Genomic DNA, 57,671 nt, shown 5'->3' on the forward strand with positions numbered 1-57,671 from the left:
GTCCTTGAAATCGAACCGCTGCTTGATTTCCTTCGTCGCCTGATCCAGCGCGTTCTTCAGCTCCTGCATATTCACTTCCGACACGACATCAAATGAAAACTGATCAGCCATGTGTCAACCCCTTATCTTTCAGTTTGTGCCCGATCCTACGGATGTTCAAAAGGCCGCCGTTTTTACCCGCCCAACCCCAGCGCGCCAAGACGCGCCGTTCCACGAGCAAGACCGCAGCAAGCGAAAAGGCGAGGCATACGTCGTTTGGTATGTTGAGCCCTTGAGCCATGCGAGAACGCAGCTGGAGCCCTTTTTCAACATCCGTCAGCAACAGCCCGTCCCATGCGGCAACTTAAACCCTTTCTCAGCATCACAATGAATTGCCGCCTGCATTCGTCCTGCCGATCCTCCACCCGCCGACACCACCACCTCGCTGCTCGTGAACGGCTTTTTCAGCACGACATAGCCGTACCACTGCCTCAGACTATCGCTCAAGACAATCACACCCAGCACCGCCACCAGCGCCACCAGCACGGCATCCAGATAGAGCGCGAAGGCCTGCCCGGCCGCCAACGTCGCCGCTTTCTTCAAGAACATCCAAAACATCTCATAGGAACCGGTCAAAGTGATCATGCCCACAAACAGCATCGGCAGCGCCGTGACCCAGAGATAGGGCGCCTTCCACATTTTGATCAGCACGGTCGTCCCGATGCAGAGGGCCAACATACCCAGCAGCTGGTTTGCCGCACCGAACATCGGCCAAATGGTTGAAATGCTGCCCGTCCCGATCAAATACGCCCACGCTCCCACGACTAAGCCGCTGCTCACCATCACACCAGGCACCCAGTTCATCCGGCGAAAGGGCGCATAGACCTTGCCTGCCATTTCCTGGATGAGATAACGAGCCACGCGTGTGCCCGTATCAATTGTTGTCAGAATGAAGAGCGCTTCGAACACCAACGCGAACTGATACCAATAGGCCATGAGACCTGACATGCCGGGCAGCGCCGAAAAAATAGACGCCATGCCGACCGCCAATGAAACCGCGCCGCCCGGACGTCCCGCCACATCGACTTCCACCAATTGTGACAGCTCGGCAATCCGCGCTGGAGCAAACCCCATGGCCGCCAGCGTATCGGCGCTTAACGTTGTGTTGATCGCCAAGTAATCGCCGGGAATCAGCACTGAAGCTGCGATCAATGCCATCACCCCCACAAAGCTTTCCAGCAGCATTGCCGCATACCCCACCACCGCTTGAGATTCCTGCTCGATCATCTTCGGCGTCGTGCCGGAGGAGACCAACGAGTGAAAGCCCGAGATGGCCCCGCACGCAATCGTGATGAAGAGAAAAGGGAAGAGGGTACCGGGAATAATCGGGCCACCGCCGGCGGCAAAACTCGTGACACGCGGCATCTCGATCGTCGGCGCCATGAGGATAACGCCAACCCCCAGCAGAAACACGACGCCGAGTTTCATAAATGTCGAGAGATAGCCGCGCGGCACCAGCAACATCCAGCCCGGCAATACCGAGGCCAGAAATCCATACCCGGCGAGCAGCCAGATCAGCGCGGGCTTGTCGAACTCGAAGAGCCAGGCGTAGGGCGACTGCGCAACGACGCGTCCGAACAGCACCGCTACGATCAAAAGTACGACACCGATGATCGACACTTCGGCCACGGCGCCGGCACGAAACTTCTGGAGATAGAAGCCCATGAGGAAGCCGATCGGAATCGTCATCGCAATCGTAAAGGTTCCCCAGGCATTATGGTACAGCGCATTCACGACCGCGAAGCCCAACCCTGCCAGTGCCACCACCACAATAAAGAGCACCGCGATCGCCGTCGCCGTGCCGGTGAGCGAGCCGAGTTCATCGTGCGCGATCTCGGGCAACGAGCGGCCGTTCCGTCGCATGGAGGCAACCAGAATGATAAAATCCTGCACTGCCCCCGCAAGCACGGCACCGATCACGAGCCACAGAAAACCGGGCATGAATCCAAATTGTGCCGCCAACACCGGACCAAGGAGCGGCCCGGCTCCGGCGATGGCCGCAAAGTGATGGCCGAAGAGCACGACCTTATTCGTGGGATGAAAATTGACGCCGTCGTTTAACCGCACCGCCGGCGTGACGTGCTGATTGTTCAGTACGACAACTTGCGTGGCCAACCACCGTCCATAGAACCGATAGGCCAGCACATACATGCAGGCAGCCGCCACGACCAGCCAGAGACCATTGACCTTTTCATGGGGATTGATGGCGCCCGTCACATGAGCAAGCGCCAAGGCGCCGAGGAGCGAGAGCAGCACCCAGAGCAGATTTACCGCCGCCTTCATGCGCGGCATCCTAACAATCCGCCAGGCGCTTGTAAATCGAACGAGGGCCAATCATTCTTTGAGTTTGCAGAACTTTTGAGGCCGATCGACAGCATGCTGGCGGCCTCACCGTTTCTTCTGGCCGATCGCCCGTTGTTCGTGGATTACAATCTATACGGCATACTGGGCAACTACCTATTCAACGGAAAGACGAGATTGCCCAATCTCAGACACCTGCGACGCTGATATCAGACGATGAATTCCATATGACTGAAGCGCCAACTTTCTCAACCTAGGTCATTTCCCGCTCCATAACCGCATCGCTGTCGTTAAGACCCAGCCACCGTCACGCGCGAGAGGCCCTCGCATAAACTTTCACCTCGCCGCTCCTCAAATCGTCTCAATTTTTGCTATACTTCTCTTGATCATGTCCTCAGATACCCCTAATCCTTCGCCTAATGGGCAAGACCGCCGAGAATATTACCGGATCAACGTCACGCTGCCCATTCGCCTTCAGCCTGAGACGGACGACACCGAAGGGGAGTTCACCGAGAAATCCGTCAATCTGAGCGGGGGCGGCATCGGGGTGGTGGTCGAGACACTCCACCAGGCCGGCGAGATTCTCACGTGCAGCCTGCTCCTTCCTGACCAGGTGCTCTTCAAGTCCCCCATCGAAGTGTTGCGGCTGGTTCCCATCGCCTATCCAGGCAACACCTATCGTCTCCACGCCCGCTTCATTCGGATGACCACACAGAACCGGGAATTGCTGATCAAATATGTCTTGCAGTTCCAACGTTATCACCTTGCCAGACACTATTCCGTCTGACGCGATTCCGCCTAAACGTGCCCTGCCCACTCCTCTGACAGCAGCCAATCGAGTTTGATGACTCCGCGTTGTCCCCACGAAAGAGGGATTCACTCGCCGGTAGAAGGCCGACTAAACTGGGCCACCGTGGAAGCCACACGCACCTATCAACGTCACCACTACCGAGTGCCGCTTGCCGTGCAGTACCCGGTGATGTTTTCCGACGCAGAGATGATTGCTGAAGGGAAAGTCGTAAACCTCACGGTGTTCGGCTGCACAATTGAATGTACCGATACCGTACCGGAAAAGACGACGCTCCAAGTGCGGCTAATCCTGCCGGATCAAACACAGTCCCTACCGGTTGACGAGGCCGAGGTTCGATGGGTCCAGGGTAATCGAATAGGTCTTCAGTTTCACAAAGTGGAGCGGGCGGCAGATTTTCGGTTGCACGGCTTTGTGTGGGACCGCATGCTCGAACGGCTCCGGACCATTGCTCAGGAAGGGTTTTCCACCTCCTGATCCTGAGGGATTCTGCCTTTTCCTACCATCGCCAAGCACAAGAGTCCGATGCCGATCCAGACGAGTTCGCGGAACCGTCGCAGCAATGCGAAGGTGATTCCCGTCACGTCACTGTAGCCGAACGCTTGGAGTAACAGAAGATTGCCGGCATCCTGGGCACCCAAACTGCCGGGGATAAAGAAGGACCCGCCCTTGATAAATACCGCGAGCGCCCCTATGGAGAGAGCGGACAACACACTCACCGAACCGCCGAGTAAGTAGATGATCCCGAACACCTCCAACGATTCAGCCATCCAGCCCAAAAAGTATACCCCCATCGACGCATAAAAGGCCTTTTGATGATGGCTGTAGAAATTCCGAATCGTCTGGTCGATCGAGCGCAAGTGCTCTTCCTCTGCTTCCAGGCTCTTGATTCGCAATCCAAGTTTCTTAACGAGCGATAAGATCGACGCAAAGAGTCCCCGGTGTTGGATGAATACGAACCCTGCGATTGAACACACCAGCAGGCCGACACTCAACAGCGCCGCGGTGATCGTCTGCCCGGCTGAACTCCCGGCACCGAGAATCCAAAAGGCCAAGGCGATACCCGTGAGGATATAAAACACTTCGGCAATCGTCATCGTCGTCTTGGCAATCACAACTGAAGCGGCCCCTTCTGTCATGGGAACGTCATACTTTTTGAGCAGATAGGCCTTCAGCGGTTCGCCCCCCAGGTAGGCCGTCGGAGTGGTCATATTCACCACTTCGCCGGCGGTCCGAATCGTAAGCAGTCGCCAAAACGGAACTCCTTGTGCCGCTCGCCCCAACACCACTTTCCACCCATAGGCTTCGACGGAATACATCATGAAAGATGGGATCAGGATGGCGAGCAACGATGCCGGACCGAGTCGTGTCGCGGCCTCGTAGATATTGGCGGGGCCAATATGCCAGACAAGAAGGCTCAGAACGATGAGGCCAAGGGCGAGTAGGATATAGCGCAACACGTTAGTCGGATGGCGAACGCGGCATTTATGGTCGAGGAGACGAGACGGCAGACGGGCGGATGACCCAGACCATGGCGCCGGCAAATAGTAAGGAGCCGGCTGCCGCAAAGAGAAGAAACCAATATAGTTGATCGAACAACGCAAACCCCAGCAAGGCCGCCGAGAAATCGCGGCTGGCGACATTTTTCAGCATGACATCCGCCCAAGCCGCATGATCGGGAGTGCTCCATCCGCTGACTGCTTTGATCTTTTGCGCCTTCTCGACAAGCAAGAATGAGATCCCGTTGCCCAAGACCGCCGCAACGCCGAGCATGAGTGGAATCCAGTCATCCTCTCGTCCGATCTGCGTCGTATACAGCCCTACGGCGATACCCGCAAAAATCGCCATGTGAACGATGTTGTCCAGGACGATATCCAGCCAGGCGCCGAGGGGCGATTCGGTAAAGGTCAATCGCGCGACCTCACCGTCGCAGCAATCGATGACGGCGGCCAATTGAAACAACACCGCCGCCACGATACCGGCGGTGTATGTTCCCAGCCCAAATCCCGCCGCGGCGACCAGACCGATCAATCCGGCGAGAACGGTGATGGAATTAGGTGCGAGGCCGGCGGCGAGAAACAGGCGCGTGAACCAACGGGAGAGTTTCCGATTGAAGTACCGATCGACGAACCCTTCAAATTCCCCCTTGAGCGAATTGAACAGCTTCTTTTCAGCCCACTCCACATCAGACAAGGTTCGGACATTCTGATACCAGGTACCCCGCTTCTCTTCAGTCGCAACGACACGCACGCGACCGTCCGCTGCCGCCCGCTCGATCCACTGGCGGATTGGAGGGCTTCCTTTCTCATTAACCACATGATTCCCGGCATTCATGAGAGTCGCCGGTACGACAACCAGTTCAGCGACCCGCAGACTCGGATCGTCCAGACGAGTCGATGCAAAAGTCTTTGGGCGACCGGGCGGTACTTTCAACGGCACCCCCTGTCTAGGCTGGGCGACCACGATCGCCTGCCCTTCCCGCACGTCGCGGCGCAATTGCTCGATCAATCCGCGCGAAAACACGCTATTGACGCTCGCGACCAACGCAAAGCCATGCACCTCTGCCGCCAACGCTTCCCACGTCCGAGGGTCATCCAGCGGAAACTCTCGAATCGGCATCCACCGGACAGGAATCGTCACGCGCGGCCCTTTCCCCAATGCCTGTTTCAGCTGTTCCTCTTCGGAACCGGAGAGGACGATCAATTGGCGAATCCCCGCCCGTTGCAACGTGAGCACGGTGCGTTGAAAGAGCCCGATTCCCACGACGCTCGTCAGAGGTCCGACTTCACCGACCTCAGACCCGGCCGGTCCGCCGAAGACCCCAACGGAAGGCAGGAGGATCGCGGTCGCCAACCCTTGGATCTCGGCTCTCCGCTGAAGAATACTCTTACTCATGATTCCACATGCAATCGAACGCGCCAGTCATCGGTCTACGATGCAGATCCCTTCTGCATCGAACATCTCATGGTGAAGACTTTCTCACAATTTTGGCAAAACTTCCAACTCAGCTTTTTTCACGTCTTCGATGAAATCGATCTCGGTCCAAGGCAAGCCTCCGATCTTTTCATGGCCGACCCTCACTTCCTGAAAGTACGGCAGCAGCGCGTCTTCGTATTCCATATCCCACGCACCTCGATCGATGTAGCTATGGAGCGAGGAAACGACCCGAGGCGTGTCGGCATGCCGAACCCGGAGAAATCCCACGCCTTCGCCCGCATAATCGTATTGTTCGGGCATTTTCTTGGTCAGCGCAATCACCCGACCGCCCGCCACAACCACCATGCATTCCTCTCCCGTCTGCTTGACCGTCTCATCCATCAACAGCGCATTCTCGAAGGGCGACGATACCAGACGCCGGAGGATCTCTCGGTGAAAGAGCACATCGGCATCCATTACGATGGCATCGTCGTCGAACGCGGTTCGCGCAATCCACAGGGAGGAAATACTGCCCCGGTGAAACTGCTCATTGACCAGAAACGTGACGCCGACACCGCACGAATCGTGTTCGACCGCGGCACGAATCATTTCCTGCTTGTATCCGACGACGATCTCCGCCCGCCGGACCCCGACGCCGGCCAGTGACTCCAGATAGCGATGCAAGAGCGACCGTCCACCGATCTCTATCAGGCACTTGGGGCGATGTTGCGTGACCGGCCACAGCCGTTTTCCGACTCCCGCGGCCAGAATGATCGCCTTCATGCTGCCTTGCACGCCTGTTCGAAGGCATCGAGAAACCCGCCAAATTGCGCCTCGGTCAACGCTCCCATATTGGCGACACGGAAAATTTTATTTTCCAAGTTGCCTTGCCCGGCGTAGATCACATAGCCCTGCTGCTTGAGTCGATCGTGCAACGACTGGTACGAAACCCCTTCGGGCAGATGATACGCCGTAATGGTATTCGATTGTCGGTCCGCCTGGAGGAGGGCCTTCACGCCAAGCTTGGCCATTCGCTCGCGGATCATGGTCGCCATTTTCTTATACCGCTGGATGCGATTCGGGACACCTTCTTCGAGCAATTCATTCAGCGCTTCGTCGAACGCATAATACACTTGCACCGCCGGGGTAAACGGAATCGTGCCTTGGCCGTCGTTGTCGATATAATGCGTCAGATGGAGGTACCAAGACCGTTTCGGATATGAGCGCATCTTTTCGACGAAGCCCTTCCGCACCAGCACAAACGATACGCCCGGGAATCCCTGAATGCATTTGCCGGCCGTCCCCACCACCATGTAGATGTGCGACTTGGCGATGTCGAGCGTCTCGCCGGCCAGCGCACTCACCGCATCGAGCACAAACACGCGATTCTGATTATCGACAATTTCGGCGATCTCGTGGACGGGGTTGAGAAGCCCGGTCGTCGTCTCGTGATGCACCATCCCGACAACATGCACTTCCTGGTGCTGCCGTAAGGCAAGCAGCAGCCGTTCAGGATCCGGCCGAGCCGTCCAGTCGTACTTCAACTCGCTCACACCGAGGCGATGAAGCCCGATGATCTGAGATATCCGCTCGCCATAGACACCGTTGTTCAGGACAAGCATACGACGGCCGTGCGGGATCGACGACATTAGAGCCGCTTCGACGGCAGCCGTTCCCGACCCCGTCATGACGACAGCGACGTACTCGGATTCAGCCCCAGGGACGAACGCCTTGAGCAGTTTGGCTTGGATACGGTGAAGCAGTTCTGAAAATTCGGCTTCGCGATGACAAATATCGGGCCTTAGCAGCGCCTGCCGTACACGCTCGGAAACGTTCACCGGCCCAGGATTCAAGAGAACCATTCTTCGACCCTTCCTCTTACAGAGACTGCGTCTTGCGCGAGTCGTGCACGTGCAGCGAGTACAAGCTCGTCGCGTCTACTACCCCTCGATCGCCTTCATAAACCGGCGAGTAATGTCCGACGGATCATGCACGACACGGCCTGCATCTTCCGCAAATTCATTGACCTTGATGAGCAGCATGCTGGGCCCATCCTTCTTCAGCATGTCCTTGAATTCGTAGATCAGATCATCACGGTCGAGGACCCGCTCGACATTGACATAACCTGCCGCCTTCGCCACTTTTTCCAGCGGCACCACATTGGAGATGGTGGGCTGATTGCCGGTCGTACCGTACACTTCATTGTCAAAGACCACGTGAATGAAATTCTTCGGTTTCAACGCGCCGACGGTCGCGAGTGTGCCCATGCCCATTAAGACATTTCCGTCGCCGTCAAAGGTGACGACTTGTTTATTCGGCTTTGCGAGTGCCACCCCAAGTGCGATAGCCGGAGCATTGCCCATAGAACCGATCATGTAGAAATGAGTGGGCCGATCCGCAATCTTGTGAGCCTCCCGAGAGGGAAACCCGTTGCAGATAATGACCGGCTGATCCGTCAGCAACTCCAGCAAGGCGGCCATGGCTTGCGCGCGACTGACCAAGGTGCCTTGCTCGGGCCTCATGGGTGCAACCCCTTCACCACACCCTTCGTAATAAAAAGCGCGACCGGAATCCGCTGTGTCATAAACGTCGCCGCAACCCATCTGAAATCTTCGATCGCTGTGTGTTCCGTCAAGGTACGGTGTGGAATCTTGACCGTATCGAGCAATTGCGGCATCACTTCGCCCATCACCAGATGCTCCGGAGCGTCCTTCCCCCCTTGGCCCCGCCATGACACAATCAGCACACAGGGTTGTTGATAAATCAGATTAAGGGAAATGAGCGCGTTCAGGGAGGTGCCGAGCCCTGAGTTCTGCATTAACACAGCCGGGGTTCTCCCCGCCATATATGCGCCCGCAGCCATGCCGACCGCTTCATCCTCCCGGACCGCAGGGACATAGAGCCGGCGGGTCATCAACTCCGCGATAATTCCTCCCAGAATCGAATCCGGCACACCGGTGAAAAAATTTACTCCCATGTCCTGCAGAGCCTGTACGAACACGTCACTCTCGATCACTGAGCGCTCCCCCCAGAAGTAACCGGCACACGCCTGCGAAAGCCGGCGCATTATAAAATACGCCTCGGCGCCTTCTCAAGGACGATCGGCGGTTGTGTTCGCTCCAGCAGCATGCTAGCGTGAGTGCACCCGATGTGCTCTCCGATTCACCAGCGCACATGAACTGTCCCCTCCGCCTAGCAACCCGCACGTGGCCGTTGGGTGTGATGCTCACGGCCATGATCGGTGTCGGCACGACATGGGCTGTTCCCATGACCAACGACCCGAAAGGATTTCAGGATATTCCTTGGGGAGCGTCTTTGTCCTCCCGCCAGGACCTGGAAACAATCCGGACAAGCCCGCATATCGTCGAGTATTTTCCCAAGGCAGCGCCGGCAGCCTTTGCCGGAACCGAGGTGACCAGTATCCTCTATATTACGGTGGATGACCAATTCGCGCGTGTCACGATTCGGTATCAAGGGAACCACGTCCATAGGCAGGTGCTGAGCTTCTTGGAAACCCGTTTCGGGCAACTGGAGCGCGTTCCTGGGCAAATGGCACGTGGACTCACCCAACAATACAACTGGCGTGGCTCGGACACCGAAATCAATTTGACGTATCAAGCCGGTACGGAACGTGGCTACATCTTTATCGATAGTCGCACGCTCGCGCCGCGGTTCAACGACGACATTACCGATTCCGCAGAGTAGGTCAATGGACAGGCATCTTTCCGAGCGGGTCATGCCGATCACAGCAATGCTGTTCTGTCTATTGGGATTGGTGCCTACAGCATTGGGTGTGCCCATCGTGAACGATCCCAATGGATTCGAAGGCATCTCCTGGGGGACAATCTTGTCCGAGACGGAGCGCTTCGTGAAGGTCGAGGATTCAGGTCGCGTACAGATTTACGAACGGAGAGAGCAACCTCCCGCGCTTGGCACGACACCGGTCGATTCCATACGGTTTACCACGTTTGAGAAGAAGTTCGGTCGAGTCACGGTTCGTTACAGCGGTAAAGACACCCATGATGGAATCCTGACCTATCTTCAAGCGACGTATGGGCCGCTCGATCGAACGCCGGGACAGATCGCCGTCGGGCCGGTCAAGGTCTATGCGTGGCAAGGTCTTCTCACTGAAGTGACGTTGCGATTCGAAAGCGGGATCGATCGCGGGATCATCTTCTTTGAAAGTCGGACGCTTCCTGAAAAACTGGCCGACGGCACTTCCACCACTGCCTTTTGACGATCATCTGCTGTTCCAAGCTCGTCCCAGAATCCCCATTCATATGCGCTGGCGTCTCGACATCCGTCCCGATTATTGAATTGATTAGGAAAATATCCTGAACGCGGCTATGATGACGAGGCCTAAGATGAATAGTCGAAAATCCTACGTGCCACTGGACAGCCGTTACGCCGAACGCGTCGCTGTCACGTGTCGAGTGCGTTACGTCGGTGAGGTTCCAACACAGCCGCACCAAGGCGAAGGGCTCACCAAAAACATATCAGTTTCCGGATGCCATGTTATCAGTGACCGCCCCGTCACGCGCGGGACATTACTGACCCTTATCATTGCCCTGCCCGATGGGTTACCGCAATTCTCGATCAAATCGGCGCATGTTGTATGGGTCTCAGGTTGCCAGTTTTCCGTCCGATTTATGGACCTGAGTCACGACCACCGAAAACGGCTGCAAGCGTTCATCTGGAAGAGCATCTCCCACACCACCGTGAGTGATCAACGTACACGATTCCGACTTATGTAGTCCCTCCTCCACTGCACCCTGTCGGTTTCCCCTACTCTATAACCCGTTCAAACGGCACACCGGTTCCAAGCAACTCGTAAACTGTTTCATCGTCACGCTTGTCTTTCGAATTGATACCGACTTGTTGATTGACCGTTCATATCTCACCCCACTTCTGGATGGACGGTTACCCCTCCCCTAGGGGGAAGGCAAGGTCGGCGCTCAGCGGTAGCTTTCATCCATAACGAAGTCCCAACAGGAGGAGAGTGACTATGAGACAGATGAAACACATAAGCGGCTCTCAAGCCCATCAGTCCTATAGCTCGATCGAACGCCGCAGAATGACAAGGACCAGCGTGTCCTTCGGCCTGATGTATTCTGGAATTAAGGGAGAGGACGTCCTGATCGGTGACGGTACGGTAGTAGATCTGTCTGATGGTGGGTTGGGCATTCGTGGAGATGTCCGTGTTCAAGTTGGTATGGATCTGACATTGTTCTTGTATCTCGCTGACAGTGAAGATCTCTTGTTCGTCGTGGAAGCGACGGTAGCCTGGACAAAGGGACACCTGTTTGGTGTCATCCTGAACGAACTCAGCCTTCGCGACGGCAGCCGCCTGCAGTCGTTCCTCCGCTCCCAAGGCGTTGGTCAGGCCTAGTTGGTTCGCTGCCGGCGATCGTGACTGGGAAATGGAAGCTATGTTTTGACAATGAGATCCCTATAACCTAGGACGAGACAACCACCTGACTATATGTAGTCGCCGAGCCTTCTATCTCTTCCATGCCGATACGTCATCTGACCTTGTTTTTGATATGACCACATGCTAGCTTCTGGTGAGTAACCACTTACTCACCATGAGCAAAACAAAAAAACCATCTTCGCAACTACATTCACCTTCGCGAACATCAGGTCATGAGCGACAAGCCAGCCTGATCAGTGCCGCGGCCGCCCTCTTTGCAGCCAATGGGTTTACCGGAACAACCACGAAGGAAATCGCCAAGGCAGCCGGTGTCAGCGAGGCCCTGCTTTTCAAACACTTCCCGACGAAGCACGCGCTGTACACCGCGATTCTAGCGGAAAAAGCCCAATATTCCGGGCTACGAGAGGCAGTCGAAGAAGCCGCCAAAAGGCAAGATGATGCACGGCTCTTCACGTTGCTGGCCAGCTATCGAATCAGAAAGGGTGCGGATCCGACATTGCTTCGCCTGCTCCTGTTCAGTGCCTTGGAAGGACATGAACTGTCCGATATGTTTTTTCAGAAGCAGTATCGCGTCTTTCACGATCTCCTCGCCGGCTATATTCGCCGACGCGTTGACGACGGCGCGTTCCGTCCGGTCGATCCACTGCTTACGGCCAGAGCGTTTTTCGGGATCATCGTCCACCATCGACTGCTGCACGATATCTTTGGTTTGCCGATGCACCTGACCCACGAAGAAACGGTGGCGGAATATGTGTCGCTGTTCCTTGGCGGGCTTGTTCGACAATCGCCGAACGCGTAAGCGACCAGCACTGATATGAGCCAACTATCCCGATATCCATTTGTGATCCTTGGGGTCATCATCTTTTTCGCCGTCACGGCTCTTGTCGTCTTCCGTCTGAGCACAGGCGCTAAAACCGACACCAACAAGACACGGCTTATCACGGTAGGAGTGATATCCCCGCTGAGGCAGGATCTCGATATTCGCCTGGCCTATACGGCGGACATCTCGCCCTATCAAGTCGTCAATGTCTTTTCGCGGGTCGATGGCTACATCGCGAAACTGCATGTCGATAAGGGTGATTTTGTGAGGGCCAATCAGTTGCTCGTCGAAATCGACCATACGGACTATCAACATGCTGTCGATCAGGCAAAAGCCAATCTTTCAGCGGCCAAGGCGAAAGTATCACAACAAGACGCCGCGGTGCGCAACGCCAAACTGACCCTCGATCGCATGCAAGCCCTCATCAAAGATCAATTTGTTTCGCAGCAGGATCTGGACAACGCGCAGGTCAACTCTGATGCCGCCATCGCCGCACAAGAATCCTTGCACGCGCAGGTCAAACAGATGGAGGTCGCACTGGCTCAAGCGGAGACTAATCTGACCTACTCCTATATCCGCGCCCCGTTTGCCGGCTATATCGCGGAACGAAATCTGGATACCGGTGCCTATGTCACCGGCGCGACCGCAAGTACATCGACCATGTCGCGGGGCATTATGAGCCTGCACGACATCAATACCGTCCGGGTTCTGATCGAAGTCGTCGAAAAAGAGATTCCGCTGGTGAAGATCGGACAAAAGGCTGAGCTTCGTGCTGAAGCATACCCGGACCACGTGTTCCAGGGAACCGTCACGCGTATCGTTCAAGCCTTGAATCGTGCAACGCGAACGATGACTGTGGAAGTCGATTTACCCAACAAGGATCTCCGGCTAAAAGGCGGCATGTTCGCCCGAGTTGAAGTGATGGTGGGGATCCATCATCAGGCGTTGCAGATTCCCATCGACGCCGTCAGTCGGCTGGAGGATACGCAGTACGTCTATGTCGTTCGGGAGGGGAAAGCCCAACGGGTAGATATTGCAATCGGTGCCCGTAACGGGAACCGCGTAGAAATCACCAAAGGTCTGATCGGTAGTGAAGAGGTCATCGTCTCCGGCAAAGATATAATACACGACGGCACACCCGTGCGCACTCAACCCCTTCCTCAGCCATCGGACTTGAATACTGAAGGGAAGAGCTGAACGGGGTCCATCACACGCTTTGCCCTATTTCTTAAGATGACCTCCTGATCAGCACTCAGCGATCATTACTCCGTTTCTCCGATATGTGGCTGACCTTACTCGCATTACGCAATCGCATCGGCATCCTGATGCTATCGCTCGCGATGGTGGTATTGGGCTTGACGTCCCTCCAGCGATTGCCCGTTGATCTTTTCCCGCAAATCCAGGTCCCGGTCGCCTTCGTAGGGGTCATTTACAAAGGGGCGCCTCCTCTCGATATTGAACAGAGCGTCGTGTACCCGATCGAAAAAGCGGTCAGCTCAGCCTCCAATGTCGAACACGTCGAGTCATTCAGTAAGCAGGGTATCGGCGCGGTGCAAATCTGGTTCAATTGGGGAGCAGACATCAACGTCGGACAAATGGAGGTGATGCAGCGCATCACACAGATTCTGAACAGCCTCCCACCCGGCATTTTGCAGCCCTTTATCGTCAAGTTCGACGTCTCCAATATTCCCGTCTCGATCGTGTCGGTATCGAGCGACGAGTTGGACGAACGCGCACTGTACGATTTGGCATACAACACCATCGCTCCACAAATCGAACAGATCGCCAATGTTGCGGCGGCGACCGTCGAGGGGGGGAAGATCCGCCAAATCAACATCAACCTTGATCCGGCGCTGCTCAGCGCGCGCGGGCTTTCGATTCTCGACGTCGTGAATTCCGTCAAAGCCGCCAATCTGATTTTGCCTTCAGGCGATATCAAAGCAGGCAACCTGGACTACAACGTCTTCACCAACAATCAGTTTCGGACGGTCGAGCCGATCCAAGACGTCATCGTGAAAGTCAATCCGCTGGGCAACCCGGTTCGCGTACGCGATGTGGGGACCGTGACGGACTCGTCCGACATTCAAACGAACATCGTGCATGCCGATGGAGCCAAATCGGTATTTCTTCGAGTGAACAAGCAACCGATCGCCAATACGGTCGGAGTCGTGGACGCCCTGCGCGCCGCGCTCCCCAAGATGTTCGGCATTCCCGAAGGAGTGAAGCTCGGCATCTCGTTCGATCAATCCCTCTACATTCGGCAATCCATCGACAATCTCGTTGAACAGGCCCTCCACGGCTCGTTGTTGGCAGCGGCTGTGATTCTCATCTTCCTGCGCAACCTCACCAGTACCCTGATCGTTTCGGTTGCCATTCCCTTGTCCATGCTCGTGACGTTTATCGTGCTCTATTTCACCGGACAGACGCTCAATGTTTTCACGCTCGGGGGACTCGCACTGGGCATCGGCCGCCTCGTTGATGATTCCATCGTGGAACTGGAAAATATCCAACGCCATCTCAATGCCAATCCCAATCGGTGGACCGGTATTCTGGACGCCGCACGGGAGGTGGCGATGCCGATCTTTGCCTCCACCGTCACGACGGTGGTGGTCTTCCTCCCGATGTTTTTCGTCGTCGGCGTCGCGCGTCTGCTGCTGATTCCATTAACCGTCACGATCGCCATTGCGCTCTTCACGTCTTTTTTGGTGTCCCGCACGGTCACGCCGGCGCTCTGCTACAAATTTCTCAAGCCCGAGCAAGAGGCCTGGCGGTCGATGCCGACTTGGTTTGTCAACCTGATGGAGTGGAGCCGAAAGCGGTATGAATCCCTCGATAGGAGTTACGAAGACTCGTTACGGTGGGTACTGGACCATCGCCGAATCTTCATCATCGCGGTCCTGCTGATCTTCGTCGGATCGCTGACTTTGGTTCCCATGATCGGAACGGAATTCCTGCCGGTGTCCGATGAGAGCCAATTTCGCATCGTCCTACGCGCTCCCGTCGGCCAACGAGTTGAAAAGACGGAGCAGCAGGTCTCGGAAGTCGAACGCGTCCTTCGCGCGAACATTCCCGCTACCGAACTGGAGACGATTGTCTCCAGCACGGGGATTTTGTCACAAGGCCGCTCGTCCCTTTTCAATCCCAATACAGGCCCCCACACCTCTTCGATTCAAGTCTACCTCGCCGACCCGGCGAAGCGGACCAGAAATCAGGTCGAGATCATGAACGATGTGCGTCCCAAGATCGTCAAACTCTTCCCCGGCGTGTCGATGTATTTCGATCCCGGAGGTCTCGTCAAACGCGTCACCAGCTTCGGCTCGCAAAAGGCCGTGGACGTGGAAATTTATGGATATGACTTCGACAAAGCGAGGGACGTCATCGCCCGCGTCAAGGAGATCATGGAGCGGATTCCCGGCCTGGCTGATATCGAACCGAGCCGGGAAGAAAACTACCCGGAGGTCAACGTCACCGTCGATCGAGAGAAAGCGGCCTTACTCGGCATCAGTGAAGCCAATGTCGCCAACGCCGTGCTCTTTTCATTGAACGGAAACGGACAGACCGACCCGATCATTTACACGGACCCGCAAAACGGCAACGAGTATTTCATCAGCGCGTGGCTTGCCGAGGAACACAGGAAGAATCTCACCGATCTGGAGAATATTTTACTCACGACCAAAGTCGGTGAGCCGGTCTTGCTGAAGAACGTAGCGTCGCTCAAGCTGAATGCGGGACCGGTGAAAGTCGATCGGAAGTATTTCCAGCGCGTGGTCCATATCACGGCGAATCCAATCAATCGACCGCTCGGCGAGATCGCCGATGACCTCGAGTCGTCGTTCGCTGAGCTTCAGCTGCCGGCCGGGTTCAGCATCAAGCTGGCGGGGCAAATTCAGCAGCAGCGCGAAACCTTCCAAGGGTTGCAGTTTGCGATCGTCCTGGCGCTCGTGTTGGTCTACATGGTGATGGCCGCACAATTTAAGTCGCTCATCGATCCATTCATCATCATGTTTTCGGTGCCGATGGGCTTTCCCGGTGTCATCTTGATCCTCTTCCTGACGAATACGACGTTGTCCACCACATCGATGATGGGCATCATCATGATGTTCGGAATCGTCGTCTCGAACGGCGTCCTGCTGGTCGATTACACCAACGTGCTCCGCCGTAGAGGCGAACCACTTCACCGTGCGGTCGTGACCGCAGCGCGAACCAGACTGCGCCCGATTCTCATGACTTCACTGGCCACGGTCTTCGGCCTCCTTCCCATGGCGATCGGCCTCGGAACCGGCGGCGAAACCAACGCGCCCTTGGCACGGGCGGTCGTCGGAGGCTTGAGCGTCTCCACGCTCCTCACGCTGTTTCTCGTCCCAACGCTGTACGCGATTTTAGAAGAACGGTTCCCAAGAAGACTTGATTTGCAGACGGGAGATCACTTGCAAGCTTCGGCCGGCGAGGTTCCTGTCACGGAGTGACGCTCGTCAACTCTCAACAGCGTTTGGGAACAAAGATTTCAGCTGCATGGCCAGCCCGATATCCCCTGTGATCTGCAAACGCCCGGACATCGCCATCGCCATGCCGCTCATCTGTCCATTGAGGATCTTGATGCAATCTTCTCCGGCCATCGACAGGGTCACATGCGGATCGGCGTGGGTGCCGTCCTTCACGACACAGGTGCCGTTGTGCACCAGCAGTTGATACTGGCCGCCTTGAGTCCCTTGCAGATCGAACTGGTACACCGCTTCGACATCTTCCGCTGCATCCTTATCCAATTTTGACGGAAGAGCATCGAGCACTTCTCTGATGGTCTTGGCTTTCATGAATAGACGTAGTCCCTCAATAATAATGAAAGCTTTCGGGGGCGCACTATCGCGCCCCCGAAGCAATCTTCATGTGGTTGAAACCCTCTAGTACCGGAGAGTCGCTGTCGCGACACTGCGCCGGGCGCCGAAGAACTCCCTCGAAAAGGACTCGACGACCGCGGGATCATAGCCCTTGCAGCTGAAAATGTCGAGGTAGGCGTGATTGGTTTCGTTGGCGAAATGACCACTGATCAATGAGGTCGAGATCAACTGCACCATGGAGTACCCAGCCACAGGGCCTTCGCCGAAATCGACGACCTGACATTCACCGAAGCGCTTCATATCGATGAGCTCACACAACTCAACGACGTAGCGCTTGATATAGGCTGCGTCACGGATAAGATCGGGATTGCAATCGTGGAGGTCAACTGCCGTGCAGAGTCCCCATGCCTTGCCGCTTCCCACCATGTCTTGGACAGGTCGAGCAGCAGCCGCAGGGGCGTTGGTCGGTAAGATCGTGGACTCGGAACTAGCCGAGGTACTCATAGAGGGTTGTTCCCTTTCTGTAAGAGGGTTGAGCAGACAGGAACTGTCATGCGTGAACTATACCATGATTTTTTCGCCGCGCACGTGAACGTCAAGAAAATTTCGGCTCTATTGGCGAGACCCTCGTCAATCGGTTGACAAGGTCTCAACGCTCAGGAAACAATACACCCCATGGAATCCTCCTTAGACATGTCCCGGATAGAATTACCCGATCGCCTTTGCACCTGGTGCAAGGTTCTCATGAAGAAGCGAGTGGTCGGCGGCAAGCAGTTCATCCATTACACCTGTCCAAAGTGCATCTTTCAGCACACGACCAGACTGGGACCGAAGCCTCAGACGTCGCACCGATAACCATCGCTCCCGTCAGGCAGTCCATTCTTGCTTCATTAATAATACTGCTCGCGATAGATAGGACAGAGCCCCTTGGCCTGGATACTTGTCGTTACGTCTTTGATCATGCGTCCGTTGCCGCATAGATAGACGGCTAAATCGTTAATCGATGTGACTCGTTCCTCGATGAGCCCATTCACCCGCCCTTTGGCTCCTGTCCAGCCCGGTCCAGGGCGAGACAGGGTCGTCACAAATGAGAACTGCGGATGACGGTCTGCCAATGCTCGAAACTCGACCTGGTAATACAGATCACGCTCGTACCGTAGACCCCAAACAAGCGTCACCGGCTGAATACTGTTCCGTTCAAGATACGTCAGTAGCATGGATCGAAAAGGCGCAATTCCTGTTCCGGTTGCGACAAACAGGATCCGCTTGTTTAGGTCATCCCGCAGAAAAAAAGACCCAGCCGGCCCCTTAAAGGTCACCGGATCGCCTTCCCGAAGACCATGGAGGTAAGTCGACCCAGGGCCTCCCGGTATCAAATTGAAGAGCAGCAGCAACCGGTCAGAAATGAAAGGAGGTGAGGCAATCGAATAGGGACGCGTGACCGGATACGGAAAGCCGTCCTTCGGCACGTCAAATGAGATAAATTGACCTGCCTTGAAGGCGATTTCCTTCGGCTCGCGAAGCGTCAGCTCCAGTTCTCGGACGTCGTGCGTCAAGTCCCTGATCCGACTCACCGTAGCCTGAAACGATGCTATTGCCATCCTGCAGCTCTCTTCCGACCTTCATTGCACTCTTTACCCTAACACATGCGATTATTCGCCGTTGTCGAACACCCACCTCAGGCTTCTCACCTGAACTGGCTTTTCCCGCAGATTATGAGCGACGAGGCACGTGCACGACCCAGGTCGCCGGAAAAAGGTGAGCAAGGAGCTGTGGCGTCTTCCGAGAATGAAGAATTCTTTCAATCAAGCACGATTTCCAGTGATATGGCCTGGAGGAGTTGGAAGCGGACCGCGACCTACACGACCTGATGACCTAACCCCCGTCGCTACAATGCTTCAGATGAGGAACCACGGCCGAATGGGGCCCGCTGGCTTAATGCCGGTGCTGCTTAGCCACGTGAGAGACTACGCTGGACTTGGTCATCGAGAATGTGGGTCAATCGGTCTCGATTCTCGGGGCTGATCGAAATAATCTTGGCACCTAATTTAGGAGGCCGCACGTGGATAACTTCCAACTCACAGGTTAAGGTCTTTCCACGCTCCAGCTCGATCACGAGTCGGAGCTCCTCCCCACTCTTGACGTACAGACGGCTCTCAAGGCGCACTCCGGACTCGCTGACATCAAGAACCTTGCAGGGTGCCGAGAGTGCCCCTCGCTGCAACCGACCGATACGGCCGACATCAACACGAGAATGCTTTCGTTTGAATCCCATCGGCAATCCTTCCTGTTGACGGCATCATAGCAGGAGGATGGACGATGCCAAAGACAATTGGCGAAACCGCTAGAGTTCTCTCACCGACGTTCGTACCGGCTCCATACGCTGACGTTTGACGCCAAGATCGCCGCTGATATCTCTTGACCAAGAGGTCAATAGGATACGGTCGCCAGTGTCAGGGGTGTTTCAACTTGAGTTTCGACTTTTACCGATATGCGTCCCACTATACGGCCATTTTCGGTCTCTACATCCACCCGCCAGTCCCCTGGATCGAGACGCTGCTTGAAGCTATAGGCCCGATACCCTCCTTCGCGTCCGCCTGAGATCTTGATGGGAATTCTGTCAGCGTGCATGAAGGGCGTCTTATCATTCGGACGGAAATACCAGTGGTGATAGATCGTCGTGTTGAGATCGACGGGAGCAAACACCGCCGTGAAACAATAGATCGGTTCCTCGGAAGGGAAGGTCGTATCTGAACGTTTCCAGACCTGATACCACTGTTTATCGAACGATAGCTCGAACTGATCGCCGGTTCGCTTGACCTCATGATAAATCCCGCCGAACTTGAGCGACAGCGGCACCGGCGGGATCCAATTCAGAAAATAGAAACCTACGAGGAGAGCGATACATCCGGCGGCAGGGACGGAAACCCCGATCGCTTCCTGTTTCGACCGCTCAGGATTATTGCGATAAATCAGCTGAACTACACGGAACGTAACGGCCAGGCTCATGACGGCTCCGACCAAAAAGACCACCACATTCATGTACCCCGTCATCACAGGAAGAAAGAACGTGAAAAAGGCAAAACACACCACCGCGTACAGGCTGACAAGCAACCGGAGATTCGACAATCGATCACGCAAAAACTCGTTGGCCACCAAGAGCATGATGAGGAGAACATAGAAGACCGCTGTCCCGGTCAATGTGGCGCTCCGTGAATAGAAAATCGCATAGGCGCTGAAGAGACCGCCCAGCAAGAACTGACTCGCCATCGGGTAATATGGACGACTCTTCAACACCCATCGCGCAAAAGAGGAACACCCTGTGAGCTGCTCACGATCGGGTAGAGCCTCAATGCCCAATCGTCCGGTCAATACAACCAGGGCACCGAGCAATGCGAGATACAACATCAGGACCAGGTTATCCTGGAGCCGGTCGATCCGCGTGAGGGTCACGGTGTCATAGGTGACGCCCGAGAGAAAGAACACCGCCGGCATGAAGGGTTTCGCGAGCAGAGATTGGATTCTCACAAGAGGGCTCATGGCCCCACTGTGCAAAATCTGTGTGAATTGATCAACGAAAATGCTGTTACGGAACCGCGGCGCATTTAGCTAGCCGGTGTCATCAACTGATCAGATGAACGCCGGGAGCGGCGCATAGCCGACAGGATGGCCGATCACCCGTTCCAGCCATGCAGCCATGGCATCTGCCGGGAGCGGCGTTTGATTGAGGCGGGCTTCGATCTTGAACTGCCCTTTGAGTCCGACGATTCCGATGATCGCGGAGGCATCCTCACCGTCAGGCACCAACGCCTGTGTTTGAAACTCGCAAAGCGTGGCGTACAGGACGCCGTCGGGTTGAATCGTGTCCAGCACCTCGGGCAGATCATCCAGTGGACAGTGGACCGAACAGCGATAGGCAAGCCTCGCGCCCGGCTCGATACACTGGAACTCCGTCAAGGCTGCTTCAGAAAACCCCGTCAGATAGGCCCGAACTCCGGCCGGTTCCGGGTTGAACGTCTCCGCAAGCTTGCTGGCCGGCACGAGGAATTCAAACGCATCGGACGTGTTGTACTCGAACTGGCAGGGACCGAACGCATCGGGCCATGAGCAGAAAAAGGGAATGGAAGCGTCGGAAGACCGGAGGACGACCGCATTCTTCTCCACATGCGTTTCAATCGGCAGATCCAAGACGGCAATCGCTTCCAGAAACGCCGCGCGCCGCTCATCCAACCAGCGCATCCGGTCGGCGTCGCCGCGCGTTTCCCCGGGGGTGATCACCGCCTGGGTTTGGAGCCGAATGCGGATGAACGAGTGAGCATGCCGAAACCCGATCCAGAACATGCCGCGTTGATCGTGATACCGCAACACCTCTCGAATTCGCCAGGGATGGCTGATCGAGCAGTACGTGCCGATGTCTTGATGACGTTGGTAGACCGTGTGATAGGCCCCGGATAGGAGAAAGAAATCGCCGCGCCACTTTTCCCGCACATGAATCTGCGTGACGTCTTCGGTCGCCCAGGGATCCAGGTGATCGAAGTCGTCGGGAGAAGTAACCGTCCATTCCTCAATGTAGCAGATCACATCGTTGGCCGGGGCGATCGGCTTCAATCCCAGCGTGGCAAGCCGATCCCCCACCGCAAGAGCCTGGCCGAATGTCAATGGCGCCGTCGTTTCCCAACGCTGCTCACGCACGGTGAAAGTTCCTCGAAATCAACGCGAGATCGTGGTCGACGCTCAGGGAGACAACACCACCGTCCTCAGGTTCCCTGTGCCTCACACGTTCAGCGTGTTACCGTACCGGACGTAGCGCCTTCTGTTCAATCGTCGTGTCGCCGATCAATCGGTCGATTCCGTCTTTCAAGGTCGACGCCAATTGCTCCTGCACATCCTCTTCATTGAACCAAAAGACGGTTCGATTCCGCCCGCCTTCAATAGTACGAGTCGTGGTGCTTCGATCAGCCAGGTTTCTGGCCTGGATCGTAAACCGGCTGCTGGTATCGATGACGGTTGAAAAAATCCGACTCTTTGCATGGGTAGAAAACTCCTGCACCTGCCCGCTGATTACGATATCCGCATCAGGGACCGTGCTGGCAGGGGCCGCGCGGACGTCCCATGGACGTTCCCGCCACCCACGGACTTTCAACTGGTCGGCCAACCGCTGGGCGATCACGTCACCGAGCCGCTCACCCGCCACATTAAAATACGTGGCTCCTCCCCAGATGTGCGTGCGCATGCCTACACGACTCTTGTCGGCCCGCCGATCCTCGAACGGTTCAATCACGATTTTTACGGGTTCGGTGTCGGCGGTCTGAGCCTGAGGCTGTTTTGTCTGAAGGTTGACCTGCCGAACATCGCCTTTCCCCGCACAACCGCCCAGCATCACGGCACATATGAATCCACACAGTGACAACCGCATACGCCAGTCCTTCACAGCATCCTCCCTCTCAAGGTTCAAAAGCAGTGGGGGTCCAGTCTACCCAAGTTAGGTTTCAGAGACAATTGCTAGAAAAAGGTCACGGGGTGACGATGGGGAGCAACGACCGAAAGGTCTCACACGCCACCTGGGCCAATTGGCCGGCCTGGATGCGCTGGTCCCCAAGCGCCACACAACGGACGACTTTCAGGAACGATCGTTCCGCCAGCACGGCGGCGATTTGGGCCTTACGGTCGTGGGTGATCGGCAGCGTATAGCCTTCGCCTCGTTTCCACTCCCATAAAGACGGTGCCAGTGAGAGCTCCAAATCTCTTCCCGCAAGCTGGTGAAATCGGCCGAGCAGCTGCCGCTTGTAGTGTTGAATCCCTGCTCCTTCCAGCAACAGTGCACAGGCCACGTGATGTCCCCACCAGACCAGTGTGCGAAACGTGAATTTGTTGACGCCGGCGAAGTATTTGGGGCAATCGAGGTATTGATACGGAAAATCCTCCAGGTGCTCGCCTTTCACCAGCTGATGGATCTTCGGATCGAAGTCGGGAGGCGTGATGAGCGACAGACCGGCAAGCTCCTGCTGTAACGCCCCGTGTGTCGCTTCGAGCAAAATTCGGATCTTTGTCGTGACGGCGGCCTTCTTCCGAAAGAAGTGAGCATCGGCGAGAAGCTCGGTTTCTTCAGCGCTGAACGTAATAGAAGAAGCCATCATGATCGCGGTGTGCAGGCGTGATGCTCTTGTCCGCTTGGAGTTCGACTACTTCTGACGTGTTTCAAACACCGCGACTGTCGCTTCGTATTGCCGCCGACAGTCGGCGCAACGCAAGAGCACGAGATCATGAAACACATCCATTTCACGAAGCGTCAGAGAGGCATGATGAGTCGAGGCGCAAGCCTTCAGGAGGGCCTCACCATCTTGTTCGTCGTGACGTGCGCCCTCCTGAACGGTTCGTTGCGCCAAAGGTTCTTTCGATACGACGGTGGCGACCGTCAGATGATGAGTCGACTTACATGAACTGCAGGAGAGGACGACCACGCGTTCGTCTGTCATCCGCCGTACCGACACGCAAAGGGGATGAACAGACCAACACTGTTGTAGAAACGCACCGCTTCGGATGACCTGCGCCATAGTCGTTTCCAGGAACAGTCACGCGGCTCGAGAGGCGTTCTCAAGGTTCAACTGATTCGATCTGAGATCGAAAGAGCAGGAACATCACTCGCAAATGATAAGGCTGCAAACCAGAATCTGTACGATGAGCGCACCGTGGAAGATGGCCAACCGGAATTCATGACATGGCGGCCACAGGAGACACTCCCTTCTTCGGAGAAGGGGAGACCGTTCCTTCCTGAATCGAACGGCAGGTTTTGCACACGCGAGGCCGGGCCTTCAGAAAAGACACTTTCCCGTGGGCGAGACAACTATAATGAACGAACTCGTCACAGATCGTGCAACGGGACCAGCCTCCCCGCAAAAGGGTCTTATCCCGATAGAGGTCTTCTTGGCAAACTCTGCACAGGCGCGGTTGTGCGGGAAGAAGCATCGGCTCCCATTCGCCACCGCCTTTTCGAATACTCATAGCAATTCAGTATAACGGGGTGACCAACGGAAAAACAAGCGAAGGGGAACAGATGCGTGGACTGAATGGGTTTACTAAATTGACGTCTGATGGCGAGATAGAACCTAAATCCTAACGACGGAGGTCCTTGCGGATCTCATGCAACTCCTTCTCCCCTTGCTGTTCGGCGGCTTTAGCCCACCAACTTCCCAATTCTCGTCATGCAGTAAGCCACTTCTTCACAGACGTGATGGGTTCACCGAATACGCCCACTAGAAATCTCCTCAGCTTGTTCAATATTGCTCAGCTTCCAAGACTCTGGAACGCCTATCGTAGGAGGTACTGCAATATTCATCTGAACGAGGAGGTTGCCATGGTATCTATTCCAAAAGTTGTTGGTGTCCTGTCATGTAGTTTCTTACTGTGCCTGAGCTTGTCCACTGTCGCATCGTCTGCAGACAAGCTCAACATAGGCGAATCGGAGGGAAAGCTATTGACGGTGGATGATAAAGACAGGTTTGTGCCGGGTAAGGAGGTCAAGGGCGAAATAGTGAAGATCGATGGTGAGAACTATGTCGTCAGAGAGGCCTCTGGGGCTGAGGTACGCATGCATGTTAATTCCAGCACCGAAAAGAGATCAAGCATCATTCCTAAAGTGGGAGAACATGTTCTTGCGAAAGTAGATGCTAAGGGTCACGCAGTTTCGTTTCTTACAGACGCACCTATCTCCCGCTGACGCTTTTCCGTAGTCGGCAAGCACGCCTCAATCGGAGAATAGCTGGTCATTTCTCGTCGAGTTGGCAGGGTGGTTCTGCTTCGGACCATCTGCCGACTCCAACGAGGCGCTGTTCTGATTCACACGACTCAGCATGACAGAGCCTTAGGATCATTGTGTGATGGTCCGAAAGACGGTAGAAGCACATCTGTTCTGGGGAAAATGTAACCTGTCCCGCTAGCTGTGGGCCTGCTGGCGTCTAGGAAACGTCTCGTATGACCTGGCATGGATTACCGGCGGCGAACACGCCCTCGGGAATGTCTCGCGTCGCGACGCTGCCGGCTCCGATCACCGAGCGCGCGCCGATATGGACGCCGGCCAGGATGATTGCACCACCACCGACCCAGACATCTGCCCCAATGTGCACCGGTTTTCCAAACTCCCGTTCTCTACGCAGACCGGCCTCGAAAGGATGCAGTGGCGTGAGGATCTGCACTCCCGGGCCGAACAGCGTGTGGTCTCCTATTCGGACTTCGCAGACATCAAGCACGATGCAATTGAAATTGAAGAACACGCGCGAGCCGAGATGAATGTTCGATCCATAGTCGCAATAAAACGGCGGCTGCATCCAAACGGTGTCACCGCCTGTGCCGAAGAGATCCTGCAAAATTCGGCGGCGCTGAGCTTGTTCGCATTCTCGTGTGTCATTCAACTCACGGCATAAATCACGCGCCCGTTCACGCGCAGCCACTAACTCGGCATCGAGCGGGTTGTAGAGATCGCCGGCCAGCATCTTCTGGCGCTCAATGCTCATTTCTCCATCCTGTTTCATTTAAGGCTGATCTGTGTCGTTCTTTTCGCTTTTCGACCGGAGCACGATGAAATGCAGCACATTTTCCGCCGACCCTGTGGTTCCGTCAAGGCTCACTCATGATGAATAGCCAATAGCCCCCCGTTTGACTCATCCCCAAATCGTTTGTTACTCTCCGCGCGGGTTGGAGCCGGTCCCTCAACACAGGCGAGCGTTCATGAATATTGCGGAGTATCTCGAACAGAAACGAATCGAGGTCGATCGCTTCTTGGATCAAGTGGCCCCACCGGCCGCCGTGCCGCCTACGACACTGCATGACAGCCTTCGGTACAGTCTCATGGCGGGTGGGAAACGGGTTCGGCCGATCTTAACAATCGCGGCGGCGGAAGCCCTGGGCCAAACCCCGCCCGGCCTCATGGCGGTTGCCTGCTCGCTGGAACTCATCCACACCTATTCGCTGATCCACGACGATCTGCCATCGATGGACAATGACGATTATCGGCGTGGCAAACCGACGAACCATAAAGTGTATGGCGAAGCAATGGCCATCCTCGCCGGCGACGCGCTGTTGACGATGGCCTTCGATCTGATCAGCAGGCCGGATCTTATGAAAGGCTGCGATCCGGTACGGCAGGTTCGAATCATTCAAGAATTGGCCTTTGGATCCGGCAATCTGGGCATGGTGGGCGGCCAGGTCTTCGATATCCAAGCGGAAAATCAGGACATCGACCTCCCTACCCTTCAGAACATTCACAAGCACAAGACCGGCATGCTCATTCGCGCCGCGGTCCGTATGGGCGCCATTGCCGCCGGAGCGAACGACCGGCAACTTGACGACATGACCGGCTATGCCGAAGACATTGGGCTGGCCTTTCAGATCGCCGACGACGTGTTGAATGTGACGGGCACGCGCGAGGAACTTGGCAAGAATCCCAACACCGACGCCGAGCGCGGGAAGAAGACCTATCCGACGTTTTACGGAGTGGATGGGGCCAAGAAACTGGCTGACGACTGCGTAAGCCACGCCATCAACCGGCTCTCATCATTTGGTCCTTCCGCCGACCCGTTGCGAGAGATCGCTCGCTATATCACAAACCGCAAGAACTGATGTCGTTCGTGAAACGTATCACGTGACACGTACACGCGTACAATCGAGCGTTCATCTTCATTTGAGTCGCTCTATGTTCGCCTCGCGCAGAAAGCGAGGCCTCACTGAAGGCTGGCGAAGCGGGCTTTACGCTTTACGCTGCACGTCTTTCTCATGAAAGCGCTTGTGACCGGAGCGACCGGGTTTGTCGGCGCCGCTGTCGTTCGTGCCTTGCTCAAGACCGGCGTCGACGTCCGTGTGATTGCCCGCCCTGGAAGCGATTCGACCAATCTCCGCTCTCTGAACGTCGAGAACGTCCTTGGCGATCTCCGCGATAAAGAATCCCTTCAGCAAGCCCTCGCCGGCTGCCGACACCTTTACCATGTCGCCGCTCACTATGCCCTGTGGGCGAAAGACCCTTCGATCTTCTATGACATCAATGTGGCCGGCACCAGAAATTTGCTGGAAGCCGCGCGTGATGTCGGTGTAGAACGCACGGTCTACTGCAGCACCATCGGCGCGATCGGCTTGCCGCCGGGCGGAGGACTCGGTACAGAGAAGACCCCGGTCTCCCTCGAACAGATGGCAGGCCACTATAAGCGCTCGAAATATCTGGCCGAGCAGGAGGTGCACAAGCTGGCCAAAGCAGGGTTGCCCGTCGTCATCGTCAATCCCAGCGCGCCCGTCGGTGAAGGCGACGTGAAACCAACGCCGACCGGCCAGGTGATTCTCGACTTCATGAAGGGCCGGATGCCGGCTTACATTGAAACCGGCATGAACATCATCGACGTCGACGATGTAGCCACCGGTCACCTCCTCGCAATGGAGAAGGGCCGGCAGGGGGAACGGTATATCCTCGGTAGTACGAACCTGTTGCTTCGCGAAGTGTTCGAGATTCTCAGCAAGCTGACCGGCCGCAAGGCCCCGGCCCTCAAGTTGCCGCGAGGCGCCGTGCTACCGCTCGCTTATCTCAATCACTGGTTCGCCAACCTGACTGGGTATCCACCGCGCATTCCGCTGGAGGGCGTGAAAATGGCCAAGTACAAAATGCACTACGATTGTTCCAAGGCGATTCGAGAACTGGGCCTGCCCCAACATCCGCCCGAGGTTGCACTGGGGAAAGCTGTGCGCTGGTTTCGCGATCACAAGTACGTATGACGTCTCGCCGGCCGCAATCCCCACAAACATATGATGCATGACGAATGATACATAATTGGTATGGACGTTTTTCTGCTGTTCTTCAAAACAATCCTCCTGCGCCCTTACGTCTTCGTCTTTCTAGCCGCCTTCCTCTTCTCCGCCATCCAATTGATCGGTTGGCCACGCACCTGGCGTTTCTGGCTGATCAGCTGGGCCACGGCATTCGTCTGTGAGTTTTCATCGACGCGAACCGGCATCCCCTTCGGCTGGTATTTCTATAACGGCTCGACGGTCGGTCAGGAGCTCTACTTTTCCAACGTGCCGTTCATGGATTCCATTTCCTTCAGCTTTCTGCTCTTCGCGTCCTATTGTGTGGCGCTTGGGCTCCTGCTGCCTCGTGATTCCGCGCCGAGAATCAAATCTGTTGTGCTGAAACCCCTGCGTTTCGAGGTGGATGCCCGCACGAGCTGGACCGTTTATGCGCTGACTGCGTTTTTATTCGCCTTTATCGACATGGTGATTGATCCCGTCGCCCTGCGTGGCGACCGTTGGTTCTTGGGCAAGATCTACTATTATCCTGACCCAGGATGGCATTTTGGTGTCCCATTCGCGAACTATGTCGGCTGGGCTGTGGTCGGGCTGATTTCGCTGGCGATATATTTCCCCCTGGACCGGCGGCTCCCTTCCCTCTCATTACCTCAGTCGATGACGCAGCGGCTATTGCTCGGGATCGGACTGTACTATGGAGTCTTAGCCTTTAATCTCGGCATGACGTTCCGGATCGGCGAATCTTTTATTGGAATGAGCGGTCTGTTGATGCATCTACCTGTCTTGATCATTCTGATCATTCGTCTCGCGCGTACCGATTAACGCCTTCCGCTCGATGAATCGGTGGTATTCGCTTTGTGGAGTTTGTATAGTGATCAAAAGGATCTTTTCCTATGCTCAAGATCCTCTTGTCCCTACTGATTTTAGTTGGTCTCGTGGTGCTCAGCGGAGCGCTATGGCTGGCGTATGATATCTACACGAGCGGTTTCAGCGCCATGGCTGAACCGCATCCGATAGAGGTCGCCGTGGTTCGGCAATTCCGCCGTTTTACCATTCCAAATGCGATCCGCGACAGGCCGAATCCCGTTCCTATAAGTCCGGTGGTATTGAGTGAAGGGCTCGATCATTTTGCCGACCATTGCGCCGGCTGCCATGCCAATGACGGCAGCGGGGAGACTCAGATCGGTAAGAACGTACATCCAAGGGTACCGGACTTGCGTCGCCAAGAGATTCAATCGATGTCCGACGGAGAACTGTTCTTCACAATCCACAACGGCATCCGCTTCACTGCCATGCCGGCCTGGGGAGAAGGCGACATCGATCAAGACAGAGGGAGTTGGAAGCTCGTGCATTTCATACGGCATCTGCCGCAGCTGAGCCACAAGGAACTGGATCGCATGCAATCATTGAACCCCAAAGCGCCCCACCAAGGCGAAAGCGGCGAACACCATCACTAGACGTCGATTATGTTAAAGAATTATGATGACCTGGTAAGAGGCTGCATGATCCTGATGGCAACGTGCGTGTTGCCTGCCGTCGTCATGGCTGCCGGGATAGATATTCATGTATTAGGCATCGTCACGGCTATCGATGCGAAACACATCGAAGTCAAGACGGCCAAGGGGCCGATCGTTTCAGTCCTGCTCAATAAGCAAGTGAGGTTCAAAAACAAAAGTAACCCGAAATCGACCGACTCACCCACAGTAGGCGACCGTGTGATCATTGAGGCGTCAAAAGACGACAAGACCAAGAAGGTCACCGCAACAGTTGTTCATTATTCACCAGGAAGGACCGCGTCGCCAGCAAGGTAGCCGATGCCTACCCTCCGTTTTGCAAGAGCTGTCCACGAATCACCGTTCCACGGCGGCGTGCGTACTGCCCTCATGCGTGTGCTGATCACCGGCATCGCGGTATTTCTTGCTATTTCGACGATCCCTGGGTTGGAAGCCGAAAGCCTCACCGCCGGCATCGCGGCAGTGTTGGTCCTCACGTTCCTGAACGTGATCCTTCGTCCGATCCTCTTTCTGCTTACCCTGCCCTTGATCGTCTTTACCCTCGGGCTGTTTCTCGTAGTGCTGAACGCGCTCCTGCTCCAACTGACCTCGTACTTCGTGAAAGGCTTCACCGTCTCGGGATTCTGGCCTGCGGTCGGTGGTGCACTGGTGATCAGCCTGGTCACCACCATCCTCAACAGCTGGACGGTCGATCGCCATCATCCATTTGAACCCCAAGAAATTGAACCGGAACCTCATCGCCCTCCCAAGATCATCAATCCGGATTGAGCCGCTAAACGATTTTCCAGGCGCGATCGGACGATTTCTTTTCAGTTATCAATGGAACAGCACCCCTCATTTGTGTTCCAATTATCGGCGTATCGTATGGGCGGGGTGACAAGGAGACGAGGCTGTGGTCCGCCAATTCAGTTATTTTCTCCTCGCCGCGGCGCTGGGCGGTATCTTTGTCCCGATCGTGCGGGCTGATGAACGTCCTGCACCAAAGAGTTTGTGGCAAACCGTCCTGACTCCTCCCGTCAACGATCAACCACCGCCGCGGAGGCCCTGGGTTCTCCGCGATCGGGAAATTGCACTCGACCTCCCACTCCTTCAAGTCGTGAGGGATGCAGGAGCCAGACCTCATCCCAGGATCACCGTTGAACTCTTTGACAAAGCCAATCCCGAATTGGACATCACCTCCACGGTATCCCGGATCAACGACACCGCTGTCATCCGGGGTACCCTCAAGCCCCCCTCACAAGGAGACTTCACATTTGTGGTCTCGGGCAACCTTCTTATAGGAACTGTCATGATGGGAGACCGGCTCTATAAAACAGAGCACATCGTCAATGGTCGCTTGCGGCTGCTCGAAATCGATCCCGACAAAATGCCACCGGAGTGAGCTCAGGGCATCAGCAACAATGGAATCGTAGGGGCAATGACGTTGTCTCAGGCTTAGAAGTCACGGCGAGGGAATGACTCTGTCCACTGAATTCTGCCTGTTGTACCGGTTGCGAGACAGAGTAGCTATTCATGAACGTTCCGGCTACAATGCGTTCGCTCACATTTGAACGTATGACCACGTCGCCTCCTCAAGCAAAGCCGACACCGGAGACTCATCTTCAACGGACGTTGAATTCCGCGCTGAACGACATCGGAACCGATTCGGCGTTGGCGGCAATCTTCCACCAAGAAAATGGGCCGCTTGTCGAGCATGCTTCGCGCGGGTTCACGCCCAGAGATGTCCAGGCGATCCTCCGTACGCTCTCGACTCAACGGACCGCCGCCTTGACACCGACCACTCAGGATTCGGACGGGGGACGCACGGTTCGCCTGCGGCTGATCACCCCCGGTGCAAAGTCTCTGCTCGTCGTCCCGCTCCGTCATCTCAACCGCGCTTATGGATGTTTGGTCATCGGACGGAAAGAAGGCGCCGCTTTCTCGAAGAAGGATCGATTGCAGCTGGACCAGATGTGCGAGAGCATGACCAAAGCGCTGGACCGCGAAGGTCTCTTCAACACCAACGTGGTATTGAGCCGTCCCTACGTCGCCCAAGAACCGCCACCCCCGCAGCAAACCGGCGCGGAACTGTTTCCGCCGATGATCAAGCACTTTTCCCCGGAACTTCAAGAAAAGATCGAAACGGTCCTGGCTGAAGCTCATCAATATGTGGCCTATGACCGTGCCTGGGCTTGCTACTACGATCCATTGGCGGGAAACGTCGAGGTATTGGGCATCGTCGGAGACGGGAAGGGGGATCAGAAAGACGCCAAGAAAGAGTTGAAACCGGGCCAGCGCCTCACCTTGGATAGTTCGGCGGCAGGATGGGCCGTCCGCCATCGGAAACCGCGGGTGGATCACGACCTGGCCTCCACTCAGGGCCGCTTTCTCGATCACAAACATCTCTTCAAGGACCGGTTTCAGTCGTCGCTCGTCATTCCCTTTTTCGTCAAGGGTCAGGTCGGCGGAACCTTTACGCTGGGAGCGAAGGACCCGCAACGGTATCAAACCACCGATGCTCGTACGCTGGAGCCCATCATTCTCAAACTTGCAGAACTATTACAGACACCGGCACCGCAGGCTGCCGGTCCTCCCCCGACGGACGAAGTCGGAACGCCGGGGCTCCAACCCGTCTCGGCTGTTCCATCCGAACCCATCATTCGAAAGCAGGAACGCCAGGCAGCGATCGGCGAGTTCAGCGCATTCTTGGCGACGGAGATCCGAGAACCGCTGGCCTCCATCCGCTCGCAACTCGAAGAAGTCACCGGTGAGGGGATTCTCGACTTCGACCCACAGACACGCGTCGAGAATGCGATGCGCGACTTGATTCGGATTGAAGCGATCCTGAACGAGATCCTCGACTTCGCAAAACCCCTTGAGCTGAATCGCCATCTGTGCCGCATTCCAGAGGTGCTTGAGAGCGCCTTGGTGGTGGTAGGAACCGATCTGGAAGCAACCCGTATTCAAGTCACCAAGGATTACGCCAATATCATCGCGCCGGTGCGCGGTGACGAGGCCAAGCTCCAACAGACGTTCCTCAGCATCTTTCGGAATGCGTGCGAGGCCATGTCTCCGGGCGGCCATCTCCATATCCAGGTGACGCAACATCGCGCCGGAAGAGGGCTGGAAGTGCAGATTCTCATTAAGAATGACGGAGTGCCCATTCCGGCTGAAATCGTCGATAAGGTATTCGAACCGTTTTTCACCACCAAGAGCTCAGGCATTGGACTGGGTCTTCCCAGCGTCAAGAAAATCATCGAAGAGCACGGCGGAGCGATCGCGATCGGCAGCGCCGTCGGTGAAGGCACGACGGTCACTATTCGTCTTCCCGGGGTCAGCCGGGGACCGGCGTTTCGGCACCGTGGGCGTGGCCGGCGTCACCCTCGACGACCGAATTGACCTATCCGTCCTCGTCTCGTCCTCCCCATTGCGACACAAATACTCAACAGGCTAAGGTAATCATGTTGTGGCGTTTGACAGAACGGCTATCCATCGCTATGATTCAGCCCGCATGACTGATCTTCCAATTGAACGTGCAAGATTTATGATCCACAATCATCGTCATAGCTCAAAGGGAGAACGGGTATGAAACTTCTTACCGGTGCGGTTGCGACAATCTCCTCAATCCTACTGGCGTGCTCGATGGCGTCCGCCAACCCGGCGCTGCTACCCAAACATGAAGGCTATCCCATGAAGAACTCAGGGAGTCCCGTGACCGGCCAGCCGACGGCCAATGATCCCGGTCAAAAGGACGGCCACGGAACGTCTTCCTTGCTGAAGGCGGCGGAGTTCGACGACAAACACAGCAAGCAGGAACTCATGAAAACCGACAACGCGCGGATTACCGAAGGGCAGGGCGCGGGGAGGCTTCCGAACGTTCAGGGGCCTCAGATCACGATTGCGCCACCGGTAACATCCGCCACGAAGATCACCGACGATCGTAAGATCGACTAAGTTCTCCTCCAATGAACGGGGGAAGCCCGGCAAAGCAGGACTTCCTCCGTTTCAACACTCTCGTTTCTTTTCAAGTCTCACACCGTTCATCAGCCTGTGTTTCGCCCAGCAGTCCCTTCACCCTCCGACAATCTCAGACGGAGGATCTGTGAGAATCAGGATTTAATCTGACGGACACGGCTTGCCAAAGTTGGCTTCATGACGCACTGGTCGATTGATCGATGTCGCTCCTATTTGGAAATGACGGCCCAACGCGTTCCGGATGTCGCTGCGTGCATTGCTTGGAGACGCGGTCCTGAGAGCTGGTCCGGCGCGGTGGGGTGCGGACACACAGAGCTTCCTACCAATTCGCGTTTTTCCATTTGGAGCATTACAAAAACTCTGACGGCAGCCCTCATCCTCCAGCTGGCGGCTCGCGGCCGAATCGAGCTTGATTCTCCTTTAGCCGCCTGGCTGCCGGCAGTTCCTCACGCAGACCTGATTTCGATTCGCCAGTGTCTTCAGCATACGAGTGGATGGTCAGACTATGGGGCCCTTCCGGAATATCAGACGGCCGTCCGGCAGAGAGAGACGCCGTGGAGCTTTTCAGAGTTCATGGACCGCGTCCATGCAGAGAACCTGTTGTTTGCGCCAGGCTCCGGCTGGTCATACTCCAATATCGGCTATATGATTTTGAAGAAGTTAGCCGAGACCGTATGTGAGAAACATTTTGCCGAAATCCTCAAAGACGAGGTATGTGACCCTCTCGGTCTTGCTGATACATCTGTGATCCAAACGCGCGAAGATATGCTCGGTCTTACCGTAGGTTATTCTCTCGACTTGAGCTCTGACGGACAGCCGGTCGATGTTCGATCTTGCTATGATCCCGGCTGGGCACCACCAGGATTCGCGGCTTCAACCGTTTCCGAGGTCGTCCGATTTTACGATGGTTTGTTTGCAGGACAACTTCTGCCGGCTCATCTGCTCGGTGAGATGTGCCGAGTGAAACCAATCGGACACGCCCATCCGTCATTTGTCACCCCAAGCTATGGGCTCGGACTCATGGCCGATCCAGACAATCGAGTTGGCCTGATCTATGGACACAACGGCGCGGGCCCGGGATACGCGGCATCGGCTTTCCATATCCAACCCCGAGGAGCGAGACCCGTCACAGTCGCCGTCCTGACGAATACCGAAAACTGGCAGGAAGTGGAAGCACTGACCTTGAAGGTGGGTGAAGAATTAGCCGCGTTCGGCTAATCTGAATCGCCACGGTTTTTTCGCCCAATCGCCGGCATACTCGACACCGATCCGAGGGAAGGCTTCCACCTGCTCGCGAGCAACCCGTGCGCCTCGATCTTCGAACCAGAGTGATCGCCCGTTCGTCATGTCGTGCCGATTCAATGAACGATCGATATCCAGCTCCCGGCAGAGCTTTCCAGGACCATCAATCAACTCACCGTCGACCTCAATCGCTCGAATCAACACGGCTGCGGGAAACTCGACCCGCTCCGTCACGACATTCAGCATGTGATACATGCCATAGATGAAGTAGACATATGACATTCCCGGTGGGCCGAACAGCACCTCCGTCCTTGCGGTCCTGCCTTTGGAGGCATGGCAGGCCCTGTCCTGACAACCGACATAGGCCTCCACTTCGATGATTTTGCCGGCAACCCGTCCCGCTCCATTCTCACGTATGAGATACTTGCCGACCAGCGACCGCGCGATGGTCAGCGTGGGACGATCGAAGTAGCTCCTCGAAAGGATGGTGTCGGCCATCTCGGTTCTTCAATTCGCTACCACCCGAGGACGTACGCGAAGATCAGCGGCGCGACGATCGTGGCATCGGATTCGATGATGAACTTCGGTGTGTCCACACCCAGTTTCCCCCAGGTGATCTTTTCGTTCGGAACGGCGCCGGAATACGATCCGTAGCTCGTGGTGGAGTCGCTGATCTGACAAAAATATCCCCAGAGTGGTACTTGTTCCTTCCGAAGATCTTGACTCAGCATGGGAACGACACAGATCGGGAAATCACCGGCGATTCCTCCTCCGACTTGGAAGAATCCGAGCGAATGTTCACCCGTTGCCTTCACATACCATTCGGCCAAGTGCATCATGTATTCGATGCCGGATCGCACCGTGTTCACGTTCTTGATTGATCCCGTCATGCAATGCGCCGCATACATATTCCCCAACGTGGAATCTTCCCAACCGGGAACAAACATCGGAAGATCCCGCTCCGCAGCCGCGCACATCCAACTGTCGCTAGGGTCGATTTGGTAGTATTCCTTGAGCTTCCCGTCGCGCAAGAGTCGGTACAGGAATTCATGAGGGAATGATCGAACGCCGTTCCGATCCGCCGCCGTCCATTCAGTCGCCACTGCGGCCTCAATGCGGCGCATCGCTTCTGCTTCCGGGATGCACGTGTCGGTCACCCGATTCAGGTGCCGATTCAACAATGCTTGCTCGTCCTGCGCCGTCAGTTCCCGATAGCGGGGAATACGTTCGTAATGTTTCTGTGCGACGAGGTTGAAGAGATCTTCCTCAAGATTGGCGCCTGTGCAGCAAATCGCGTGCACCTTGTCACGGCGTATCATCTCGGCCAGGGACAAACCCAGCTCGGCCGTGCTCATCGCGCCGGCCAGAGTCACCAGCATGGCCCCGCCTCGGTCCAAGTGAGCCCGATATGCGTGCGCCGCGTCTTTCATCGCCGCCGCGTTAAAATGTCGATAATGATGGTCAATGAATTGCGAAATAGATGTCGGTTTCATACAAGGCTCCCTACTTTTGAGACCACAGAGATCACGGATTTATCACAATCCTCCCGGTGCTTCAAATCCCTTTCCCGTTGCAATTGGACAACAATATCCCCTGATCGAATTCCCTAAAAATAATAGGCAAGGCCTCCCAAGAACGTCCGGGGATTCCCCGGCACGAAATGAATGTCCTTGACTGCCGCCGATTCATTCCTCAGTCTTGATTCAAATGCGAAGATAGCCTGTTCCCACTCCGTATTCAGCAGATTTTGGACGTACAGAAACACTTCCATCCGGCCATGAGGGAGTCGCATCGGAATGAGGTACCGCTCGGACAGATCAAACGTAATCCACGACGGTGCCTTGATGCTGCGATCCTCAATGAGAGGCCGAACTCCCATATACGTCGCCTGGAGTTGCGAAGTCAATCCTTCCGGCCATTTCAAGATAGCGGCTCCATAGGCGATGTACTCCGGTGCCAAAGGAATGGCGTCGCCGTTTCGAAACTCGGCGTGCGTCCACGTAAAGCTGCCATTGACATAGAGCGGCCCCCACACCTGGCCGCGCGCAGCGACTTCCACACCTTGGCGTCTGGTTGCGCCTCGGATCTCCGTTGTTCCTTCATCGCCGACGAACACCAGTTCCGATTTGATATCCATTCGCCAGAGCGTCGCGAGTAATTCGAGCTTATCCGGTCCCCAGGGTCGGGATCGTACCCCGATTTCATAGTTGATGGAACGGGAGATGGGAGAAGACCCCGGTCTTACGGAAGAACGCGCGTCGTTGCTGTGAAAGCCTTCGCCGTAGTTGATGAAGAATTCCGTCCCCGCCCATGGACCAAGAATCATGTTCATTTTCGGCAAGACGATGCCGGAGCTTTTCTGTCCGGCCGATTGCTCCGCGCATACGGGACAGCGGTTACTCACGTCGAAGGTGAACACCTCGCCTCGCACGCCGCCCGTAAACCTGACCCATGGCAAGGGCTGCACTTCAGCTTTGAAAAACGGCGCATAGGACGCCGAGAACACGTCGCTGTCGATTGTGGTGCCGGTTACGGTCTTCCGAAACTGCGTACCCAGTCTCGCATGAACGTCGTCTACTCTGGTCTGGAAGCCGACGGTCCCAATGCTTGGCATCCCGAAAATCTCCCCCCGCTGTTTGTAGCCGATGTCGCCGCCATAGACGGCGCGGCGATCGAATTGCGCGATGCCGTCCCCATGGACGGGATCGTTGAGAAAAAACGTGAAATTCGTGAACAGATCCAGCCGGTAATATTGGCCATATCCCTTCATATAGAACTGACCGCCCGAAGTCGTATCGTAGTGATAATCCAATTGGCCGGTCGTCCGCAGTGTGTTCCCTCCCTCATACGGATCGATTGCCCCGAAGCGGTTCAGCCCACCGTTGGTCACGGCTCGCAATGGAATCTCGCCGGAACCGTCCCATTTTGAATAGAGAAAGGTGCCTTTTATGCTGAGCTCGTCCCGCCCGGTCAGATAGGTCGTGACTTTGCCCATCACATTGGTTCGAATATATTGATTGTCGTTGATATACGGGCCATTGGTGTAATACGTTTCGGCGGCGAACAGGCTGCGCACCCGCTCTTTGGTCGGAGAAAGCATCAGCATGTATCGCTGCGTGGTGAACTCTCCACCGGCGCCTTGAATCATTCCTTCCTTGACCACCTGGCGCGTCCGGAAATCGATCGCGCCCGCTGTCGCGAAATCTCCGTATTCAGGCAGATAGGCGCCCTTATTGACTGCGACTCCTTCGATCGTTTCGGGAATGATGAAGTTCAAATCGGCATAACCCTGTCCGTGGGCATGGCTGCGCAGATTGATCGGCATGCCGTCGAGGGAGATTGCGACGTCCGTTCCATGATCCGCATCAAAGCCGCGCAGGAAATATTGATCGGCTTTTCCCGCTCCGCCTGAGTGCTCAACGGCCAGCATGCCGGGGATCAAGCGCAGGATCTGGGCCGGTCTCCCCTGGGGCTGAAGCACAATTTCCTTGTCAGGAATAAACTGCTGCGACGAAGCCGCAACGGGACGTTCGGCTTGCACCGCAATTTCCGGCATTTTCAACTCGGCCTCATCCGGGTCGTGAGCCCGCGCGAGTTCACCGCCGGTAAAGCCAACGACCATAGCCGCTAAGAAGAGTACAAGGCTCCGCATGCGCTCATCCTCCTGATCAAGCGTGTGGACGAATGAGACGTCCACGACGGTCGTTCGGCAGCCGACTCATCGGCCGGCACAGACCCTCGTGGTCCGGCAACAACTTTGAAGGGGGAAAGGCCTCGACTAGGATGGCCGAGACACACCAACCAAGGAGCAAACCCTCGAGAGAGACCGCGATATCAGCACATCAAGCGTATGATCCTCCGACCCTACAATCTCCATGTGTGCGCGATTCACCGGCAACAAGACCTTCTTGGCCTTGGAACTGAGGATGGCCTGCGCGATGTCAGGGGTCACTTCACCGAGCATCGCCCCAGGTAGAACACAATTCAACGTTGCGACGATCACATCCACAGTCGGCACAGTCTGCGCGATGGCTTGTGATCCAACTCCCACACAGGATGCGCCGGCCTCTTTCATCGCTTGGGCTGCCACGGCATTGGTTCCCAGTGCCACGATGTTGTGGCTTCTTCCCAAGGAACCGTGCAAGCCGGCCACCAACAACCGCCCAAGCCCTCCGCCACGCCCATCGATGACACATACGCGCATGGCCTAAACCAACCCTCTACCTGTTGTGGTCATGGTCAACTTGCCGTGTTTGACGCCTTTGACGCTCACCAGCGCATCGGCGATCTTTCTTATTTCAGAACCTTTCCCCTTGACCACCAGCACTTCCAGGCAATGGTCATGGTCGAGATGCACATGCATGCCGGACAATATTCGTCCATGATGGTCATGCTGAATATCGGTCAATTTGCTCGTCAAGTCCCGCACATGATGGTCATACACAAAGGTAATGGTGCCGACCGTTTCCCTATTCTCATCCCATTCCTGGCCGACCAAGTTGTCACGGATCAAATCCCGCAACGCTTCCGATCGGTTGGTGTACTTCCGACGTTGGATGTGGCGATCGAAGGTCTCCAACAAATGATGATCGAGCGATACGCCGAAACGAACCAGTTTTTTCATCGCCTTCCCTCTTCGTTGCGGTGGCACGAATTCAAATTTAATAGCACTGCGACGGCGCAGAAATCAACCAATGATTCTCGATGCTAACCATCTTACGAGTGTTCGATCCTGGTCGGATCTGTGAGAGCAGTCGAGACGTGCATTCGACAAACGACTAGTGCAAGATCTCGTTTTGGGGAGAGGAAACAACCAGCAGTAGACAACCCTCATCGGTCGAGGTGTCATAATGTTCCGTACCGGCTTCGGCACGCTGATAGTCGCCGGCCGTCATCTCACGACCGGCGATGGAGCACCCGCCTTCCAACACATAAAGTTCCTCCGCCTCAGTGTGACGATGCGGCGCATAGCTGGTGCCCGGAGCGAACCGTAAGAGAGCGGTGGTTCTTCGGGAAACCATATCGAAGGAGAGCACCTTGGCCGTCACTCCTGGTGCGATCTCTCGCCAAACTCCCTCCGCCGCCTTGATGAAGGTGAGTCCCTTCCCAGACTGCTGAAAACCGATCTTGGTTCTCGATAATCTGGAGGGCCCGGAACGAATCAGCATAGTCCGCAGAAGATTCGAAAAAGCCTTCCAGCAAAGCCGCAGCGACGTGTACGAAGTCACGAGAAGGTGGTGCCATGCATGCGCAAATTGGCGAGACGGTGAACCCTCAATGTCCTCAGAGACACCTGCCCGACCTTCACCTACCCGTCCTCCGCCTGTCGAAACAGACGTTTCCACCAAGCCAGGCGTTGAAATCCTGACGTCAAGGCGGACGTCCGATTGTCCTTCAATGCGGGACATGAGCCGTTCTCGCAAAGAATCCCGAGGCTTTAAGGGAACGGACCCCAACGCCAACGTATCGGCGGTCAACTCAAACTGCTCAACTTCCCGAGCGGCTTCCGTCGTAATCTGATTGACGAGGCGTTCGCGTAGGGTAACCGGAGGCGTGACAGGAGGTACGACTGAGACCAAGGCATCCGTTGCCGCTCGATAGGCCGCGACGGCTTGGCTCAGGAGAGGTGATTCTCCTGGTAGCCTTTCCGTAAAAGCCAGACGATCCACAGGATCCAAGATCCCAAGCGCATCGAGCATGGCCTGCTCTTCCAATTCTTCCGGCAACCTAGCCTCGGTCACGATACTAACCCCGTCTCATAGGGTGCGAGCGCTTCGCGCAATTTGATCATACCCAATCGAATTCTCGTCTTCACTGTCCCCAGAGGAAGCTGTAGCTTTTCCGCAATCTCACTCTGCGTTAAGCCATAGAAATACGCGAGTGCAATGGCTTGCCGCTGCTCTTCGTTCAGGAGAGCCAATGCCTGTTGAACATACCGCCGCCGTTCTTGTCCTTCCACGCCCTGCTCCGGCGTTTCGTCGTCGCTGGCAAAGAACTCGACCTTGTCCAATGACTCGACACGCCCATGCTCGACCGCCCCGGCGCGGAAACGATCGATCGCCCTCGTTCTGGCCACCATCATCAACCAAGCGCCCGGCGCCCCTCGTGTTCGGTCATAGGTATGAGCCTGACGCCATACCTGGGTGTAGACGTCCAAGGTGACTTCTTCTGCTGCTTCGCGATTGTTGAGAATTTTGACGACCAGCCCAAAAACCTGAGGGCTCGTACGATCGTAAAACGTGGCAAGCGCCGACTGATCACCCTGTGCTGTCAGAGCAATCAGTTGTGCCAACTCTTGGTCTTGAATCTGCTTGGCCGTCTCCGAGGACATGAGCAACATACAGTCTCCCCCATTCATCTCTACGAGGACATGAGGAAGATTGGATTGCTGATTGCGAGGCGTTGTGCACCCTGACGGAGGCCGAACTATAGCACCGCGGGAACACCTCAGCAAGCCGACGATCCTCACGAAAGATCCAAACCACTACACGTCTCGTAGTGCTGAACAGACCGCCGGCAGGTGCCCGATTCGATGTACAGATTGCTCACAACCATTTTGACAGGTGAGGAGAACCGACCTATGGCCATTAAGACCCCATCCTCTCTCATAGTCAGTGTGCTTTTGCTGACCCTCGTGGGTTGTCAGAGCATGGAACAGACTTCCAAATCCATAACGACAGACAAACCGCTTTATGAACGATTGGGCGGTAAGCCCGCCATCACGGCGGTCGTGGAAGATTTCGTTGCGCGAGTTGCCGCTGATACCCGCATCAACGGAAAGTTCGCAAATACCGACATTCCTCGTTTGAAAATGCTGCTCGTCGAACAGATCTGTCAGGCTTCCGGGGGACCCTGCACCTATTCAGGCCGCAGTATGAAAGCCACTCATACCGGGATGGGCGTCAGCAACGCCGACTTCGACGCACTGGTGGGAGATCTGCTCGCAACCCTGAACAAATTCAAAGTCCCGGAGCGAGAGAGGAACGAGCTGCTCGGTGTCCTGGGACCCATGAAAAAAGACATCGTCGAGAAGCCGCAGATGTCCATGCACTGAGTGTCGGAGAAGATGGTCATGACGTTGAGAGGAGAGAAGCTATGAAATCACGAATCTATTCGTCTCTGGGTTTCGTGTTCACTGTCGGGCTGATGTCCGGCTGCAGCGGGAGCGATACCATGCCCATCGTACCTCCAGCCGGACCAGCTGCGGCCGCGGAGGAGCAGCGCGTTTCGCAATCGGATGCACTGACGCCACAAGAGGCGGCGTTGGTCGGCCAAGCCAATTCAGAACCGGTTCCTGCACCACTACCAGACTTGTAGTCACACTCACCCATCCGCGTATTTGCTCAGAAGGAGGAAATCATGCTCGCTCGAATTCGATCACTCACCCTGACAATGCTGGCACTGTGTATGACGACGCCGGTCTTTGCAGCAAGTCATCGCGAAGCTCCGCTGATCTCGAATGACCCAACGGCGGATATCACCGATTTCTATTTCTTTCGTAGCTGGCAGGACCCCGACAAAGCGATCCTGATCATGAATGTGATTCCTAGTCAGGAGCCGGGATCGGGTCCCAATTATTTCAACTTCGCGGACGACGTGCTGTACGAAATCCATGTCGACAACAATAAGAACAACATCGCCGCGAACATCGTCTATCAAGTTCGATTCAAAACGGAAATCCGCCAACCGGGAAACGTCTTCCCATTGTCCTATGTGGCGTTGCCGCCGATCACGGCCCTCACCGGAGGTGGCTCAGAAGGACTACTCCTCCGCCAAAGCTATTCGGTCACTGAACAACGCTACGGCCAACCGCCGCGCGATCTCGGCACTGGTCCGATGTTCGCCGTGCCGTCCAACGTCGGACCACGCACGATGCCGAAATACGAAGAGCTGGCAGCCAAGGGCATTTATCCCTTGAAGAACGGCGGGAGAGTGTTCGCGGGACAGCGGGATGAGACCTTCTACATTGACTTGGGAGGGACGTTCGACACGTTGAATCTCCATATCTCGCCGATTCTTTCCGATGTTCACGATGCCAACGACGCCATCCTCGTTGGAGCACCTGGCTCCGGTACGGCCGATACGTTCAGCGGTTTCAATGTCAACACAATCGCATTGGAAATCCCTATTGGAGAGCTGGTGGGTCCGAACGATAACAAACTGATCGGGGCCTATGCCTCAACCAGCCGTCCCAAGGTGACTGTGCTCAGGAAAGACGGCGACCGTCAGAACAGTGCTCGCTTCGTCCAAGTGGCGCGTATGGGCAATCCCCTCGTCAACGAGTTGATCATCGCGACGAACATGAAAGATAAGTGGAACGCCACAGATGCAGAAGACGAGAATGACTTCGTTTCGTTTTACTGCAACTCAGCGCTGGCCACGGCGCTCAATGCCGTGTTCGGTACCGGCTTCCCGACGATGAATCGTGAAGATCTCGTGAACGCCTTACTTCGGTATGCGCCGGGGCCAGCGGTATGCGGCTCCGGGAAGACCAATGAAGCGCTCGCCGATTTCGTTCGAGTCGACTTGAACGTTCCGCCGACTCCGGCCACGGGTCAGAAACGCCTCGGCCCTCTCGCACATGACCAGAGCGGCAATGCGACACCGGACAGAGCCGGCTGGCCGAACGGCCGAAGGCCGAATGATGACGTCACGGATGTGGCGTTGCGGGTGGTGGCCGGAATCCTCACGAACCCCGCTGTTCCAAACCTCGGGGACGGTGTGAATTTCAACGTCGGTGCAGTCGGAAGCAACAAGACTGCGAACGGTATCGCCACGGCGTTTCCCTTCCTTCCCACGCCCTTCGACGGGCGGGATCGCCGACATATCGACCCAGGAGAGCCTCAGTAGCCATCGCCGAGCGGGTGCCGCACTGCGCGGCACCCGCTCCACAGAAGACCGTGAGCAGATCATCATGCGCATCCCCATCACCTACGAGCGTAACCCAATGACTCGACCCTGGTCTCGCATGACGCTTGTCGCTCTTGGATGGTTCATATTTAGCTATGTCAGCAGCGCGTTTTCAGAACCCTATCGCCCGACGGATGACGCACAGGTCCTCGAGCGGCTCAGTTTTAAAGCGTCAGATCCTGTCGCGCGAGATCTCGAAACCTTGCGCACCGACCTGCGACGCAATCCTCAGCACCTTGAATCCGCTGTGAAACTGGCGACTCGTTACATCGAACAAGGCCGATCGGAAGGCGACCCTCGCTTCCTTGGGCAAGCGCAGGCAGTCCTCACCCCCTGGTGGAATGAGCCGACGCCTCCCCCTGCCACGCTGCTCTTACGCGCGACAATCAGACAGAACACCCATGACTTCGACCGCGCTCTGGCCGATCTTGACCAGGTATTGACCGTACAACCGGCCAATGCCCAGGCGTGGCTTACCAGAGCATCGATCCTCCAGGTACAGGCACGCTACGACGAGGCACGGCAGGCCTGTCAACGGCTCGCACGTTTGACTGTCTCCCATGTGCTGCTCGGATGCCTGGGGGATATCGCCGGACTGACGGGTCAATCAGCGAAGAGCTTGGAATTTCTCCGGGCAGTGATGTGGGATTCAAGCCTCCTCGGTCGCGAGCGAATCTGGATTGCGACGATCCTGGCGGAAATAGCCTCCCGTACCGGAGCGGCACGAGAGGCAGAGCACTATTTCGCCGAAGCCTTCAAGGTGGGGATGAAAGACCAGTACTTGCTGAATGCTTACGCAGATTTCCTGCTGGATCAAGGCCGCCCTCAAAATGTGATTCCTCTTGTCCAACATGAGACGAGAGCTGATGGGTTACTCCTGCGCCTCGCGCTTGCGGAACAGGTGCTTGGGCTTCCCACATTGCGAGGCCATGTCTTCGAGCTGGCAGCCCGCTTCGCCGCCGCTCGGGAACGCGGAACGACCGCACATGTCCGGGAAGAAGCGCGTTTTACATTGGCCTTGCTGCACGATGCCAAGCGAGCGCTGCCGTTGGCCCAAGCCAATTGGACTGTGCAGCGTGAACCGGCGGACGCCAGGATTCTCCTGGAAAGCGCGCTCGCCGACAGGAACCGAACCGCGGCCCAGCGTGTGCTTGATTGGCTGATCACCAACCACGTGGAAGACCATCGACTGCGACAACTCGCGAAGCAGTTTGAGAAAGCGACATTTTGATGCGGATCATCCTCGTTCTTGCGTGGCTGCTTCTGAGCCTTCCGGCTTGGGCGCATAAGCCCAGCGACAGTTATCTCTCACTATCTGTCCAGACTGATCATGTCGAAGGGCAGTGGGACATCGCCCTGCGCGACCTATCCGATGCGATCGGATTGGACGGCGACGGAAACGGTCAACTTACCTGGGGAGAGGTTCGGAACAAGCATGGCGAGATCGGCGCCTACGCGCTTTCTCATCTTGTCCTATCGGCCGACCAACAGTCTTGCAAGACTGAGTTGTTGGAGCAGCTCATCGATCATCATACCGACGGGGCCTATTCAGTCCTGCGTTTCCGTTCCGCTTGCGGCGAACCCATCGAACGGCTTCACGTCGAGTATCGGCTTCTGTTCGATATCGACGCGCAGCATAAAGGACTCTTGCGTCTGACACAGGGCGGACACACCAGCACCGCCATTTTCAGCCGCGACTCACCGATGCGGGAACTCTCCGTCGCTGAGCAGTCACGTTGGACCGAGGGCATTCAGTTCATTCGCGAGGGCATCTGGCACATCTGGCTGGGGTTCGATCATGTCTTGTTCTTGCTTGCCCTCTTGCTTCCCGCGGTGTTGATTCGAGTCGAAGATCGCTGGCAAGCGGCGGCTGACTTTTCATCGGTCTTGTGGAATGTCGTCGGCATCGTCACCGCTTTTACTGTTGCCCATTCCCTCACGCTGAGCCTGGCTGCGCTGGATGTCGTCCACTTATCATCCCGATTGGTGGAATCGACCATCGCCGTCTCGGTTGTGCTCGCAGGACTCGGCAATCTCCACCCGCTGATGACACATCGCCGTTGGATCATTGCATTTGTATTCGGCCTTATTCATGGATTCGGATTCGCCGCGGTCCTCACGGATCTCGGACTGCCCCACCATTCATTATTGCTGAGTCTGGTCAGCTTCAATGTGGGGGTGGAGCTCGGTCAGCTCGTCATCGTCGCTGCGTTCTTACCGCTGGCCTATCCGCTCCGCCGCTCCTGGTCATATCCGAGATTGGTGCTCACCGGCGGATCGTGGGCGGTGATTGCCATCGCGCTCGTCTGGTTCACCGAACGAGTTTTCGATCTCCAGCTGTTTCCCCTTTAGCCGGTTACTAAGACCCGCGGTCGTTATTCACTTCCCCACCTCAGTAGTACTGGCAACTCGATTCTTAATAAATGATGGAGCACCGACTCGCCAATAGACCCGCGCTTTAGGAAAGCTTCCTCATCGCTCTCTTCAAGCCTACTCAACCTCATTCAGGCCAAGCCTATCCAATAGTTAGACGAGATCTCAATTTTGGCTGGGATAGGTCTGAGCGGAGTGGAGTGAGGTGGGCTTGAGCACAAGATGAGCACAATCGGCTGGGGTGAACCCCTTGGATGAGACAGTTTGGAATTACGCGTTGGCCGGGGAGTGTTTGGCTCATCCGTCTTCTTGAGCCCTCCTCTTCCTGTCGAGTGCTATGTGAATACTCCCGGCTACCACATGCTGCACCAAGTTATAAAAGATGATGGGAACCATGACGCGGGGGTAGGCGGCCAGCACGAGCGAGGCCAATACGAGGCCTGTTCCGTTGTTATTCATTCCCAGTCCATACATCAACGCAACGGTTTCTGACTCCTCCAATCCAAACCGACCGCTGAGCCAATACCCGACGGCAAATGCCGTCAGACACAGACCTGTGGTAATGGCAAAGGTGACAGCGAGAAAATCCCAATCGTGTTCTGAAACTGCCTGAGGAAGGGAGACCGAGGCGTTTGAATAGTTCAATAGTAGCAACACCGCTGAATTCACGAGTTTGATGTACGGCATGATCGCCGCTAATGAGACTTCCGACGCGGTCATCCGGATACTGAGACCCAGGAGCGATGGAAGCACCACCCAGAGGCCCAGAAACCCTCCTGAGCCATAGGTAGAGACATTGTGTATGACAGTTTCATATTCCTCGGAGGCCATCTCGCCAAATACATAGAACGCCCACGGCGTGATAATAGGACTGAGCAGCGTTGAAAATAGGATCAACCCGAGACTTAGAGCCAGATTCCCATTCGAATTCTGCGTCCATGTCGACGAAGCGCCCGCAATGGGCATAGCTGCGACTAGCGCCAGGCCTACCAGAATGTGTTGCGCCTCCTCCGGGTTGTGCCACAACTGCAAAACCAGGGTAATGCCAAAGATATAGGCGATCGGAATAAGGACGTTGGCGACCAACCCGGTCATCAAGAGCCATTTGTGATCAAAGAGTGCTTTCAGGTGAGCTGCTTTCAGCCCGAGCCCGGCATTGAACATGAGGATTGCAAGGAGAACCAAGAGAACCGAGATGGGGGTCCCCGTTCCGGAGAATGAAAGGGTGCCAAAAGAGATCTGTCTGATCGCAAGCCCGGGCCTGGGATAGACCGCAGCCAGCGCATAGACACCGAGGAGGAACCAGAGGAGGTGATGATGTACGAGCTGAGACAGGCCAAGAAATGTAAATTTCCGCGCTTCCATCTCCTCATGCCCCTGACATCGAAGTTTCAATGAGGATGCCGATCATGGCAAGAGATATCGAAAAGAAGTTTTTTAGACTCAATTTTCAATCTGCAAGGGTGAATCCAAAAACCTCTGCTATGCCTGTCATCGTGAAAGCACTAAATATTGAGGCTGTGATGGTTTATAGGAGTGGCTCAAGAACAACTGATTTGAGACTATGCCAGATAATCCAAAGGAAGATCGAGCTGAAATAGCTACATAGCAAGTGCAGACTTTTCTCCAGGGTCAAGGGCCGGCGGCTGTTGGCTCGAGCGCGGTGGGAGGCGTCTTGCCGCTCATCGAGCCGGCGACCACCGGAAACGGAAATACATGAACCGCTGTTCGGATTCCCACGGCGTAAGATGTGTCTCTCGCCGAACCTCCTGCAGAGTGAACTCTGACCCCAACTCCATGATGAGGGTTTGCTCATCGTAGCGCATGACAGCGAGGTCACTGCATTGTGGTGGCCCATCCACCGCAAAGGTGGCAACAATAACCGTGCCGCCCGGCTGCAAGGTGCGCCGCAATGCCGCAACGTATCCGCGCCGATCTTCCGGAGCCATCAGAAAATGGAATACTGCCCGGTCGTGCCAGAGGCCAAAGCGATGCGGAGGCGCGAACGTGGTCACGTCAGTTTCAAACCACTCCACATCAGCGGCTCGGGCCCCGAGGCGAGCGCGGGTCTGAGTCAGCACGACTCCGGACACATCGAGCACAGCGAGCTGGGTGTACCCGGCATCAAGTAGGCAGTCAATGAGTATGGATGCCCCACCGCCAACATCGATAACTCCGGCATCCTTGCGCAACCCTGACGCGGTGATGAGCGCCAGTGAAAGCTCAGGGCGGCGCTGATACCAGCTTACATCCTGCGCCCCCTTAGTCTGATAAACGTGGTTCCAGTGTTGTTGACGGTTCATGTGCGTGCCAAAAGCGTTACTGTTTGAATCCTAAGAGACTGATCGATAGTCACAGAGAAATCAAGATGAAGGGTTGGGATTACCTGGAGGGATTATGGATGCTGCCTCAAGTGGCTCTGTAAGCTTCCTATTCGTAACGATCATTGCTTCACATCGGGCTTTCCGAATAGTTTGCGCAGCTCATCTTTAGCCTCTTGGAGCTGCGCTGTTTGCTTGACGCTCAGGTTTGTCCCGGCTCGGTTGATGTAGAAATTGAGCATGGACATCGCTGATTGGAACGGCGTGCCTTTCCGGCGCGTGCTGCGCAGGGAGGAGCGTTTGAGTGAAGCGGCAATTTCTCGAGGATTCGACTTGGTGAAGACGCCTAGCTCCAAGTCCAAAGCATCGCTGCGCTTCATGACATCAGCCGACCACTTGCGGGGATTTTTCGGACGCAGCTTCTTGGTTTTCTGAGCCATCAGAATCTCCGTCCGACTCGCGACGGTGCAGCAGAACTTGCGAACAGCACATCGGCTAACTGCCACGATATCCCCTGAGAGCCCGCAAGGGTACGGACGAATTCCCTAGCTGAGTTCCCGTTGTACCGATTTCTTGATGACAGAGACAAGCAGGACGATTACTCGCCCTGTATGGGAATGTACATGACGTTCCCTTGTCGATTCACGAGCAGGAGGGCGAGATCGGTAGGTTTCAGTGGATCGGCAAGACGCTGAAAGATCGCGAAGTTGTTGACAGGTTGCCGGTTGAGCTCCAACACGACATCGCCGGGTTGCAGTCCCGAGGTTTCGGCCAAGCTGCCCTCCTCGATGTCCGTCACAACCACCCCGCTATTCACCGGTAAATCCATCTGTCGTGCCAGAGGAGGAGTCACGTCATCGAAGACCACTCCGGAGAGCGGATGGACCGTCGACACGGCGGCTGAGGCAGCCTGGCTTTTCTTTGCGCGTTCACGCGGCGCTTCCTGAATGACCAAATCGGCCTGATATTGCTTCCCGTCACGAATGAGATCCAAGCGATGCTTGCTGCCGATGGGTGATTGAGCCACCAGGTTCCGCAGCTGGCCGCTATCCATAATGTCTCGCCCATCGAAGCGCACCACCACATCGCCTCGTTTCAGACCGGCTCGCTCGGCAGAGCCCTTGGAGTGCACATCGGTCACAATCGCGCCCTTGACATCCGGAAGGCGAAACAGTTTCCCAAGCGACGGGCTGACGTCTTGCGTCGAAGCTCCCAGAAATCCACGCACCACACGGCCCGTCTTGATGAGGCTCTGCATGGCGGCACGAGCCATGTTACTGGGTATCGCGAACCCGACCCCCACGCTTCCACCGGTCGGACTCGCGATCGCCGTATTGATGCCGATCAGTTCGCCGTGGATGTTGACCAAGGCTCCGCCGGAATTCCCAGGGTTGATCGGCGCATCTGTTTGGATGAAATCTTCGAAGTCCGCCACTCCCACATCCGCGCGGCCGACCGCGCTCACGATGCCGAAGGTGACGGTACGGCTCAACCCCAGCGGGTTCCCGATGGCGAGCACGAAGTCGCCGACAGCGAGATGACTCGAGTCTCCCCACACCGCCGATGGAAGATTCGAGGCTTGAATCTTGACGACCGCGACGTCGGTCTTTGGATCGGTCGCGACGACTTTTCCTTTATATTGACGCCGATCCGCCAGAATTACTTCCACATCGACGGCATCGGCCACCACATGGTTGTTCGTCACGATGTACCCATCCGGCGAGACGATCACCCCGGAGCCTTGCCCATACTGACGGCGTGTCGGAGGCTCTTTGAACAGCCCGAACGGCAACGCTTCGTCACTGAAGGCTTGGTCGCGCACCATGACGGTCGACGCGATGCTCACCACCGCCGGAATAACCTTACTGGCCGTGCCTTTGACTTGGCTCTGTAAGTCATGTCCGTTCGCCGCAGGAATCTGTTGGGTGGCGGCAAGGCCCAAACCCGGAACCACCAGACTGACCAGAAATCCCCAGACGGCAAGCGGCATCACAAACCCACTGTTTCTCACCAAAGTGCCTCTCTTGTTCGGGCGTGTGTTCTGAGCTTTTGGAGATGCCCTGCGCCAGCCTATCATGCAGACCATGCCCGCGCATTCATATTCGATATGACATCTTGCAGATGAATGCCTTCTCGCCGACGCATGGTATGCCACCCCACTGACAAGATAGTACCCAGCGTCAGGCAGCCTGTAAATACTGCGCGAGTCTTTGCGCTAACAGCAGCCGTTTCGACATTGCCAGGTGTCACTTGGGCGGTTGTGTTACGATGATTACAGTCTCTGGTTCTCTTTAGAATTGGCTGTTACCCAAGAGGCACACAATGACACGTCTCGCCGCGAACTTCATGACCCTCACTCTGCTGATAGCAGCGTCAGGAATTCTTGTCTCACCTGGGCATACCGAAGAAGGCAAATTCGGAACCCCGAAGGGGGATGAAGGCACCAGGATTTTCAAAGCCATGGAGCACCCTCATTATACGGGGGAGTTTCGCATCAAAGGCGATCGGGCGACCCTCATCGGAAGCATGAACGATACTGCGCCGTGGGACCATCTCGATTATGCAGGCAAGCATCTGAATCCTGTGAAAGGGACGATCGAGATCGAGGTAAACGAACACACCAACACAGGTCGGGTGGTGGCCGAATTCGTCGAAGGCAGTGATCGATATCGCATCGTCTTTGATCGATTTGCCGCGAGAGCACCATTTCAGGATGGAGGCATTGCTACCCGAATCTACGAACATGGGGATTCGAACCATGGCGATCCGTTATACCCGAAAACCTGGTTGTACTTGGGAGGATGGGGCACGGGGACGATGTATAAGAACGATCAAGTGCTCTACCAGGACTATGACGCGCACTTCATGGTGATGGAACGCTCTCGCGATCCCAAGACCCATGAAGTCCGATACCCGATCAAGCGGGCCTTACCCGGCGGCGAAACCGATCCTGCTGGGATGGAGATCGACCTCTGGGTGCGGTCTAAAGAGCAAAACACGAATAATTTTCCTCCCTTCGAGACCTTTGTCCATCTCTGCTGGGAAGAAGTGACTTGGCGATAAGCCGTGAGCATATCTCTCCAACGCCTTCTCTTGCTTTCCATCCTGATGATAGCCGTCCCGGCGATTGGGTCGCCGCCTGATGACCCAACGCGTCTGTGGACATTTGACAACGATCCACCGCAAGCACTTCCCACTGAGTTTCAGGTAGGTACCTTGTTTGATGGAAGACCCGCCGGTGAGTGGAAGGTCCTTGAAACTGATCGCGCTCCAAGTCCCTCTCACGTCCTGGCTCAACTTATGGGAAAGGGCGCAGAGCACGCGTATAAAACGGTGCTCCTCAATGGGATCGCGGCATCCGACATCGACCTGGCAGTCTCGTTCTTGCCGATTTCCGGCAAAGCCGATATGGGAGGCGGACTGATCTGGCGGGCCACCGATGATCGCAACTACTACCTGACGAGAGCGAATCCACTAGAGCAAAATATTCGCGTCTATCGGGTCGTCAAGGGTGTCAGGCATGTGCTCAGGAACTTCGATCAGATCATTGACATCCGACAGTGGCATTCGCTTCGCGTCGTCACGAAAGGATGCCAGGTCCAAGTGTTCTTCGATGAGAAGCCGGTCTTTGATCTGTGTGATCAGACGTTCACCTCCGGCCATATCGGACTCTGGACGAAATCCGATGCCATCACCTATTTCGACGATCTTAAACTCCAGATTGTGCGCTGAGCATGCCCATGTGGGTAACGGCCAGGAGAGATCGCTTTTAGACAGTCGTACGAGGGGCATACATGATGACGGCCATGCCCACAAAACACACGATGCCTCCAATAATGTCGAATCGGTCCGGACGAGCGCCGTCGACGGCCCAACCCCAGAGTAAGGACAACAAGATAAACATTCCACCGTATGCCGCGTAGACTCGTCCGAAGTGTGCCGGCTGTAAGGTTGGAATCACGCCATATAGAATCAGAATGGCAGCGCCCGCCGCGCCGTAGATCCAATGCTTGCCCTCTCTCATCGCGAGCCAGACCAAGTATCCGCCGCCGATCTCACACAAGCCAGCGAGCACAAACAGTCCTAACGAACTAAAAACGGACATTCTTGCATCCTTTCCGAGTGGCCTGACACTCACGATGGCTTTTATTGCAGGACCATTCAGGCACGTGACGACCGGCCCTCCTTAAAGGCCACCAGCGCGATTGCACAAACACCAAACGTCGCCCCCACATAGAATGTGAACGGCGCGCCGAATTGTTCCCACATGATGCCCGCGAGCGCGCTTGCGGCGAGCAGAGCCACCCCGCAGGCCAGATTGAAGAAGCCGTATGCGGTCCCGCGTAGATCCGCGGGTGAGGCACCGGCAATCATAGCGGCGAGCAACCCTTGCGTCATCCCCATATGTACACCCCACAAGACAACGCCCACCAGCACCACACCCCAGTGATTGTTGACGGCTAATACCACATCGGCGGCTATCAGAACGATCAGGCCTAATACCAGCAGCTTCGTATGGCTCATCGTATCGGAGAGCTTGCCAAACGGATACGCCGATAATGCATAGATCAGATTCATTGCGACCATGATCAAAGGAACGAGAGCGATGGGCATTCCCCCTTGCTGGGCGCGGAGGACAAGAAAGGCCTCACTGAAGCGAGCCAGCGTGAACACTGATCCGATTCCCACCACCCACCAATAGGCGGAGTCGAGCCGCCGGAGATTATCCCTTCGAATCGGGTTGGTCCTTGTCTCGGTTTGACGGCATGCAGGCTCCTGAACCCCGAAAGCCAGGAGTACCACGGCCATCACGCCTGGGATAACGGCCACCCAGAAGACTGCCCGAAAGTCATTGGCCCAAAGAAGCATCAATCCGACGGCCACCAATGGGCCAACGAACGCGCCGACAGTATCCAGCGACTGCCGCAAACCGAACGCTGCGCCTCGGAGGTGCGGCGGTGCGATGTCCGCCACCAATGCATCGCGCGGTGCGCCCCGCACTCCCTTTCCGACTCGATCCAGCAATCGTGCGGTTAATACCATGCCCACCCCCGGAGCGAGCGCAAAGAGGGGTTTCGTGATTGCGGACAAGGCATAGCCAAACACGGCCAGTGCCTTACGTTTTCCAAGATAGTCGCTCAGCGTACCGGAAAATACTTTGACGACCAGAGCAAGAGATTCGGCTAATCCTTCGACAAGACCGACAGCAATGGTGCTTGCGCCAAGGGTTGTGACCATGAACAACGGCAACAGGCTATGAATCATTTCCGATGAGATGTCCATCAGCATGCTGACGAAGCCCAGCGCCCAGACACCGGATGGGATGTGACTTTGTGGACGGTTCATCTGTGACTGCATCCAAGTTGAAGACCCGAACGGAGAAGCCGAACAAACATCATGCCCGTAACCATTCCGGAACCTTTCATGAAGTAAGACAATCCTTAGGCTCTGGAGCGAGTGTGGAAGACTGCGTCTCCCGTCGTTGAACGATCCTTTCTTCCATCCACCGATAGAGCACCGGCAACACCACCAGAGTCAACGCTGTCGACGAAATCAATCCACCAATCACGACCGTCGCGAGCGGCTGTTGGATTTCGGAGCCTGGTCCCGTCACGAGGAGTAATGGGGTAAGCCCAAGCGCCGCCACGAACGCGGTCATCAATACCGGGCGAAGCCGTAAGACCATACCGGTCAAGACCGCCTCGTCAAGCGACATCCCCTGCTGTCGTAATTGGTTAATGTAGGCAATCTTTACCATCCCATTGAGCACTGCGACTCCGAACAGGGCGATGAAACCGACGGACGCCGGAACGGAGAGATAGAGTCCTCCAATCAGCAACGCCGCGAGGCCGCCGACCATGGCAAATGGAATGGCCAGAAGAATCAGAGCGGCCTGCCGGAGGTTTCCGAACGTAAAGAACAAAAGGATGAAAATGAGTCCGATGACCAACGGGACAACGATGGTGAGGCGAGCCATGGCACTCTGCTGATTTTGAAACTGCCCGCCCCAGGTTACATAGTAACCAGACGGGAGCTGTACCAGTTCGGAGACTGCCGATTGCGCCTCCTGGACCGCGCCGACCAGGTCCCTCCCGACGACGTTCGCCTCAATGACAATCCTGCGGCTGGCATGTTCCCGGCTGATTTGCGCCGGTCCCTCGACAATTCGAATGTCGGCAAGTTCTCTCAGCGGGATGCGGGAGCCGTCCGGCGCCGTCACCCATAGCGCCGCGATTGATTCGACATCACCCCGACGATCATCCGGAAATCGCACCATGATGGGAAACCTCCACTGCCCTTCGAAGACTTCCCCGGCGCCGATCCCGGCACCGATGGCCTCGATGACTTCCGTGATATCGGCCACATTGATGCCGTGACGCGCAACCATGGATCGGTTGATGTCGAGTGTTAAATAGTACAAACCCGCGACTTGCTCCACTCGAAGGTCGGACATGCCGGGGACCTGCCGCATCACTCGGGCGATCTCTTCTCCTTTGGTCCATAGAATGTCGAGGTCGTCGCCGAACAGTTTGACCGCGACCTGTGACCGGACTCCCGACACCAATTCATCCACACGCATCGAGATCGGCTGAGATAACCCGAATGCAATGCCGGGCATCTGACTCAGCCGGCTGCGGATTTGGGCTTCGATGGCACGCTTGCTACGGACTTTCCACTCGGATTCAGGCTTGAGCAAGACATACATGTCGCTGAGTTCCATCCCCATGGGATCCGTCCCCAATTCGTTCGCGCCGGTACGCGACACCACGGAACGCACGTCCGGGATCTCCAGCAACAGACGTTCGACCTGTCCCGCTATCTTGAGTGATTCGTTGAGGCTGATGCTTGGCAGCCGTACCAGATTCACCACAATCGACCCTTCGTCCATAACGGGCACGAACTCTCGCCCGATATAAGGGATCAGCGCGAAGCCTCCTACCAAGACTCCAACCGCGGTCACGACCACAAGCCGCGTTCGGCGAATAGCACTCTCCAAGAACTGCCGATAACGCCTGCGCACCATCGTTAACCCGCGTCCTCCGTCTGCCGCCTTGCTCGGCCGCATGAGCAGAACGGCCAGTACGGGAACCACGGTCATGGAGAGAATGAGGGAACTCAGTAAGACGATCACCACGGTCAAAGCCAATGGCACGAACATCTTGCCTTCCAGACCTTGCAGAGTCAGGAGCGGGGCAAAGGTCAGCGCGATGATCAACTCCCCGAATAGACTCGGTCGCCGCACTTCCAGCACGGCGCGCAAAACCACGGGCAGCCGTTCTGACACGGTCGTCAGAGGGGCTCGGCCTTCTGATTGCTCACTCAAGTGACGCTCCACGTTTTCTACTTGCACGATCGCGGCATCGACGATCATCCCGAGCGAAATCGCTAGCCCGCCTAACGACATCAAATTGGCCGAAAGACCCGTGCGTTGCATAATCAGGAAGGTGGCCAACGCAGCCAGCGGCAACATGAAGGAGACCACGACCGCGCCGCGCACATTCCGTAGGAACACATAGAGCACCAAGACCACAACCGCGGCCCCCTCTAACAAGGCGCGCTCGACCGTATCGAGCGCCCGAGTCACGAGCTCGATGCGATCATAGAACGGGATCACCGTCACACCGGCCGGCAATACACGATTGATCAGCACAACCTTGTCCTTGACCGCGGATACCACCTCTCGGCTGTTTCCTCCGCGCAGCATCACGGCGATTCCTTCGAGCACCTCCCCCTCTCCATCTCGCGTGACGCCGCCTAACCGGACGGCATGCCCTTGGCGAACTTGCGCCACGTCTCGGAGGTACACCGGCGTCCCCTTATGCGCCGCGACGACGATGCGCTCCAGATCCTCTGAGGATCGAGCCAGTCCTTGTCCGGTGACGACCAGTTTGTCGCCGCCCTTCTCGATATAACTCCCGCCGGCATTCTGGTTATTCTCCGTGACGGCCATTTGAACTTGACGCAGGGTGAGCCCCAGACTCGTAAGTTTGTTCGGTTCCACCAAGACCTCGTACTGCTTCACCAACCCACCCAAGGTGTCGACATCCGCCAGCCCCGGCACCGACCGCAACATGGGCCGGACCACCCAGTCTTGAAGCGTGCGCAAATCCCGGAGATCGCGCGATGGCCCTTCCACGAGATACATGAATACTTCGCTGAGGCCCGTACTCACCGGGCCGAGCATCGGGTCAGCTCCTCGCGGGAGCTTGGATCGCGCCTGGAGCAGCCGCTCCAGAATGAGCTGCCGGGCGAAATAGATGTCGACCGCATCATCGAATACGACCGTAATCACCGAGAGCCCGAAGCGCGAGACCGACCGCAACTCTGTCTTGCCTGGGAGGTTGGTCAATTCGATTTCGAGCGGAAAGGTCACGAGTCGCTCGATCTCCGGGGGGGCAAGCGCAGGGATACGGGTGATGACTTGGACTTGGACAGGCGTGACGTCCGGAAACGCATCGATGGGCAAACGGCTGAACGAGGCAACGCCAGCCAGGATCAACGCCGCAACCGCAAGAAGCACGATCAGTCGCTGTTCCAGCGAGATTCGGATCAGCCGTTCCATCATAGCGGGCCTCCCACCTGGATTTGCTCGCGGAGGGCCTCGGACTTCAGGGCATAGCTTCCCTGAGTCACCACCTCGTCACCTTCCGTCACACCGCTCTTGACTTCGATATGATGTTGCGAAGACTCTCCGACCTTTACTTCGCGCAATTCGAACCGGCGGGGGCCTTGCACGACAAACACCACCGTCCGGCTGCCGACCTGCTGGACGGCCGCATGGGGCAGGGCCAAGACCGATTGGTCCGGCGTGAGCAACGTCACGTCGGCGAACATTTCCGGACGCAGGCGTCGGTCCGGGTTGGGAATATCCGAACGCGCCATGACCGTGCGAGTCGCCGGATCGACCATGGCGCCCACATAACTAATGGCGCCGTGAAAGACGGCATCGGGATAGGCCGCCACACGCACCTCCACGCCAAGTCCGGTCTGCAATCGCCCGGCCTGTTGTTCCGGAAAATCCGCGCGGACCCATACGGTCGAGAGGTCCGCAACGGCGAACAGCATCTTATTGGGATCGACAACTTCTCCGACCGTCGCATTCCGTTCGACCACTTCACCGGAGAACGGCGCTCGCAGAAATACTTGCGCGACCTCGGCATGCGGCAATTTCTCAGTCCCCAGCCGCTCAATCTCCCGCTCCGTCATGCCAAGAAGATGCAGTTTCTCTTCGGCTTCGTAGAGATCGGCTTTGGCGTTTTCGGAGTCGGCCTCGCGCCGTTGATACTCACCGGCCCCGATGGCACCTCGATCTAAGAGAGCACGAGCGCGCTCGAGCGCCTTTTCCGTCACCCGCACCGCCGTTCTGGTCTTACGATATTCCAATTGCGCCTCTCCGAACGCGGGGCTATCGAGCAGGAGCAGAC

General features: G+C 56.2%; 60 protein-coding genes (2 of these 60 running past the window's edge). 27 read left to right on the forward strand and 33 right to left on the reverse strand.

From position 1 onward, the window contains the following. Positions 1-111 carry the start of a YajQ family cyclic di-GMP-binding protein gene (locus tag H8K03_08190; protein ID UVT21860.1) on the reverse strand. It extends 387 nt beyond the left edge of the window, so the window shows 111 of its 498 coding nt (coding positions 1-111); it begins with the start codon at positions 109-111; the stop codon falls past the left edge of the window. 204 nt (positions 112-315) lie between these two features. Then, entirely contained in the window at positions 316-2,322 is a 2,007-nt protein-coding gene (locus H8K03_08195; GenBank protein UVT21861.1) for a carbon starvation protein A, read from the reverse strand. A gap of 406 nt (positions 2,323-2,728) precedes the next feature. Between H8K03_08195 and H8K03_08200 the strand changes: the two genes are divergently transcribed. Both H8K03_08200 and H8K03_08205 read left to right on the forward strand, forming a co-directional pair. Further along, positions 2,729-3,127: a PilZ domain-containing protein gene (locus H8K03_08200; protein ID UVT21862.1), complete on the forward strand. Its 399-nt coding sequence runs from the start codon at positions 2,729-2,731 to the stop codon at positions 3,125-3,127. 126 nt (positions 3,128-3,253) lie between these two features. Next, positions 3,254-3,625, forward strand: coding sequence for a PilZ domain-containing protein (locus tag H8K03_08205; protein UVT21863.1), 372 nt, complete (start codon positions 3,254-3,256; stop codon positions 3,623-3,625). Here the strand turns inward: H8K03_08205 and H8K03_08210 are convergent. From H8K03_08210 to H8K03_08235, 6 genes are all read right to left on the reverse strand, one after another. After that, a complete protein-coding gene (locus tag H8K03_08210) occupies positions 3,601-4,608 on the reverse strand; it encodes a flippase-like domain-containing protein (protein ID UVT21864.1) in 1,008 nt (335 codons plus the stop codon). The genes H8K03_08205 and H8K03_08210 overlap by 25 nt on opposite strands. A gap of 25 nt (positions 4,609-4,633) precedes the next feature. Then, positions 4,634-6,043 carry a CDP-alcohol phosphatidyltransferase family protein gene (locus tag H8K03_08215; protein ID UVT21865.1) on the reverse strand — a complete coding sequence of 470 codons (1,410 nt, stop codon included), beginning with the start codon at positions 6,041-6,043 and terminating at the stop codon, positions 4,634-4,636. Between the two features lie 84 nt (positions 6,044-6,127). Continuing rightward, positions 6,128-6,847: a phosphocholine cytidylyltransferase family protein gene (locus H8K03_08220; protein UVT21866.1), complete on the reverse strand. Its 720-nt coding sequence runs from the start codon at positions 6,845-6,847 to the stop codon at positions 6,128-6,130. After that, positions 6,844-7,926: an alanine--glyoxylate aminotransferase family protein gene (locus H8K03_08225; GenBank protein ID UVT21867.1), complete on the reverse strand. Its 1,083-nt coding sequence runs from the start codon at positions 7,924-7,926 to the stop codon at positions 6,844-6,846. The genes H8K03_08220 and H8K03_08225 overlap by 4 nt, the downstream gene beginning before the upstream one ends. A 78-nt stretch (positions 7,927-8,004) precedes the next feature. After that, positions 8,005-8,586 (reverse strand): sulfopyruvate decarboxylase subunit beta, encoded by a 582-nt coding sequence (locus H8K03_08230; GenBank protein ID UVT21868.1) that lies wholly within the window; start codon positions 8,584-8,586, stop codon positions 8,005-8,007. After that, positions 8,583-9,080, reverse strand: a complete 498-nt coding sequence (locus tag H8K03_08235) for a sulfopyruvate decarboxylase subunit alpha (GenBank protein UVT21869.1) — start codon at positions 9,078-9,080, stop codon at positions 8,583-8,585. Before H8K03_08235 ends, H8K03_08230 begins: the two co-directional genes overlap by 4 nt. A 119-nt stretch (positions 9,081-9,199) precedes the next feature. On the opposite strand from H8K03_08235, the gene H8K03_08240 reads away from it, so the two are divergent. From H8K03_08240 to H8K03_08270, 7 genes are all read left to right on the forward strand, one after another. Further along, positions 9,200-9,769, forward strand: coding sequence for a hypothetical protein (locus H8K03_08240; GenBank protein ID UVT21870.1), 570 nt, complete (start codon positions 9,200-9,202; stop codon positions 9,767-9,769). A 31-nt stretch (positions 9,770-9,800) separates the two neighbouring features. Continuing rightward, positions 9,801-10,301 carry a hypothetical protein gene (locus H8K03_08245; protein UVT21871.1) on the forward strand — a complete coding sequence of 167 codons (501 nt, stop codon included), beginning with the start codon at positions 9,801-9,803 and terminating at the stop codon, positions 10,299-10,301. A 127-nt stretch (positions 10,302-10,428) separates the two neighbouring features. Further along, the gene (locus H8K03_08250) at positions 10,429-10,818 is read left to right on the forward strand and encodes a PilZ domain-containing protein (protein ID UVT21872.1); all 390 of its coding nucleotides are present in this window, start codon (positions 10,429-10,431) and stop codon (positions 10,816-10,818) included. A gap of 251 nt (positions 10,819-11,069) precedes the next feature. Next, the gene (locus tag H8K03_08255) at positions 11,070-11,453 is read left to right on the forward strand and encodes a PilZ domain-containing protein (protein ID UVT21873.1); all 384 of its coding nucleotides are present in this window, start codon (positions 11,070-11,072) and stop codon (positions 11,451-11,453) included. Positions 11,454-11,649: 196 nt separating this feature from the next. Continuing rightward, a complete protein-coding gene (locus H8K03_08260; GenBank protein UVT21874.1) occupies positions 11,650-12,294 on the forward strand; it encodes a TetR/AcrR family transcriptional regulator in 645 nt (214 codons plus the stop codon). Positions 12,295-12,309: 15 nt separating this feature from the next. Then, the gene (locus H8K03_08265) at positions 12,310-13,512 is read left to right on the forward strand and encodes an efflux RND transporter periplasmic adaptor subunit (GenBank protein ID UVT21875.1); all 1,203 of its coding nucleotides are present in this window, start codon (positions 12,310-12,312) and stop codon (positions 13,510-13,512) included. An 83-nt stretch (positions 13,513-13,595) separates the two neighbouring features. Continuing rightward, a complete protein-coding gene (locus tag H8K03_08270) occupies positions 13,596-16,781 on the forward strand; it encodes an efflux RND transporter permease subunit (protein UVT21876.1) in 3,186 nt (1,061 codons plus the stop codon). A gap of 6 nt (positions 16,782-16,787) precedes the next feature. Here the strand turns inward: H8K03_08270 and H8K03_08275 are convergent, their stop codons facing one another. From H8K03_08275 to H8K03_08315, 9 genes are all read right to left on the reverse strand, one after another. After that, the gene (locus H8K03_08275; GenBank protein UVT21877.1) at positions 16,788-17,126 is read right to left on the reverse strand and encodes an SCP2 sterol-binding domain-containing protein; all 339 of its coding nucleotides are present in this window, start codon (positions 17,124-17,126) and stop codon (positions 16,788-16,790) included. A gap of 87 nt (positions 17,127-17,213) precedes the next feature. Then, positions 17,214-17,654 carry an S-adenosylmethionine decarboxylase gene (locus tag H8K03_08280; GenBank protein UVT21878.1) on the reverse strand — a complete coding sequence of 147 codons (441 nt, stop codon included), beginning with the start codon at positions 17,652-17,654 and terminating at the stop codon, positions 17,214-17,216. Between the two features lie 386 nt (positions 17,655-18,040). Beyond that, positions 18,041-18,751 carry a hypothetical protein gene (locus tag H8K03_08285; GenBank protein ID UVT21879.1) on the reverse strand — a complete coding sequence of 237 codons (711 nt, stop codon included), beginning with the start codon at positions 18,749-18,751 and terminating at the stop codon, positions 18,041-18,043. A 350-nt stretch (positions 18,752-19,101) separates the two neighbouring features. Beyond that, positions 19,102-19,425, reverse strand: coding sequence for a PilZ domain-containing protein (locus H8K03_08290; protein UVT21880.1), 324 nt, complete (start codon positions 19,423-19,425; stop codon positions 19,102-19,104). A 155-nt stretch (positions 19,426-19,580) separates the two neighbouring features. Then, on the reverse strand, positions 19,581-20,678 hold the full coding sequence (locus tag H8K03_08295) for a DUF2914 domain-containing protein (protein ID UVT21881.1): 1,098 nt from the start codon (positions 20,676-20,678) through the stop codon (positions 19,581-19,583). Positions 20,679-20,780: 102 nt separating this feature from the next. Continuing rightward, positions 20,781-21,842 (reverse strand): hypothetical protein, encoded by a 1,062-nt coding sequence (locus H8K03_08300; protein ID UVT21882.1) that lies wholly within the window; start codon positions 21,840-21,842, stop codon positions 20,781-20,783. A gap of 97 nt (positions 21,843-21,939) precedes the next feature. Further along, positions 21,940-22,581, reverse strand: a complete 642-nt coding sequence (locus H8K03_08305) for a hypothetical protein (GenBank protein ID UVT21883.1) — start codon at positions 22,579-22,581, stop codon at positions 21,940-21,942. Positions 22,582-22,663: 82 nt separating this feature from the next. Next, positions 22,664-23,287: a hypothetical protein gene (locus H8K03_08310; GenBank protein UVT21884.1), complete on the reverse strand. Its 624-nt coding sequence runs from the start codon at positions 23,285-23,287 to the stop codon at positions 22,664-22,666. A gap of 45 nt (positions 23,288-23,332) precedes the next feature. Then, on the reverse strand, positions 23,333-23,704 hold the full coding sequence (locus tag H8K03_08315) for a hypothetical protein (protein ID UVT21885.1): 372 nt from the start codon (positions 23,702-23,704) through the stop codon (positions 23,333-23,335). An 800-nt stretch (positions 23,705-24,504) separates the two neighbouring features. On the opposite strand from H8K03_08315, the gene H8K03_08320 reads away from it, so the two are divergent. After that, a complete protein-coding gene (locus H8K03_08320) occupies positions 24,505-24,867 on the forward strand; it encodes a hypothetical protein (GenBank protein UVT21886.1) in 363 nt (120 codons plus the stop codon). A 238-nt stretch (positions 24,868-25,105) separates the two neighbouring features. On the opposite strand, the gene H8K03_08325 is transcribed toward H8K03_08320, so the two are convergent. Continuing rightward, the gene (locus tag H8K03_08325; GenBank protein ID UVT21887.1) at positions 25,106-25,660 is read right to left on the reverse strand and encodes a sugar O-acetyltransferase; all 555 of its coding nucleotides are present in this window, start codon (positions 25,658-25,660) and stop codon (positions 25,106-25,108) included. Between the two features lie 214 nt (positions 25,661-25,874). Here H8K03_08325 and H8K03_08330 point away from each other — a divergent pair, with 214 nt between their 5' ends. From H8K03_08330 to H8K03_08375, 10 genes are all read left to right on the forward strand, one after another. Continuing rightward, complete coding sequence (locus H8K03_08330) at positions 25,875-26,765, forward strand: polyprenyl synthetase family protein (GenBank protein ID UVT21888.1); 891 nt, start codon at positions 25,875-25,877, stop codon at positions 26,763-26,765. Positions 26,766-26,918: 153 nt separating this feature from the next. Further along, positions 26,919-27,902 carry an NAD-dependent epimerase/dehydratase family protein gene (locus H8K03_08335; GenBank protein UVT21889.1) on the forward strand — a complete coding sequence of 328 codons (984 nt, stop codon included), beginning with the start codon at positions 26,919-26,921 and terminating at the stop codon, positions 27,900-27,902. 60 nt (positions 27,903-27,962) lie between these two features. Next, entirely contained in the window at positions 27,963-28,754 is a 792-nt protein-coding gene (locus H8K03_08340) for a carotenoid biosynthesis protein (GenBank protein ID UVT21890.1), read from the forward strand. 71 nt (positions 28,755-28,825) lie between these two features. Further along, positions 28,826-29,389 (forward strand): c-type cytochrome, encoded by a 564-nt coding sequence (locus H8K03_08345; GenBank protein UVT21891.1) that lies wholly within the window; start codon positions 28,826-28,828, stop codon positions 29,387-29,389. A 45-nt stretch (positions 29,390-29,434) separates the two neighbouring features. Continuing rightward, positions 29,435-29,743 (forward strand): hypothetical protein, encoded by a 309-nt coding sequence (locus H8K03_08350; GenBank protein UVT21892.1) that lies wholly within the window; start codon positions 29,435-29,437, stop codon positions 29,741-29,743. 3 nt (positions 29,744-29,746) lie between these two features. Further along, entirely contained in the window at positions 29,747-30,214 is a 468-nt protein-coding gene (locus H8K03_08355; GenBank protein UVT21893.1) for a phage holin family protein, read from the forward strand. Positions 30,215-30,338: 124 nt separating this feature from the next. Continuing rightward, positions 30,339-30,827 (forward strand): hypothetical protein, encoded by a 489-nt coding sequence (locus tag H8K03_08360; protein UVT21894.1) that lies wholly within the window; start codon positions 30,339-30,341, stop codon positions 30,825-30,827. Between the two features lie 131 nt (positions 30,828-30,958). Continuing rightward, a complete protein-coding gene (locus H8K03_08365) occupies positions 30,959-32,824 on the forward strand; it encodes a GAF domain-containing protein (GenBank protein ID UVT21895.1) in 1,866 nt (621 codons plus the stop codon). Between the two features lie 186 nt (positions 32,825-33,010). Beyond that, positions 33,011-33,379, forward strand: coding sequence for a hypothetical protein (locus H8K03_08370; protein ID UVT21896.1), 369 nt, complete (start codon positions 33,011-33,013; stop codon positions 33,377-33,379). A gap of 198 nt (positions 33,380-33,577) precedes the next feature. Next, positions 33,578-34,618 carry a beta-lactamase family protein gene (locus H8K03_08375; protein UVT21897.1) on the forward strand — a complete coding sequence of 347 codons (1,041 nt, stop codon included), beginning with the start codon at positions 33,578-33,580 and terminating at the stop codon, positions 34,616-34,618. Here H8K03_08375 and H8K03_08380 read toward each other — a convergent pair. The 7 genes from H8K03_08380 to H8K03_08410 form a co-directional block, all read right to left on the reverse strand. After that, the gene (locus H8K03_08380; protein UVT21898.1) at positions 34,601-35,140 is read right to left on the reverse strand and encodes a DNA-3-methyladenine glycosylase; all 540 of its coding nucleotides are present in this window, start codon (positions 35,138-35,140) and stop codon (positions 34,601-34,603) included. The two genes, H8K03_08375 and H8K03_08380, sit on opposite strands and share 18 nt — an antisense overlap. A gap of 17 nt (positions 35,141-35,157) precedes the next feature. Then, entirely contained in the window at positions 35,158-36,135 is a 978-nt protein-coding gene (locus tag H8K03_08385; protein ID UVT21899.1) for a deoxyhypusine synthase family protein, read from the reverse strand. A 113-nt stretch (positions 36,136-36,248) separates the two neighbouring features. After that, entirely contained in the window at positions 36,249-38,294 is a 2,046-nt protein-coding gene (locus H8K03_08390) for a TonB-dependent receptor plug domain-containing protein (protein ID UVT21900.1), read from the reverse strand. A gap of 126 nt (positions 38,295-38,420) precedes the next feature. Next, positions 38,421-38,846 (reverse strand): DUF3842 family protein, encoded by a 426-nt coding sequence (locus H8K03_08395; GenBank protein UVT21901.1) that lies wholly within the window; start codon positions 38,844-38,846, stop codon positions 38,421-38,423. 3 nt (positions 38,847-38,849) lie between these two features. Next, entirely contained in the window at positions 38,850-39,266 is a 417-nt protein-coding gene (nikR, locus tag H8K03_08400; GenBank protein UVT21902.1) for a nickel-responsive transcriptional regulator NikR, read from the reverse strand. Positions 39,267-39,420: 154 nt separating this feature from the next. Beyond that, entirely contained in the window at positions 39,421-40,383 is a 963-nt protein-coding gene (locus tag H8K03_08405; protein UVT21903.1) for a cupin domain-containing protein, read from the reverse strand. Next, a complete protein-coding gene (locus H8K03_08410; GenBank protein ID UVT21904.1) occupies positions 40,380-40,982 on the reverse strand; it encodes a sigma-70 family RNA polymerase sigma factor in 603 nt (200 codons plus the stop codon). Before H8K03_08410 ends, H8K03_08405 begins: the two co-directional genes overlap by 4 nt. A gap of 240 nt (positions 40,983-41,222) precedes the next feature. On the opposite strand from H8K03_08410, the gene H8K03_08415 reads away from it, so the two are divergent. The 5 genes from H8K03_08415 to H8K03_08435 all read left to right on the forward strand — a co-directional run bounded on the left by H8K03_08415 (position 41,223) and on the right by H8K03_08435 (position 45,904). Continuing rightward, positions 41,223-41,696 carry a group 1 truncated hemoglobin gene (locus H8K03_08415; GenBank protein ID UVT21905.1) on the forward strand — a complete coding sequence of 158 codons (474 nt, stop codon included), beginning with the start codon at positions 41,223-41,225 and terminating at the stop codon, positions 41,694-41,696. Positions 41,697-41,737: 41 nt separating this feature from the next. Further along, positions 41,738-41,959 (forward strand): hypothetical protein, encoded by a 222-nt coding sequence (locus H8K03_08420; protein UVT21906.1) that lies wholly within the window; start codon positions 41,738-41,740, stop codon positions 41,957-41,959. Positions 41,960-42,001: 42 nt separating this feature from the next. After that, positions 42,002-43,492, forward strand: a complete 1,491-nt coding sequence (locus H8K03_08425) for a DUF4331 domain-containing protein (GenBank protein ID UVT21907.1) — start codon at positions 42,002-42,004, stop codon at positions 43,490-43,492. Positions 43,493-43,556: 64 nt separating this feature from the next. Beyond that, complete coding sequence (locus tag H8K03_08430) at positions 43,557-44,783, forward strand: hypothetical protein (protein UVT21908.1); 1,227 nt, start codon at positions 43,557-43,559, stop codon at positions 44,781-44,783. Beyond that, positions 44,783-45,904, forward strand: a complete 1,122-nt coding sequence (locus H8K03_08435; protein UVT21909.1) for a HupE/UreJ family protein — start codon at positions 44,783-44,785, stop codon at positions 45,902-45,904. Before H8K03_08430 ends, H8K03_08435 begins: the two co-directional genes overlap by 1 nt. Positions 45,905-46,222: 318 nt before the next feature. Here H8K03_08435 and H8K03_08440 read toward each other — a convergent pair whose 3' ends face one another. The 4 genes from H8K03_08440 to H8K03_08455 form a co-directional block, all read right to left on the reverse strand. Further along, positions 46,223-47,290, reverse strand: coding sequence for a bile acid:sodium symporter (locus tag H8K03_08440; GenBank protein UVT21910.1), 1,068 nt, complete (start codon positions 47,288-47,290; stop codon positions 46,223-46,225). Between the two features lie 317 nt (positions 47,291-47,607). Continuing rightward, positions 47,608-48,228: a class I SAM-dependent methyltransferase gene (locus H8K03_08445; protein ID UVT21911.1), complete on the reverse strand. Its 621-nt coding sequence runs from the start codon at positions 48,226-48,228 to the stop codon at positions 47,608-47,610. 140 nt (positions 48,229-48,368) lie between these two features. Continuing rightward, the gene (locus tag H8K03_08450; protein ID UVT21912.1) at positions 48,369-48,686 is read right to left on the reverse strand and encodes a DUF3175 domain-containing protein; all 318 of its coding nucleotides are present in this window, start codon (positions 48,684-48,686) and stop codon (positions 48,369-48,371) included. Positions 48,687-48,844: 158 nt separating this feature from the next. Then, the gene (locus H8K03_08455) at positions 48,845-50,257 is read right to left on the reverse strand and encodes a Do family serine endopeptidase (protein ID UVT21913.1); all 1,413 of its coding nucleotides are present in this window, start codon (positions 50,255-50,257) and stop codon (positions 48,845-48,847) included. Positions 50,258-50,568: 311 nt separating this feature from the next. Here H8K03_08455 and H8K03_08460 point away from each other — a divergent pair, with 311 nt between their 5' ends. Next, the gene (locus H8K03_08460) at positions 50,569-51,309 is read left to right on the forward strand and encodes a hypothetical protein (GenBank protein UVT21914.1); all 741 of its coding nucleotides are present in this window, start codon (positions 50,569-50,571) and stop codon (positions 51,307-51,309) included. Between the two features lie 3 nt (positions 51,310-51,312). Further along, positions 51,313-51,978, forward strand: coding sequence for a hypothetical protein (locus H8K03_08465; protein ID UVT21915.1), 666 nt, complete (start codon positions 51,313-51,315; stop codon positions 51,976-51,978). Between the two features lie 37 nt (positions 51,979-52,015). Here H8K03_08465 and H8K03_08470 read toward each other — a convergent pair whose 3' ends face one another. From H8K03_08470 to H8K03_08485, 4 genes are all read right to left on the reverse strand, one after another. Continuing rightward, positions 52,016-52,351, reverse strand: a complete 336-nt coding sequence (locus tag H8K03_08470; protein UVT21916.1) for a YnfA family protein — start codon at positions 52,349-52,351, stop codon at positions 52,016-52,018. Between the two features lie 56 nt (positions 52,352-52,407). Beyond that, positions 52,408-53,604, reverse strand: a complete 1,197-nt coding sequence (locus tag H8K03_08475) for an MFS transporter (protein UVT21917.1) — start codon at positions 53,602-53,604, stop codon at positions 52,408-52,410. Between the two features lie 64 nt (positions 53,605-53,668). After that, positions 53,669-56,812, reverse strand: a complete 3,144-nt coding sequence (locus tag H8K03_08480) for an efflux RND transporter permease subunit (protein ID UVT21918.1) — start codon at positions 56,810-56,812, stop codon at positions 53,669-53,671. Then, a protein-coding gene (locus H8K03_08485; GenBank protein ID UVT21919.1) for an efflux RND transporter periplasmic adaptor subunit crosses the window boundary here: on the reverse strand, positions 56,809-57,671 show its 3' portion. It continues 358 nt past the right edge of the window; 863 of the gene's 1,221 nt are visible here — the last part of the coding sequence; its start codon lies beyond the right edge, outside the window; it ends in the stop codon at positions 56,809-56,811. The genes H8K03_08480 and H8K03_08485 overlap by 4 nt, the downstream gene beginning before the upstream one ends.

The organism is Nitrospira sp. (assembly GCA_024760545.1).
GTDB lineage: Bacteria > Nitrospirota > Nitrospiria > Nitrospirales > Nitrospiraceae > Nitrospira_D.

What these genes read in the sequence shown, in the direction of transcription:
- H8K03_08215 (UVT21865.1), bottom strand. Translation starts at nt 6,043, where the DNA reads ATGAGTAAGAGTATTCTTCAGCGGAGAGCCGAGATCCAAGGGTTGGCG.
- H8K03_08420 (UVT21906.1), top strand. Translation starts at nt 41,738, where the DNA reads ATGAAATCACGAATCTATTCGTCTCTGGGTTTCGTGTTCACTGTCGGG.
- H8K03_08230 (UVT21868.1), bottom strand. Translation starts at nt 8,586, where the DNA reads ATGAGGCCCGAGCAAGGCACCTTGGTCAGTCGCGCGCAAGCCATGGCC.
- H8K03_08270 (UVT21876.1), top strand. Translation starts at nt 13,596, where the DNA reads ATGTGGCTGACCTTACTCGCATTACGCAATCGCATCGGCATCCTGATG.
- H8K03_08450 (UVT21912.1), bottom strand. Translation starts at nt 48,686, where the DNA reads ATGGCTCAGAAAACCAAGAAGCTGCGTCCGAAAAATCCCCGCAAGTGG.
- H8K03_08245 (UVT21871.1), top strand. Translation starts at nt 9,801, where the DNA reads ATGCCGATCACAGCAATGCTGTTCTGTCTATTGGGATTGGTGCCTACA.
- H8K03_08430 (UVT21908.1), top strand. Translation starts at nt 43,557, where the DNA reads ATGCGCATCCCCATCACCTACGAGCGTAACCCAATGACTCGACCCTGG.
- H8K03_08370 (UVT21896.1), top strand. Translation starts at nt 33,011, where the DNA reads ATGAAACTTCTTACCGGTGCGGTTGCGACAATCTCCTCAATCCTACTG.
- H8K03_08195 (UVT21861.1), bottom strand. Translation starts at nt 2,322, where the DNA reads ATGAAGGCGGCGGTAAATCTGCTCTGGGTGCTGCTCTCGCTCCTCGGC.
- H8K03_08435 (UVT21909.1), top strand. Translation starts at nt 44,783, where the DNA reads ATGCGGATCATCCTCGTTCTTGCGTGGCTGCTTCTGAGCCTTCCGGCT.
- H8K03_08410 (UVT21904.1), bottom strand. Translation starts at nt 40,982, where the DNA reads ATGTTGCTCATGTCCTCGGAGACGGCCAAGCAGATTCAAGACCAAGAG.
- H8K03_08275 (UVT21877.1), bottom strand. Translation starts at nt 17,126, where the DNA reads ATGAAAGCCAAGACCATCAGAGAAGTGCTCGATGCTCTTCCGTCAAAA.
- H8K03_08310 (UVT21884.1), bottom strand. Translation starts at nt 23,287, where the DNA reads ATGATGGCTTCTTCTATTACGTTCAGCGCTGAAGAAACCGAGCTTCTC.
- H8K03_08355 (UVT21893.1), top strand. Translation starts at nt 29,747, where the DNA reads ATGCCTACCCTCCGTTTTGCAAGAGCTGTCCACGAATCACCGTTCCAC.
- H8K03_08250 (UVT21872.1), top strand. Translation starts at nt 10,429, where the DNA reads ATGAATAGTCGAAAATCCTACGTGCCACTGGACAGCCGTTACGCCGAA.
- H8K03_08220 (UVT21866.1), bottom strand. Translation starts at nt 6,847, where the DNA reads ATGAAGGCGATCATTCTGGCCGCGGGAGTCGGAAAACGGCTGTGGCCG.
- H8K03_08345 (UVT21891.1), top strand. Translation starts at nt 28,826, where the DNA reads ATGCTCAAGATCCTCTTGTCCCTACTGATTTTAGTTGGTCTCGTGGTG.
- H8K03_08255 (UVT21873.1), top strand. Translation starts at nt 11,070, where the DNA reads ATGAGACAGATGAAACACATAAGCGGCTCTCAAGCCCATCAGTCCTAT.
- H8K03_08340 (UVT21890.1), top strand. Translation starts at nt 27,963, where the DNA reads ATGGACGTTTTTCTGCTGTTCTTCAAAACAATCCTCCTGCGCCCTTAC.
- H8K03_08290 (UVT21880.1), bottom strand. Translation starts at nt 19,425, where the DNA reads ATGGGATTCAAACGAAAGCATTCTCGTGTTGATGTCGGCCGTATCGGT.
- H8K03_08470 (UVT21916.1), bottom strand. Translation starts at nt 52,351, where the DNA reads ATGTCCGTTTTTAGTTCGTTAGGACTGTTTGTGCTCGCTGGCTTGTGT.
- H8K03_08315 (UVT21885.1), bottom strand. Translation starts at nt 23,704, where the DNA reads ATGGCGCAGGTCATCCGAAGCGGTGCGTTTCTACAACAGTGTTGGTCT.
- H8K03_08285 (UVT21879.1), bottom strand. Translation starts at nt 18,751, where the DNA reads ATGGCAATAGCATCGTTTCAGGCTACGGTGAGTCGGATCAGGGACTTG.
- nikR (UVT21902.1), bottom strand. Translation starts at nt 39,266, where the DNA reads ATGAAAAAACTGGTTCGTTTCGGCGTATCGCTCGATCATCATTTGTTG.
- H8K03_08390 (UVT21900.1), bottom strand. Translation starts at nt 38,294, where the DNA reads ATGCGGAGCCTTGTACTCTTCTTAGCGGCTATGGTCGTTGGCTTTACC.
- H8K03_08280 (UVT21878.1), bottom strand. Translation starts at nt 17,654, where the DNA reads ATGAGTACCTCGGCTAGTTCCGAGTCCACGATCTTACCGACCAACGCC.
- H8K03_08415 (UVT21905.1), top strand. Translation starts at nt 41,223, where the DNA reads ATGGCCATTAAGACCCCATCCTCTCTCATAGTCAGTGTGCTTTTGCTG.
- H8K03_08325 (UVT21887.1), bottom strand. Translation starts at nt 25,660, where the DNA reads ATGAGCATTGAGCGCCAGAAGATGCTGGCCGGCGATCTCTACAACCCG.
- H8K03_08380 (UVT21898.1), bottom strand. Translation starts at nt 35,140, where the DNA reads ATGGCCGACACCATCCTTTCGAGGAGCTACTTCGATCGTCCCACGCTG.
- H8K03_08395 (UVT21901.1), bottom strand. Translation starts at nt 38,846, where the DNA reads ATGCGCGTATGTGTCATCGATGGGCGTGGCGGAGGGCTTGGGCGGTTG.
- H8K03_08265 (UVT21875.1), top strand. Translation starts at nt 12,310, where the DNA reads ATGAGCCAACTATCCCGATATCCATTTGTGATCCTTGGGGTCATCATC.
- H8K03_08460 (UVT21914.1), top strand. Translation starts at nt 50,569, where the DNA reads ATGACACGTCTCGCCGCGAACTTCATGACCCTCACTCTGCTGATAGCA.
- H8K03_08425 (UVT21907.1), top strand. Translation starts at nt 42,002, where the DNA reads ATGCTCGCTCGAATTCGATCACTCACCCTGACAATGCTGGCACTGTGT.
- H8K03_08350 (UVT21892.1), top strand. Translation starts at nt 29,435, where the DNA reads ATGATCCTGATGGCAACGTGCGTGTTGCCTGCCGTCGTCATGGCTGCC.
- H8K03_08375 (UVT21897.1), top strand. Translation starts at nt 33,578, where the DNA reads ATGACGCACTGGTCGATTGATCGATGTCGCTCCTATTTGGAAATGACG.
- H8K03_08365 (UVT21895.1), top strand. Translation starts at nt 30,959, where the DNA reads ATGAACGTTCCGGCTACAATGCGTTCGCTCACATTTGAACGTATGACC.
- H8K03_08320 (UVT21886.1), top strand. Translation starts at nt 24,505, where the DNA reads ATGGTATCTATTCCAAAAGTTGTTGGTGTCCTGTCATGTAGTTTCTTA.
- H8K03_08445 (UVT21911.1), bottom strand. Translation starts at nt 48,228, where the DNA reads ATGAACCGTCAACAACACTGGAACCACGTTTATCAGACTAAGGGGGCG.
- H8K03_08200 (UVT21862.1), top strand. Translation starts at nt 2,729, where the DNA reads ATGTCCTCAGATACCCCTAATCCTTCGCCTAATGGGCAAGACCGCCGA.
- H8K03_08475 (UVT21917.1), bottom strand. Translation starts at nt 53,604, where the DNA reads ATGCAGTCACAGATGAACCGTCCACAAAGTCACATCCCATCCGGTGTC.
- H8K03_08330 (UVT21888.1), top strand. Translation starts at nt 25,875, where the DNA reads ATGAATATTGCGGAGTATCTCGAACAGAAACGAATCGAGGTCGATCGC.
- H8K03_08440 (UVT21910.1), bottom strand. Translation starts at nt 47,290, where the DNA reads ATGGAAGCGCGGAAATTTACATTTCTTGGCCTGTCTCAGCTCGTACAT.
- H8K03_08480 (UVT21918.1), bottom strand. Translation starts at nt 56,812, where the DNA reads ATGATGGAACGGCTGATCCGAATCTCGCTGGAACAGCGACTGATCGTG.
- H8K03_08385 (UVT21899.1), bottom strand. Translation starts at nt 36,135, where the DNA reads ATGAAACCGACATCTATTTCGCAATTCATTGACCATCATTATCGACAT.
- H8K03_08225 (UVT21867.1), bottom strand. Translation starts at nt 7,926, where the DNA reads ATGGTTCTCTTGAATCCTGGGCCGGTGAACGTTTCCGAGCGTGTACGG.
- H8K03_08260 (UVT21874.1), top strand. Translation starts at nt 11,650, where the DNA reads ATGAGCAAAACAAAAAAACCATCTTCGCAACTACATTCACCTTCGCGA.
- H8K03_08335 (UVT21889.1), top strand. Translation starts at nt 26,919, where the DNA reads ATGAAAGCGCTTGTGACCGGAGCGACCGGGTTTGTCGGCGCCGCTGTC.